Origin of the sequence: Flavobacterium franklandianum (genome assembly GCF_007097365.1) — a bacterium.
Lineage (GTDB): Bacteria > Bacteroidota > Bacteroidia > Flavobacteriales > Flavobacteriaceae > Flavobacterium > Flavobacterium franklandianum.
Genome location: NZ_VJZR01000006.1, coordinates 115,344 through 173,014 on the forward strand (window position 1 = coordinate 115,344; position 57,671 = coordinate 173,014).

Genomic DNA, 57,671 nt, shown 5'->3' on the forward strand with positions numbered 1-57,671 from the left:
TGGATCAGTGTTGGTTTTGAGTTTTTGGAAAACAAAGTAGAAAATAAAAAGAGAAATATTAATTTATAAAAATATACCAGACTCGTCTCCCTCCCCTTCGGGGAGGGTCGGGCTGGGGAAAAAGATATGGAAGTTTTAAAAATAGCAACAGCAGGAAGTGTAGATGACGGAAAGAGCACATTAATCGGAAGATTATTATACGATACAAAATCGTTGACAACTGATAAAATTGAAGCAATAGAAAGAAGTAGCAAGCAAAAAGGATACGACTACCTAGATTTTTCCTTGGCTACTGATGGTTTGGTTGCCGAGCGTGAACAAGGAATTACGATAGACGTAGCACACATTTATTTTTCGACAGCGAAGAAAAGTTACATCATTGCCGATACGCCAGGTCATGTTGAATATACCAGAAATATGGTTACTGGAGCTTCGACTTCACAAGTTTCTATTATTTTGATTGATGCTCGAAAAGGCGTTATTGAGCAAACCTATCGTCACTTTTTTATCAATAATTTATTGAGAGTAAAAGAAGTGATTGTTGCGGTAAACAAAATGGATTTGGTTGATTATTCGGAAGAAGTGTACAACAAAATCAAAGCCGATTTTCAAGCATTAAATGCAAAAAGTACGTTCAAAGAACAAGTTGTAAGTTACATTCCGTTAAGTGCTATCAACGGTGGAAATGTGGTGGACAAATCCGAAAATATGCCTTGGTACACCGGACAAACGGTTTTGGAACATTTAGAAGGTTTGGAGCCGAAAGATGTTTTCGAAAAAGGAAAAGTTCGTTTCCCGGTTCAAACGGTGATTCGCCCAAAAACCGAAGACTACCACGATTTTAGAGGATATGCCGGAAAATTATACGGCAATAATATCAAAGTGGGCGATGCTGTAACGGTACTTCCTTCATTGACCGAATCTAAAGTTTCTAAAATTCACTTTTTCGAACAACAATTTGACGAAGCCACAGCAGGTTCTTCTGTTGTTTTAGAGTTGGAGAATGACATCAATGTAACTCGTGGCGATATGATTGTAAAATCGGGAGAATTGCCAAGAGTCGAAAAAGATATTGAAACCACAATTTGCTGGATGGACAGTAAAAAATTGGTTGCAGGAACAAAATATATTGTTCAGCACAATACAAATCGTGTTTTGGCAAAAATTGATGCTGTAAAAAACACAATTTCTACTGATTATTCAGGAACAAAAGAAGCAACTCAATTAGCCATTAACGAAATTGGTGAAGTGACTATAAAATTGAGCAAGCCATTATATTTTGATGCTTACACCGAAAACAAATCAAATGGAGCGTTTATCTTGATTGATGTAGCGACCAATACAACCGCAGGAGTTGGATTTATTAAATAGTCCCCTCCCCAGCCCTCCCCGAAGGGGAGGGAGCCAAAACCAGATAAATGTTTGTTTTGAGTTTTGGAAATTAGAATAATAAACAAATATTAAAATTTAAAAACATACCAGACTCGTCGCCCCCTCCTTCGGAGGGGGTTGGGGGGAGGATAAAAAACAAAAAATATGGAAAGTTTTAGAACCGAAATAGAAAATCCGATTGTACAAAAAGATATTATCGATTTAGAAAGAAAAATTGCTTTATTCCGCGAAGGAAAAATTGATGACGAACGTTTTCGTAGTCTTCGTTTGGCTAGAGGAGTTTATGGTCAGCGTCAAGAAGGGGTTCAAATGATTCGTATCAAATTGCCTTTTGGGAAAGTGACGAGCGAGCAATTAGTGCGTATTTCAAAAGTTTCTGATGAATATTCAAGAGGTCGTTTACACATTACAACGCGTCAAGACATCCAAATTCATTTTGTGAGTTTAGATAGAACTCCTGAGCTTTGGGCTGAATTGGAGAAAGACGATGTTACCCTTCGTGAAGCTTGCGGAAACACCGTTCGAAATATAACTGCTAGCGAAAATGCAGGAATCGATCCTGAGGAGCCTTTTGATGTGTCGCCTTATGCTTATGCTTTGTTCCAATTTCTTTTGAGAAATCCAGTTTGTCAAGAAATGGGACGTAAATTCAAAATATCATTTTCGTCTTCTGATAAAGATACCGCTTTGAGCTATTTGCACGATTTAGGATTTATTCCAAAAATTGTCAATGGCGAGAGAGGATTCAAAATAATGTTGGGTGGAGGATTAGGATCTCAGCCGCATCACGCCGAATTGTTATCGGAATTTGTTCCGGTAAATCAAATTATACCAACTACAGAAGGAATTCTTAGAGTGTTTGACCGTTTTGGCGAAAGATCAAAACGTTTGAAAGCGCGTATGAAATTCTTAATCAAAGATTTAGGAGCAGAAGCCTTTTTAAAATTAGTCGAAGAAGAGAAAAAAGCTTTGTCTTGTAAATCTTTCGAAATTGACACTACTGCTTTTGATGGCCCAATTCCAGAACCTTTAAAAGTTACTCCAAAAGTAGAAATCGTTGATGTTGCTGCTTTCGAAGCTTGGAAAAAATCGAATGTATTTCAACAAAAACAAATAGGATATGTTGCCATTGGAATCAAAGTGCTTGTGGGAGATTTTTATACTGACAAAGCAAGATTGTTGGCCGATTTGATTAAAAATTATGGAGCGAATGAGTTGCGTTTTTCATTACGACAAGACATTCTTATTCGTAATATTAAAGAAGAAAACTTGGCATTTTTCTACCAAGAATTAGCCAAATTAGATTACGTAGCTTTAGGATACAATTCTACTGCTGATATTACCGCTTGTCCAGGAACGGATACTTGTAACCTTGGAATTGCGAGTAGTACAGGAATCGCTACTGAACTAGAAAGAGTTTTGGCAGCCGAATATCCACAATACAACAATAATAATGACATTACCATAAAAATTAGTGGCTGTATGAATGCTTGCGGGCAACACAATATGGCACACATTGGTTTTCAAGGAATGTCAATCAATTCTGGAAAGTTAGTTGCGCCTGCCCTTCAAGTGTTGTTAGGTGGAGGAAATTTAGGAAACGGTCAAGGAAGATTTTCCGATAAAGTAATCAAAATTCCGAGTCGTCGTGGTCCAGAAGCCTTGCGTTTTATTTTGAATGATTTCGAAGCAAATGCCAACGGATTATCCTTTTTGGATTATTACGATGCCAAAGGAGAAAAATATTTTTTCGAATTTTTGAAACCACTTTCGGAAATTGATAATCTTACAGATGAAGATTTTGTCGATTGGGGAAACGCCGATAATTATGTAAAAGCCATTGGTGTGGGCGAGTGTGCTGGTGTTGTAATCGATTTGGTGGCTACTTTAATTTTAGAAGCCAAAGACAAATTGACTTTTGCACACGAAGCTTTAGAGGAAGGAAAATGGTCTGATGCTATTTATTTAACCTATGCAGGATTTGTAAATGGTGCTAAAGCTATATTGCTTGCCGAAAACCAAAAAACAAATGCACACGCAGGAATCATCGATTTATTCGATACCGTTTTTACAGAAACCAATAAAATTCCGTTGAATTCTTCTTTCAAAGATTTAGTGTATCAAATCAACCAAAACCAACCTTCTGAGGAATTTGCCAAAAAATACATTCAAGAAGGAATTGCCTTTTTTGAAAATATTGAAAGCTATAGAACAAAAGATTTAGCCAATGAATAATAACATCGTAAAACCCAAAGTAACATTAGTAGGCGCAGGTCCTGGTGATCCAGATTTGCTGACTCTCAAAGGCGTAAAAGCACTTGCTGAAGCTAATGTGGTTTTATATGATGCTTTGGCTAATGAGGAAATATTGGCATATGCCCCAAAAAAATCCATCAAGATATTTGTTGGAAAAAGAAAAGGTTGTCACGAATATTCACAAGATCAAATCAACCAATTAATCGTTGATAACGCCTTGACTTATGGAAATGTAGTACGACTAAAAGGTGGCGATCCTTTCATTTTTGGTCGTGGAAGCGAAGAAATCGAATATGTTGAAGGTTTTGGAATTCCTACATTTGTCGTTCCAGGAATTTCATCATCGATTGCCGTTCCAGCAAATCAAGGAATTTCTTTGACAAAAAGAGGTATTTCCGAAAGTTTTTGGGTAATCACAGGCACCACTTCGGATAGGAATTTATCAAAAGATGTGGCTTTGGCAGCCAAATCTACGGCCACTGTCGTAATTTTGATGGGAATGAGTAAATTGGAACAAATTATTACTTTGTTTCAAAACGAATCCAAAGGAGAAACTCCTGTTGCAATTGTTCAAAATGGAACTATGCCTAACGAAAAAGTAGGTTTTGGAACCATAGATACCATTTCACAAGTGGTAAAAGACAACAATTTGAGTTCGCCAGCCATAATTGTCATTGGCGAAGTTGTGAGAGAACGCAATAAATTAAAAGGATTTCACAAGGAATTTATTTCCAATAAAGTTTGCGCACGAGAATAATCCCCACCCCAGCCCTCCCCGAAGGGAAGGGAGCTAGGAAAGGAGAAAAATAAAATGAAAAAAAACGATTTGCATTCTAATAGTCAGGACTCAGCTCCCTCTCCTTCGGAGAGGGCTGGGGAGAGGAACGAACTATACCCTATTTTTTTAAAACTACACCAACTCAATCTGCTTATTGTTGGCGGAGGAAATGTGGGTCTAGAAAAATTGTCTTTTATGCTCAAATCCAGTCCCAATGCCAATGTTGAGGTAGTGGCACCAAAGTTTTTACCAGAATTAGAAGCATTGGCTCAAAACCATCCTTCGGTAAAATTGACTTATAAAAAATTCAATCGTTGGATGCTTCGAAAACGCAATATGGTTATTGCTTGTACCGATGATTTGGAAGTCAATAAAAGAATTTACGATTTATGTAGAAAAAGATATTTAATTTGCAATATCGCCGATACGCCGCCTTTGTGTGATTATTATTTAGGAGGAATCGTAACCAAAGGCAATGTAAAAATTGCCATTTCCACCAACGGAAAATCACCAACTACTGCCAAAAGATTACGCGAATTTTTCGAAGAAATTATCCCAGACGACATCAATTCAATGGTCGAAAACCTAAATGAATATCGCAAAACCCTAAAAGGTAATTTTCAGGAAAAAGTGGACAAAATGAACGAAATTACAGAAGCCTTAAAAAACAAACAATAAATTCCCCAAGAGAAAATGTTTGATTGAAACTGATTTTAATCCGTTTAAAATCAATTAACATTATTTTGTCTCAACTCGCCTCCTACCGAGAGGGTTGGGAGAGGAAAAAAAATTAAAAAAAATGATTAAGACAGACATACTTATAATAGGAGCAGGACCTACAGGATTATTTGCCGTTTTTGAGGCAGGATTATTAAAATTGAAATGCCACATTTTAGATAGCTTGCCACAACCTGGCGGGCAATTATCTGAATTGTATCCCAAAAAACCTATTTACGATATCCCTGGCTTTCCGGAAGTTTTGGCGGGAGATTTAGTAAATAATTTAATGGAACAAATCAAGCAATTCGAACCAGGATTCACTCTTGGCGAACGTGCCGAAACCATCGAAAAACAAGAAGACGGAAGTTTTATTGTTACCTCAAATAAAGGAAAAAAATTCCAAGCTTCGGTTGTTGCCATTGCTGGCGGATTAGGTAGTTTTGAACCTCGTAAACCTTTGATTGAAGATATTGAATTTTACGAAAACAAAGGGGTAAAATACTTTATCAAAAACCCAGAAAAATTTAGAAATAAAAGAGTAGTTATTGCTGGTGGTGGTGATTCAGCTTTAGATTGGAGTGTTTTCTTGTCGAACGTAGCTTCCGAGGTGACTTTAATTCACCGCAGAAACGAATTCCGTGGCGCTTTAGATTCAGTAGAGAAAGTTCAAGAACTGAAAAACGCGGGAAAAATCAAAATGATTACTCCCGGAGAAGTAGTTGGTTTGAATGGAGCCGAACATTTAGAATCTATAGATGTGGATATCAACGGAGCTCACAGAAACATTCCTACCGATTATTTTATTCCACTTTTTGGATTAACGCCAAAATTAGGTCCAATTGCAAACTGGGGATTAGAAATTGAGAGAAACGCCATCAAAGTAAACAACGCCTTGGATTATCAAACCAATATTCCCGGAATTTTTGCTATTGGCGATGTCAACACCTATCCTGGAAAATTGAAATTGATTCTTTGCGGATTCCACGAAGCCACTTTAATGTGTCAGGCGGCATATCAAATTATCAATCCAGGAAAGAAATACTTAATGAAATACACCACCGTTTCAGGAATCGATGGATTCGACGGAACTCGTAAAGAAGCACCTAAAGCAGTTGTAAAAGCAATCGATTAACAAAATAGCGATTCAATTTAAGCTGTTGATTTCACATTAAAACATATAATATGACACAAGACGTAACTATAAAAATTACCGATAGAGAAGGAATAACCCACGAGGTACAAGCACCAACCGATATGAATATGAATGTTATGGAACTTGTTTGTGCTTATGAATTAGCTCCAGAAGGAACCATCGGTCTCTGTGGTGGGATGGCAATGTGCGCTTCCTGCCAATGCTATGTGTTGAACCAAGTCGATTTGCCAGAAAGAAACGAGGACGAAGAAGCGATGCTCTCGGAAGCCTTCAATGTAAAAGACAACAGCCGATTGGGTTGCCAAATTTATATCACGAATGCTTTAGAAGGGTTAGAGATTGCACTCGCACCAGAATCATAAGCCTCAAAAGCGAGATTCATCTCTCAATTTAGACTAAATTTTTCATTCTTTTGAAAACCTTATCATTCTATTTCCGCAGTACAATACACCTTGAAGCTACTCAAAGCAAAGACTCAAAGCAAATTAGATATTATTTTATATTTTAATTTTTAGTATTACCTTTGTTGCGCCTATAAAATTATTAATAGTTATCACGAAAGCCAGAGGGAATAGACCCAACGAAAGCTTAGCAACCTATTCATTTTCAGTGAAAAAGGTGCTACATTCTATCCCAATTATCGGGAAAAGATAACCAAGAGAAAATCTCTCCCTTTCCACGATAACATTTATAATTTTTTGAAACACTAGTTTTTTTTGGAGCTATTTCCTGCTGTACGTTGCAATCTTTTGTTTTTTTAAGAAAAAAAACAAAAGGATTTCCTCTTCCATCAGGGCTAATCAGAAAATGCGACGACTATTTAATTTTTAAAATAAATGCTTTGCGCCTTAGCGTCTTAGCGGCAAAAAATAAGTTATGCCAAACATTCAAGAAGAAATCAAAAAACGAATTCTCGTACTCGATGGAGCAATGGGAACGATGTTGCAACGCTATAATTTCTCTGAAGAAGATTTCCGAGGAGAACAATTCAAAGACTTTCCACATTCGCTAAAAGGGAACAACGATTTACTTTCGTTAACACAACCCAAAGCCATCAAAGAAGTGCACGCCTTGTATTATGAAGCCGGAGCTGATATTGTAGAAACTAATACGTTCTCAGGAACAACAATCGGAATGGCAGATTACCATTTAGAAGAATATGTTTATGAACTCAACTACGAATCGGCAAAAATCGCCCGTGAAGTAGCCGATGAATTCACAGCCAAAAACCCGGAAAAACCTCGTTTTGTTGCCGGTTCCATAGGGCCAACAAACAGAACAGCGAGTATGTCGCCAGATGTAAACGATCCAGGTTACAGAGCTGTAACTTTTGATGATTTGCGTATTGCTTACAAACAACAAGTCGAAGCCTTAATGGACGGCGGTTGCGATTTACTTTTGGTAGAAACTATTTTTGACACCTTGAATGCCAAAGCAGCACTTTTCGCCATCGAACAAGTGAAAGACGAACGCAATATTGATATTCCAATTATGGTTTCAGGAACGATTACCGATGCTTCAGGAAGAACACTTTCAGGACAAACGGTAGAAGCTTTCTTGGTTTCGGTATCGCATATTCCGTTGTTGAGCGTAGGTTTTAATTGCGCTTTGGGAGCCGATTTGTTGAAACCTTATTTGCAAACTTTGTCACAAAACACCTCATTCAACGTTTCAGCGCATCCTAATGCAGGATTACCAAACGCTTTTGGAGAATATGACGAAACTCCAGAGCAAATGCAAGCCCAAATACGAAGCTATCTCGAAGATAATTTAGTAAACATTATAGGAGGTTGCTGCGGAACAACGCCACAACATATCAAATTGATTGCTGATATTGCTAAAGATTATAAACCAAGGGTTTCAGAGGCGGTGATGTAAATTGAAAGAATTGTGATGGATATATGAATTATGTCTTCTGTTTATTTATCGCGGCTGTTTAAAAATCACATAATTTAAATATTTAAAAGAAAAATCTACAAATTAAATGCTTATGTTAGAAAAAGAAATTGAGAATATAATTTTAGAAAAAATAAAAGTTCAATTGAAAATTGAAAAATCTTTTTCGGACTTAGTTAATAATTTTGACAGTATGTTTGCTAACATTGATTTTGAAAAAAATTCGTTTTCAATCAGTGATTACTTCGGCTCCGGAATGGGAAAAGCTGGAGCGACTTCAAAACTTCTAGCGGACAATAGAATAAAAGAGGAATGGTTAAGAGAATATAGTTTCAAGGAAGGGAATGTCAAAAATGACTTCAAAGGTCTGTATTTTTTCGTAAATGATAAGAGACCTTTTTATGTAGGTATTTCAAAAGGTGTTATAGGAAGAATACTTCAGCATATAAAAGGACACAGCCACAATTCTGCAACACTTGCTTTCAAGATCGGATTGCTAAAATATGAGCTTATAACTGGTAGTAAACATTCTCTTACCAGAAAGCAACTAAATTTTAAGAATGAAGTTGAACCTATAAAAGGTTTTCTTTCAAATCAGGAAGTGATTTTTTTGCACATAGAGAATGATTATGAACTATATCTTTTTGAAGTATATTGTTCAATGAAACTTGGGACAATGTTAAATAATTTTGAGACTCATTAAAATAGATTTAAATAAACGGTATTATAAATTGAAAGATAAGATAATGAAAAAAATATTAATAACAGTTGCACTAAGTTTTATCTCATTAAATGGTTTTGCACAAATTAGAGTGATGCAAAAAGATGTTGATGTTGCCAAATTGAAAATGGATAGTATACACAAAATCTATAAATCCGATAAAAAACAATCAACTTTTGATAAATTTATGATTGAAGAACAAAGATATAACGCATTACGTGATGCGTTATACGTTCAAGCAGGAAGAGATAAACAGGATTCCATAGACGCGCCATCAAAGAAGTTGGTCGAAGCTTATATTAAAAATCCAGAACATAAAAAAGAAGTGATTGAATTTCAGTCAACTGTAGCTTCTATGGCGTCTCATTTGAAATCACTTGTACAACTTGAAAAAGCATTTACTATTGGTTATGATTTTCAGGGTAAAGCATATAAAAAATACACTAAGGTTCAAATGATTTCAATGGGAAACCATAAGAATGCAATTCAAAAGTGCAATGATCTTCTAAATGAATATTCAAAGTTTACTGTCGCTGGTACTGAGACAAGTTTGCATAAAGCACAGTATAGAAATATGACCAAGACTCAAAGAGATAGTTATGACTGGATCGAAAAAAATTGGAATAGCGGTGTGATTGGTGATGGTTATATGGCCAGCTATAGAACAAATGTGCAATAAGTAAAAAACAATAATTTTTTTGGTTTTTTTACCAGCTCTTCAAAATGTTCTTTAAAAAAATGAAAGTTCTCTATAATATGGATGCTCTGCATAGCAACAAAAGTGAGCAACGAATGAGATTGCTTCGTTCCTCGCAATGCAAAATAAATGCACAAGTTCCATAGGAACGACATATTTTGTAGCAACGGAATTCATTCCGTTGGATGAGGATTCTCCAGATAGCGCGAGCTTCTAGCTCGTGCAAACAAATAAAGGCAGACAAAAATAGTTGAAAAATAAAATAGGCACGAGCGTGACGCTCGCGCTAGCAACATAAGAGTTCCAGAGGAACGACATATTTTGTAACATCGGAATTTATTCCGTTGTTGTAAATAAAAAAATAAAAAAATGGCAGAAGCAGAAAAAAGAAGAAACCTAGTTTTATCGGGATTAGAGCCCTTAATCATTACACCGGAAAGTGTATTTGTTAATATTGGGGAACGTACCAATGTAACCGGTTCTAGAAAATTTCTTCGATTAATCAAGGAAGAAAAGTACGATGAAGCATTAAGCATTGCCAAAGAGCAGGTAGAAGGAGGCGCGCAAATCATCGATATTAATATGGATGAAGGAATGCTCGATGGCGAATATGCAATGACAAAATTCCTGAATTTAATCGCTGCCGAACCGGATATTTCGCGTGTGCCGATTATGATTGACAGCTCAAAATGGGACATCATTGAAGCCGGTCTAAAGGTCGTTCAAGGAAAATGTGTCGTAAACTCGATTTCGTTAAAAGAAGGCGAAGAACAATTTATCCATCACGCCAAATTGATTAAACGCTACGGAGCTGCGGCAATTATTATGGCTTTTGATGAAACTGGTCAAGCGGATAATTACGATCGTCGAGTAGAAATTTGCCAACGTTCGTATGATATTTTGGTCAATAAAGTAAATTTTCCTCCTCAGGATATTATTTTCGATTTGAATATATTTCCAGTGGCAACAGGAATGGAAGAACACCGCTTGAATGCGTTGGATTTCTTTAGAGGAACCAAATGGGTTCGGGAAAATTTGCCACACGCCCACATTAGCGGAGGTGTGAGTAACGTTTCGTTTTCGTTTAGAGGAAATGACACCGTTCGGGAAGCGATGCACTCGGTTTTCTTGTACCACGCCATCAAAAATGGAATGACAATGGGAATTGTAAATCCAGAAATGTTGACGATTTATGATGATATTCCGAAAGATTTATTAGAACACGTAGAAGATGTAATCTTGAACCGTCGTGATGATGCTACAGAACGTTTGTTAGATTTGGCCGAAAATGTAAAAGGCGGGCCAAAAACCAATGAAAAAGAAGTACAAGAATGGCGCTTTGGAACGGTTCAGGAAAGAATAACACACTCTTTGGTAAAAGGAGTTGATGCTTTTATAGAACTTGATGTTGAGGAAGCCCGATTGGCAGCAAAAAAACCCATCGAAGTAATCGAAATCAATCTGATGACAGGAATGAATGTCGTTGGAGATTTATTCGGTTCGGGAAAAATGTTCTTGCCGCAAGTGGTAAAATCAGCAAGGGTTATGAAAAAAGCCGTGGCGTATTTATTGCCGTACATTGAAGCGAGTAAACAAGCGGGCGACAAATCAGGAAATGGTAAAATATTGATGGCAACTGTAAAAGGCGATGTGCACGACATTGGAAAAAATATAGTTTCAGTAGTTTTGGCGTGTAATAATTATGAAATCATTGACCTTGGCGTAATGGTTCCGCCTGAAAAAATTATTGCAGCAGCTATCGAGCACAATGTTGATATTATTGGTCTAAGCGGATTAATCACGCCGTCATTGGATGAAATGGTTTATTTGGCTAAAGAATTAGACAAAAGAGGAATGAAAATTCCTGTAATGATTGGTGGAGCAACGACTTCTCGTGCGCATACTGCCGTGAAAATTGCCCCGCAATACAGAGAAACTGTGATTCACGTAAACGATGCTTCGAGAGCGGTTACTGTGGCTGGAAATTTATTGGACGATAACAGAGAAAAATACACCAGCGATATTCGAACAGATTATGATGCTTTTAGAGAAACCTTTTTGAGTCGTTCTCGTGACAAGAATTTCTTGAGTATTGAAGATGCTCGTAAAAATAAAATACAATTGGATTGGGCAAATTTCGCTCCGGTAAAACCAAATATAATTGGCGAACAAATTGTCGAAGTAGATTTAGATGTTTTAGTTCCTTATATTGATTGGACGCCATTTTTTCAAACTTGGGAATTGCACGGAAAATATCCTGCAATCTTAACGGATGAGGTTGTGGGAGAACAAGCTACTTCGGTTTTTGCCGATGCACAGGAAATGTTGGAAGTGATTTTGAAAGAAAAAAAATTACAAGCTAAAGGAATCTACGGAATTTTTCCTGCGAATCAGGTGAATGACGATGATATTCAATTGTATGATGAAAATGGAAAAGAGTTGGAAAAATTCTTGACTTTGCGTCAGCAATCGCAAAAAACAAAAGGTGCTCCAAATATTGCCTTGGCCGATTTTATTGCGCCAAAAGACAATGGAGTAACGGATTATATGGGAGCATTTTGTGTAACCACAGGTTTTGGTGTGGACGAATGGGCGGATGAATACCGTGATAATTTAGACGATTACAACTCGATTATGGTCAAAGCTTTGGCAGATAGATTTGCAGAAGCTTTTGCCGAATATTTACACGAAAAAGTGCGGAAGGAATTTTGGGGATATGATTTTGAAGAATCTTTGTCAAATCAAGAATTAATTAAAGAAAATTACAAAGGGATTCGTCCCGCACCAGGTTATCCAGCTTGTCCCGACCATTTAGAAAAACCAACTATTTGGAAGTTACTGAATGTCGAAAAAGAAATCGGAGTGACTTTGACCGAAAGTATGGCAATGTGGCCCGCTTCTTCGGTTTCGGGTTATTATTTTGGAAATCCAGATAGTAAGTATTTTGGACTTGGAAAAATAAAAGAAGATCAAGTCATTGATTACGCCAAACGTAGAAGTATTTCAACCGATAAGGCAACAAAATGGTTGAACCCAAATATAGCAGATTAAAAAATTCGTTTCAAGTTTAAGGTTTCAAGTTGCTCGAGAGAACTTTAAACCTTAAACTTGAAACTTGAAACAAATAAAATGAAAGTAACACAGCATATAGAAAACGCCAACGGGAAACCTCTATTCTCATTCGAAATTGTTCCGCCTCAAAAAGGAAGTAACATCAAGGATTTGTATGAAAATATAGATCCGTTGATGGAATTTAAACCGCCTTTTATAGATGTAACCACTTCCAGAGAAGAGTATGTGTACATAGAAAAAGACGGACTTTTTGATCGTCGAATTACGCGTATGCGTCCCGGAACTGTTGGAATTTGTGCTTCCATCCAGCATAAATATGGTGTAGATGCGATTCCTCACGTGTTGTGTGGCGGATTTACCAAAGAGGAAACCGAGTATTTATTGGTGGATTGCCATTATTTAGGAATCGATAATTTAGTGGCATTGCGTGGTGATCCAATGAAAGGCGAGAAGTATTTTGAACCTACCAAAGGTGGAAATAATTATGCCGTAGATTTAGTAAAACAAATTAAGGCGATGAATTCAGGACGGTTTTTGCACGACACTTTGCCTATGCAAAATGCTCCCGATTTTTGTATAGGCGTTGCTGGTTATCCCGAAAAACATATCGAAGCACCAAGTTTAGAAGCCGATTTAAAAAGATTAAAAGAAAAAGTAGATGCTGGTGCCGATTATATCGTGACACAAATGTTTTTCGACAATCAACGGTATTTCAAGTTTGTCGAGGCAGCCCGCGCTATTGGTATCAACGTGCCAATTATTCCAGGAATCAAGCCAGTTGCGGTGAAACGTCATTTGCAATTGTTACCGCAAGTTTTTTGGTTGGATATGCCACAGGATTTGATTCATTCTATCGAACAAGCCAAAGACAACACAGCCGTTCGTCAAATTGGGGTTGAATTTGCTGTGCAACAATCCAAAGAATTAATCGAATTTGGTGTGCCTTTCGTGCATTATTATTCAATGGGAAAATCTGATAATATTCATCAAATAGCAAGTCAGGTTTTTTAGGAGCTGTTTACTTCGTCAGTTCGCTTCGCTCGTGTCCTGCTGTTCGCTATATCTTTGTGGCTGAACCCCAGCCACAAAGGTAATTGTGAGAACAATTCGACGATCAGGGCTAGGACATTAGGAATAAAAAAGCATCGTTTAAAATATAAACGATGCTTTTTTTATTCAACAACTGACACTGAATAACTGACCACCGCCAACTACTTCGTCATTTCCCTAAAAACCGTTTCCAGATTTTTATTTTTTTGATTCAATTGTAGTGTTTTCAAACCATTAGCATTCGCAAAATCAAAAACAGCGGGACGCATATCTTTGTCAGCGTTGAACGTCAATTCCCAAATCATATCGTGCGTATTTTTATAGGAAGTCAAATTCTCGATTTTGGCAATCAATTGTTCTTCGACTTTATAGTCAAATTCCACTTCGATAACTTGTTCCTTGTCTTCCGAAATTAAAGCATCTAATTTTTTATCGGCTATAATTTTCCCTTTGTCAATAATAATGACACGGTCGCAAATAGCTTCTACTTCCTGCATAATATGGGTAGATAGAAAAACGGTTTTGTCTTTACCAACGTTTTTAATCACGTTTCTAATTTCGACCAATTGGTTCGGGTCTAAACCTGTAGTTGGTTCGTCGAGAATCAAAACATCGGGATTGTGTAATAAAGCATTGGCAAGTCCCACACGTTGTCGATACCCTTTGGATAATTGCCCTATTTTTTTGTGACTTTCATTCGATAAACCTGTCAATTGAATCACTTCTTCGATTCGGGTTTTGGCTACTTTATACACATCAGCATTAAAAACCAAATATTCCCTCACATACAAATCCAAATACAACGGATTGTGTTCTGGCAAATAGCCAATAGATTGCTGAACGGATTTAGTATGCGAATTCACGTCAAATCCATTCACGGCAGCAGCACCTTCATCGGCAGCAATATACGTGGTCAATATTTTCATTAAAGTCGATTTTCCAGCACCATTTGGACCTAAGAAACCAACGATTTCTCCTTTTTGAACAGAAAATGAAATGGAGTCCAAAGCTTTTTGAGCACCATAACTTTTCGATATATTATTTACTTCTATTGACATTGTTTTTTATTTGTAGCAAAAGTAAACAGAAAATTAATTGTTTTATTTTATAATGAGTTTTTTAAAGTTTTAAATTGTGATAAATTTTATATTTTGATTTATATATTTACCAATATTCTATAACTCAAAATTAAATTATAAATGAAAAAAGGAAGTGCATTGTTTTTTTTCTTTCTTGGGTTTTTGGTTCAAGCTCAAGAAAATTCGATAATTCAACAACAAGAAATTGTTAGAATCGAAACCGAATTGGCTTCGGATAAAATGGAAGGAAGAGCGATTTTTACGCCAGGAATTGACTCAGCATCAGTTTTTATTGAAAATGAATTTAAAAAAATTAATCTCACCTATTTTAAGGGTTTAAATAACTACCGACAAGAATTTGTTGTCAAAAGAAAACCAGCAAATAATGTAATTGGAATCTTGCCCGGAAAATCTAAACCGGAAGAATTTGTCATTTTTTCAGCTCATTATGATCATTTAGGAGTTGTTAAAGACGGAGAGGACAAAGTCTATAATGGAGCAAATGATGATGCTTCCGGAACTACTGCAGTAATAGCTTTAGCAAAGTATTTCAAAGAATTAAATCAAAACGAACGGACAATTATTTTTGTAGCTTTTACAGGTGAAGAAGTAGGCGGTTTTGGCTCAAAGTATTTCTCTGAAAACATTGATTCAAATAAAGTTATTGCCATGTTTAATATTGAAATGATTGGCACTGAGAGTAAATGGGGCAAAAATTCGGCTTACATAACGGGTTTCGAAAAATCAGATTTTGGGGCAATCTTGCAAAAAAACTTGAAGGGTTCTAGCTTTAATTTCAATCCTGATCCTTATCCAAGTCAACAACTTTTTTATCGCTCAGACAATGCAAGATTGGCGGCTTTAGGAGTTCCCGCTCACACAATTTCTACTTCAAAAATGGATTCAGAACCTAATTATCATAAATTGAGTGATGAGGTTTCAACGTTGGATTTAGAGAATATGACCGAAATTGTAAAATCCATCGCAATTAGTTCGCAGAGTATTGTAAACGGACAAGATACTCCATCAAGGGTGAAATAGCTAAATGTCATTTGCAATTAAATAAAAGAATTTTTGTTTTGGAAAAATGTTCAAAGTCAATTATTAAAAAGATAGTTTTAGGTACTATTTTTAAACATTAGATAACGAAAAGCCATTTTTGTCGATAATTCTTTTTTTTGTTCAATAAAAGCTATTATTATTTTGGGTTACCAAAAAATAATTTATACATTCGCAGAGAATTTTTAATAAAAATCCAAAACAAAATGTCAAGTAACCGTTTTTATTTTAGCAACACTTACTATTTCTTCTTTAGGAAGTAAGGATTGTCTATGGTTATTTGAAAGATTAAGAAACAAATAAAACTAATATACAATCCTGATGAAAATCAGGATTTTTTTTTGAGTATAAATGAAAACAAAAATTGCAATTCAAGGTATTAAAGGGTCATTCCATCATCAGGTGGCGCAGGAATACTATTCTCAGAATATTGAGGTGGATGAATGTATGTCGTTTGAAGAATTGGTCGATAGCTTGTTGTCTGGAAAAACAGATCAAGCGGTTATGGCGATTGAAAATTCTATTGCAGGACCAATTATTCCCAATTATGCCTTAATTGACAAAAATAATTTACATATTATCGGAGAGCATTACTTAGATATTCATCAAAATTTAATGGCTTTGAAAGGTCAAAAAATTAAAGATATTTTAGAAGTTCATTCTCATCCGATGGCATTGTTACAATGTATGGAATTCTTAAAAAAATATCCAAAAATTAAATTAGTTGAAGACAAAGATACTGCCGAAACTGCGCGTAGAATTCAAAAAAAACAACTTTCAGGGATTGCTGCAATTGCCAGTAAAACAGCTGCTGAAATGTACGATTTAGAAATTTTAGCGCCAGAAATTCAAACTATTAATAACAATATGACACGTTTTGTTATTATAAAAAAAGAAAATTCCTTTGTGTCAAAAGACGAAATTAATCGCGCTTCCATCAAATTCGAATTGGATCATAAACGAGGAAGTTTAGCCGCAGTTTTGAACGTAATGAGTGATTGCAAACTGAATTTAACCAAAATTCAATCCTTGCCAAAAATAGAAACCCCTTGGAAATATTCGTTTTTTGTGGACGTCACTTTCGATAAATACGAAGATTACGCCAAAGCAAAATCGTTGATGGAAATTATGGCCGAATATTTCAAGGTATTAGGAGAATATAAAAATACAAAACCGTGATACATACAGCAAAACGTCTGGATATAGTAGAAGAATATTATTTCTCGTCAAAACTTCGCGAAGTAAGACAATTGGCCTCTGAGGGGAAACCAATTATCAATATGGGAATTGGTAGCCCAGATTTAAAGCCTTCACAAGCGGTTATTGATGCAGTAACTTTGGCGATGCAAGATGAAAATGCACATCAATATCAGAGTTATCAAGGTTTGCCCGAATTGAGAAATGGAATGGCGGATTTTTATCAAAACAATTACGAAGTTGTTTTAAATCCTAACACGGAAATTTTGCCTTTGATGGGTTCCAAAGAAGGAATTATGCACATTTCATTGGCATTTTTGAATGAAGGCGATCAGGTTTTAATTCCAAATCCTGGTTATCCAACCTATACTTCTGTAACGAATTTAGTGGGTGCTGTGCCAGTTTATTATGATTTAGTAGAAAAAAATAATTGGGAACCTGATTTTGAAGCTTTAGAGAAATTAGATTTATCGAAAGTAAAAATAATGTGGTTGGGTTATCCGCATATGCCAACAGGAGCAAGAGGAAGTTTGGAATTGTTCGAAAAGTTAGTGGCTTTCGCCAAAAAACACAATATATTATTGATCAATGACAATCCGTATAGCTTTGTCTTGAATGATAAGCCAATGAGTTTGTTGCAAGTCGAAGGTGCAAAAGAGGTTGCTTTAGAATTAAACTCTTTGTCAAAAACCTTCAATATGGCAGGTTGGCGCGTGGGAATGGTTTTAGGAAATGCAGTGTGTATCGATGCGATTTTGAAAGTAAAAAGCAATATGGATAGCGGAATGTTCTACGGAATTCAAAAAGGAGCGATTGAAGCTTTGAAAAGCGATCAGTCTTGGTTTGATTCGATGAATGCCATTTATAAAAAGAGAAGAGTTTTAACAGAACAATTGGCCGAAAAGTTAGGTTGTCAAGTTTACAAGGAAGGTGTTGGATTGTTTGTTTGGGCAAAATTGCCAGCAGGAATCACATCATCGGAAGATTTTATAGATAAAATATTATACGAGAAATCGATTTTTATAACTCCGGGAACCATTTTTGGAAGCAATGGAGAAGGTTATATCCGATTTGCACTTTGTGTAAAAGAGGAAATAGTGCAAGAAGCGATTGATAGGTTTTAGATTATAATTATCATTGATTTTTGCAATTGACATTGATATTGCCATTGGAATTTGGAATTTAAAATATTGAAATTTAATGAACATACACGTAATAGGAATAGGATTAATAGGTGGTTCGATGGTTTTGGACATCAAATCACTGCATCCAGACGCGACTATTTATGGAATTGACAACAACGAAAGTCATTTGGCGGAAGCCATTGCTCTGGGAGTTGTAGATAAAGCGGCTACATTTGATGATTTAGCAGAAGCCGATTTTGTGATAGTTTCGGTTCCTGTGGATGTTGCCTTGACTCTTTTGCCTAAAGTTTTGGATGCTATCGGAGAGGATACAATTGTTTTTGAAGTAGGTTCGACCAAAATACCTATTTGCGAAGCGGTGGCGAATCACCCTAGAAGAAGAAATTTTATAGCAACACATCCTATAGCGGGAACGGAATTTTCTGGACCATCAGCGGCGATAAAAGACTTGTTTCAAGGAAAAACGAATATTATTTGTGAAGTCGAGAAAACGACTTTCAAATTACAGGAAAAAGCCTTGGATTTGTTCAAAAGTATGGGAATGAGAATCCGATATATGGATCCAAAATCGCACGATAAGCACATTGCTTATGTGTCGCATTTGTCGCACATTAGTTCGTTTATGCTAGGAAAAACGGTGATCGATAAAGAGAAAGACGAGCAGGATATTTTTGACATGGCGGGTTCTGGATTCGAAAGCACGGTGCGTTTAGCCAAAAGTTCACCAGCAATGTGGACACCAATTTTCAAACAGAATAAAAAGCAAGTCATAAAAACATTGGAAGAATACATTGCTAATTTGTCTCATTTCAAAGATTTATTAGAAAAAGACGATTACGAAGCGATTTTTACTGAAATGCAAAGCGTGAATAAAATAAAGGAAATATTAAACGGAATGAAGAAGTAGTCAGTTTGCAGTTTGCAGATTGCAGTTAAAAAGAACAATAAACAACAAATAATAAACGACAAACAATAAATAAGATGGAAAACAAGAAAGAAATGAGAAATTGGTTGAACGAATTCAATTTGACTCATCCATTTGTAATAGCAGGACCTTGTAGTGCTGAAACAGAAGAACAAGTTTTGAAAATTGCTCATGCTCTGAAAGACTCAGATGTAAGCGTTTTTAGAGCAGGAATTTGGAAACCAAGAACCCGTCCAGGAGGATTTGAAGGTGTTGGAGAAATTGGTTTGAAATGGTTGAAAAAAGCAAAAGCCGAAACTGGAATGCTAATGGGAACTGAGGTTGCCACTGCTGCACACTGTAAATTGGCTTTAGAAAATGATATTGATGTTTTATGGGTTGGTGCTCGTACTACTGCAAATCCGTTTGCGGTTCAAGAAATTGCTGATACATTGGCAGGAACTAATAAAATCGTATTGATTAAAAATCCAGTAAACCCTGATATGGCTTTATGGTTGGGTGGTGTAGAGCGTTTGTATGCTGCTGGAATCAAAAATTTAGGAGTAATTCACAGAGGTTTTTCTACTTACGAAAAAACAAAATACAGAAACATTCCAGAATGGCAAATTGCTATCGAATTGCAAAATAAATTCCCTGATTTACCATTAATTATCGATCCATCACATATTACAGGAAACCGTGATATGATTCTTGAAGTGACTCAAGAAGCATTGGATTTGAATTATGACGGTATGATTATCGAAACACACAATGACCCTGATAATGCTTGGAGCGATGCAGCTCAACAAGTAACTCCAGACGCTTTGAAACAAATTTTCAAAGATTTGAAAATCAGAAATGTGAGCGGTAACACACCCGATTTTACAACTAAAATGACAAAACTAAGAGCAAACATCGATGTTTTAGATGCTAATTTATTGGATTTGTTGGGAAAACGTATGAAAGTAGCTGACGAAATTGGACAAGTGAAAAAAGAAGCGAATGTTGCCGTTCTTCAAAACAATCGTTGGAACGAAATTCAAGCTAAAATGATTGCTGAAGGTGCTAAAAAAGGTTTAACAGAGGAATTTATTATTAGATTGTTCAAAGATATTCACCAAGAAAGTATTGGACACCAAGAGAAAATATTGAACTCGTAAGTGCTAAAAATTTTTTTAATTTATTTTATAAAACCTACAATTTCATTGTAGGTTTTTTTTGTATCATTGCTGAATAATATATAACTGTAAAAATCAAATCAAATGAAAAAAATTATTTTAGTATTAGCAATGCTAATATCAGGTTCAATGGTTAATGCCCAAGTTGATATTATCAACAAACATAATGGAGAAGTTGTAAAAGGGAAGGTTGTAAAACTTGAGGAGTTTACTGTTGTATTTATATACGACGGTGAGGATGCCGAAAATACCATTAGTAAATATGCCATAGAAAAAATTGTTTATGGTAAATCAGGAAGAGTTGAAGAAGTGACTGAAAAAATTGTTGTTTCTACTGAAGATGACTGGGAAAAAGTTGTTATCCTAGAGGAAAAAGCATACATTTCGGGTCTTAAAAAAGTAGTTGAAGTAAGAGGTAAGACTGGTTTGATAAATTATCACACAGGAAATACGGGTGATATAAAAGCACAAATAAAATTAAAAAAAGCTGCTGCGGTTTTAGGATGTCCATTCATATTAATGACTTCAGACAAAACAACAACTGGGAATAATTCAAATCAATTAGGCGGTACTCAAGCTATTAAAACAGGTATTGGATATAAATACTAAATTTTACACAGCTATTATTTTTATGAGCAGTCATTTTATGAATAGCATTTTTTTTAGAATCATTCTTTTTGTAACTATTTTTGTAGTACGCCATAAAAATTTATTATCAAATTATTCAAAGGTATTCTACAAGGAAGTATTGAACACCAAGAGAAAATATTGAATTCATAACAAAAGTAGAATGATGATTGACGATTTCAAATTTTCGTTAGTCGTAAATTCAGATTTCAACAAATATCCCAAGGCGTATCGTTTTGGGATTTTGTTTTTTATAAGATTTCTAAAAACTTTAAACTTTAAACGTAAAACAATCATTTATCTTTGCAAAAAGTTTTAGGTTGTAAATCAGAAATGTTTCGCCAGTTTGAGCAAAGCTCTCGGGTCTAAAATTGTTAATCAGAAATCTAAAATCCTCAATGACAGGACTCGTTTATAAATCTACAGGAAGTTGGTACACCGTAAAATCCGATCAAGGCGATTTTATCGAATGCCGTATGAAAGGAAAATTCCGAATCAAAGGCATCAAAAGCACCAATCCTATTGCTGTGGGTGATATTGTAGATTATGAACTCGAAGAATCATCGGATACGGTTACAGGAACCATTCACAATATTCACGAAAGGAAAAATTATATTGTTCGAAAATCGGTAAATCTGTCCCATCAAATGCACATTATTGCCTCGAATATTGACCGTGTTTTTCTTTTGGTAACCATCAATAATCCGCCAACTACTTTCAATTTCATCGATCGATTTCTAGTCACCGCCGAAGCTTATGGCATTGAAACCATATTGGTTTTTAATAAAATTGACACTTTCGACGAAGCTACATTAGATGAACAATTGTATATGCAACACGTTTATCAAGAAATTGGATACCAATGTTTGCGTGTTTCTGCTACAACTGGCAAAGGAGTAGAAGAATTAAAACAATTGATGATTGGTAAAGTTACTATGTTTTCTGGTCATTCTGGTGTTGGAAAATCCACTTTGGTCAATGCTTTGGAACCTTCTTTACATCTAAAAACCAAAACCATTTCCGAAGCCAGCAAACAAGGACAGCACACCACGACTTTTGCCGAAATGTATGATTTGAGTTTTGACGCTCGAATAATTGATACGCCAGGAATAAAAGGTTTTGGGATTGTCGATATGGAAAAGGAAGAAATCGGTGGTTATTTTCCGGAGTTTTTCAAGTTGAAGGAGCAATGTAAATTCAATAATTGCCTGCATAAAGAAGAACCGCATTGCGCCATAAAAGCCGCATTGGATAAAGATGAAATCGCTTGGTCGCGCTACAACAGTTACTTGAAAATCCTTGAAGGAGACGACGAAAATTATCGTGTGGATTCATTTGATGAAGATCGAAAAGCAAGTGATGAAACAAGGAAGTAGTGCTCAGGTGGCAGTTTAGCAACTTTGTCATTGCGCGGGACGAAGCAATTGCAATGTCAAAATTTAATTTCAAAAAAATAATTTGAAAACCGTAATCCAAAGAGTTTCTTCCGCTTCGGTAACTATCGATGCTAAAATTGTAGCCGAAATTCAAACTGGATTGTTGGTTCTAATTGGAATTGAAGACGCCGATTCGCAAGAAGATATTGATTGGCTTTGCCAAAAAATTGCCAATCTTCGCATTTTTGGAGATGTAAATGACGTGATGAATCTTTCGGTAAAAGAAATTAACGGAGAAATTATTGTCGTTTCACAATTCACACTTCAAGCTTCGACCAAAAAAGGCAATCGTCCTTCGTATATTAAAGCAGCCAAACCCGAAGTTGCCATTCCACTTTATGAGCAATTTGTAGCGCAATTGGAAGCCGAATTAGATAAGAAAATACAAACAGGAGTTTTTGGAGCCGATATGAAAGTCGCACTTTTAAACGATGGTCCAGTGACAATTTTAATTGATTCTAAATATAGGAATTAACTTTTTTTTATTCAGAATTACTCTTATATTTATGGGCTAAAATAATTCCGATGAATTTTAAATTAGTTAGCTTCGTTTTTTTCTTTTCAATCTCTCTTCTTTCAGCTCAAAAATCCGAATACACTAGTTTATTAATTCCTGACAGTTTAAAGCAAAATGCTAATGCCGTCGTGCGTTTAGACCAAATAGACATTCTTATTTCATCACAACGAAATATGAATGTCAAGAACAAAAGAGTGGTTACTGTTCTGAACGAAAAAGGGCAAGAAGCTATCAATGCCTATGAACATTACAACAAAAAAACAACTGTAGAGAATATTCAAGCAACTGTTTTTGACGCTTTTGGAAATGAAATTAAGAAAATTAAAAGAAAAGATTTTAGAGATCAATGTGCCACTGATGGGGGAACGGTCTTCTCGGACAGCAGGTATATTTTTTTAGATTACACCCCAACACAATATCCATTTACTATAATTTATGAAAGCGAGATTGAAACATCTACAACTGCTTTTATTCCGCAATGGTTCCCGTTAAACGACTATCAGTTAAGTGTTGAAAAAAGTATTTTGAATGTGAGTTATCCTGATAATTTAGGTTTCAAGAAAATGGAATTTAATTTTGCCAATTTCAAAATCAATAAGACGGTTGACTCTTCTACAAAACTTTCATATATAGCCACCAATATTCCTGCTCTAAAACAAGAGGATTATAGCCCAGCCTATTCTGTTCTTCCAAAAGTTATGATGTGCTTGGAACTTTTTCATCTTGAAGGCGTTGATGGTACTGCCAAAAGTTGGAAGGAATACGGGCAGTGGTATTCTGATAAATTTTTAACTGGAACCACTGAATTGCCTGAGGAAACCAAAACCAAAATTAAAAATCTTGTTGGCCAGGAAAAAGATCCTATCAAAAAAGCAGCAATTGTATATAAATATTTACAGGAAAAATCAAGATATGTGAGCATTCAAGTAGGAATTGGTGGTTGGAAACCTATGCTTGCCAATGACGTAGATCGATTGGGTTATGGAGATTGCAAAGCTTTGTCAAACTATACAAGAGCCCTTTTAAATGCTGTTGATGTTCCTTCCTATGTTACCTTATTGTATGGTGATAGAGACAAACACGATATTCAATCGGATTTTGTCTCAATGCAAGGAAATCATATGATATTGTCGATTCCAAACGGCGATAATTATGTGTTTTTAGAATGTACCAGTCAGGACAATCCTTTTGGATATCAAGCAAATTTTACGGATGACAGAACTGTTTTGGTTGTAAAACCTGATGGAGGAGAGATTGTAAGAACTAAAAATTATGAAAACAAAGGCAATGCTCAATCTAGCAAAGGCAACTATTCATTAGTAGAAAACGGGGATTTTTCAGGAAATATTGAGATAGTTTCTCAAGGGTCACAATACAGTCAGAAATATCGTTTAGAAACTACTCAGCCTACCGAAAGGGAAAAGCATTATAAAGAATATTGGGACAATATCAATAATTTGAAAATCAATAAAACCACTTTTTCAAACGATAAGGATAAAATAAGTTTTACTGAAAATACGGCTATTAGTGCCGTAAATTATGGCATAGTTTCAAACAATAAAATGATTTTTGTGGTAAATGCCTTCAACCAAACTTCTGGAGTGATCAAAAGAATTCGAAACCGTAAAAACCCATTCGAAATCCAAAGAGGTTCTTATGATACTGATGAAATTGCGGTTGCTTTGCCTACAGGATTTACGATTGAATCGTTACCTACTACTTTTGAATTGAATACCAAATTCGGCGAATACAAAACCGAAATCATTCAAAAAGACAATAACAATTTGATTTATAAACGTTCGATTTTCATCAAAAAAGGAATATACAAAAACACAGAATACGATGAATTCCGTCTTTTTATGGAGCAAATTTCTAGAAACGATAATGCTAAAATAATTTTAAACAAAAACCAATAAACCCCATGAAAACCAACTTACTGGCAATTATTTTATTTTTTAGCTTTATTTACTCAAATACAAATGCCCAAGAATTCAAATTAGGAAAAGTTTCAATTGCAGAATTAGAAGAAAAAGAACATCCAAAAGATCCTGCTGCTTCAGCTGCAATATTATTCAAAAAAGGAGAAGTCAAATTCAGATATTCTGATACCGACGGATTTGAGGTAGTTACTGTGGTTCAAACAAGGATTAAGATTTACAAAAAGGAAGGATATGATTGGGCAAATCAAGAAGTACGTTACTATCTAGACAATAGTTACAATGAAAATGTTTCCTTTTCAGATGCCTATACTTACAACTTAGTGAACGGGGAAGTAGAAAAAACAAAATTGAAAAGTGATGGCGAATTTATTGAAAAGATAAACAAATATTGGGGACGAAAAAAAATCACAATGCCCAACGTAAAAGAAGGTTCAATAATAGAATTTGAATATTCACTAAAATCGGGTTTAATAGGTTCTTTGAGAGATTGGTATTTTCAATCTAGTATTCCGGTAAATTATTCCGAATACATAACTTATATTCCAGAATATTATGAGTACAACAGCAATCAAAAGGGATTTGTATTGCTCGAAACAGTAGTTGAAAAAACTAACAGAAAAATTAATTATGTTTATGTTCGGGATAATAAGGATGGCACCCCTCCAACTCGTTCAAATGAAGAGTTGAACTTTATTGAGAAGAAAACCACCTATTCTGTCAAGGATTTGCCAGCCATGATAGAGGAAGCATTTGTAAATAATATTGATAATTATACTTCAAGTATTTCTCATGAGCTTTCTATGACAAATTACCCTAATTCTACTTTGAAATATTATTCAACTGATTGGGAGTCTGTGGTTAAAACAATCAACGGGTATGATGATTTTGGACCAGAGCTCAATAAAACCGGCTATTTTGAAGACGATATTAATAAATTATTGACTGGAATTGAAGTTCAAAACGAACGAATGGCAGCGGTATTTAATTATGTGAAATCAAGTGTAAAATGGAATGATTTTAAAGGATATTCTTGTAATGATGGAGTAAAAAAGGCCTATAAAGACAAAGTAGGAAATACAGCCGAAATCAATTTAATGCTTACAGCAATGTTGCGTTTTGCTGGATTCAATGCAAATCCAGTTTTAGTAAGTACTCGCGATAATGGAATTGCTTTTTTTCCAAGTAGAACTGCATTTAATTCGGTTATTGCAGCAGTAGAAACCCCCGAAGGATTGATTTTGTTAGATGCCACCGAAAAATATTCAGTACCCAATATTTTGCCATTTCAAGATTTGAACTGGGTAGGAAGATTAATTCGCAAAGACGGGACATCGACCGAAGTAAATTTGATGCCCAAAATACTTTCTAAAGAGGCTACAAACATGAGTATCGTTTTAAAAACTGATGGATCAGCTCAAGGAAAAATTAGAACACAGCTAACCGATTATGAAGCTTTGGAGTTCAGAAAAGAAAATGGAATTACAAACAATGATAATTATTTAGAAAAATTAGAAAACAACAACAATAACATCGAAATTACTGATTATGTAAGGGAAAACGACGTGGATTTATCTAAACCAATTATAGAAAGTTATTCTTTTAAAGACACAAAAAGTATTGAAATTATAAACGACAAAATGTATATTTCTCCATTGTTATTTCTAACAGACAAGGAAAATCCATTCAAACAAGAAGTAAGGGAATATCCTGTAGATTTTGGTTATCCAATCCTACATAAGTTCACTATTAGCATCGAAATTCCTGAAGGATATGTTATAGAGTCCATTCCTGCATCTTTAAATATTGCCACTGAAGACAACATTGGAACCTTTAAATTTATGATGGTCAATACTGCTAACAAAATTCAAGCAACCATCACAGCCACTATTAATACAGCTATTGTTCCCTCTGATTTTTACCCAAATTTAAAAGGATTCTACCAGCAAATGATTGACAAACAAAACGAGAAAATAGTTCTTAAAAAAATATAAGTATATGAAAATCAAATTATTTGTAAATTTTTTGTTTGTTGTTTTTTTTCTGAATGCTAATGCACAAGAATTCAAATTAGGAAAAGTTTCTATAAAAGAGTTAGAAGAAAAAGCGTGTCCAAACGATACCACAGCATCCGCAGCAGTCTTATTCAATAAAGCAAAAACCTTTTTCAAATATGATATTAAATTCGGATTTAGTATCGTCACTGAGAATTCTTATAGAATTAAAATTTATAAAAAAGACGGGCTTAGTTGGGCAAATTATAAACTTCCTTACCGAACCGGATACGATAAATTAAACGATGATAGGGTAGAATTTTCGGATGGTGTAACTTATAATATTGAAAATGGCAAGATTGTTAAAACAAAATTAAACCGAGAAGGTGTTTTTAAAACAGCCATAAATAAAAATTGGAAAGAAGCTACGATAACTATGCCCAATGTGAAAGCAGGTTCAATAATAGAATTCAAATATATTTTAATATCAGAAAACATTGTCGAATTTCCAGACTTTATTTTTCAATACAATATCCCAGTTAATTCTTCGGAATATGATGTTGATATACCTGGATTTTTTGTTTATAAAGGAGTAGTTAAAAGGCCATCAGAAATAATATCAGAATCCAAAGTCACTCGAGGTTCACTTCAATTTGCTAATGAATACACAGTCAACAAAACAGAATCAGTTAGTTTCGAGCAGCAAAGTAATAGACATAGGGCTTATTATATTCCAGCTTTAAAAGAAGAGCCATTTGTAGACAACATAGAAAATTATCGTATATCCATTCAACACGAATTAGAGAAAACACAATTTTATCAAGAGCCCGTAAAAGATTATTCAACGACTTGGGAAGGGGTTGCTAAAACCATTTATTTAGATAAGGATTTTGGAAAAGAACTCAAGGAAAGAGATTACATCACCCAAGATTTGGCGCGTATTCTGAAAAATGTAAATTCTCAAACTGAAAGATTGGATGTCATTTTTAAATTTGTTCAAAATAAAATGAATTGGAACCACAAAAAAGGATATTATACAGACAAAGGAGTAAAACAAGCCTATATTGATGGAACTGGGAATGTTGCCGAAATCAATTTTATTCTTATTGTAATGCTCAATTATGCCGGAATTCCAACAAATCCAGTGTTATTAAGTACGTTGGATAATGGGGTGCCAATATTTCCCAACAGAACTATTTTTAATTATGTAATTGCTGCAACTGAAATTGATGGAAAACAGATTCTACTAGATGCAACAAATAAATATGCAACTAATAATATTTTGCCTACCTACACCTTGAACTGGACTGGAAGATTGTTGCGAGAGGATGGAACTTCAGAAATAATTAAACTAGAACCAAAATTTCTATCAAAAAAAGGGGTAAATATGATAGTTTCTATTGGCGAAAACGGTGCGCTATCTGGCAAATTTAGGGTACTTAGGACAGATTTTGAAGCATTCACATTCAGAGAAAAATACGAAGGAATGAATCAGCAAAATTATCTAGAAAAAGTAGAAAATGATTTTCCAGGAATCCAAATTACAGACTATAATATTGAAAATAGCAAAGAGGCATCAAAACCTGTAATTGAGAATTTTAATTTTACAATCGACAATCAATGTGAAATTATTGGAGATAAAATATACATCAATCCACAACTTTTTTTGGCAGAAACTAAGAATCCATTTGTTCAGGAAAAAAGAGAGTTTCCTATTTATTTTGGCTACCCCGCTCAGGAGAAATTCAATGTAAATATTGAAATTCCTAAAGGTTATGCTGTTGAATCCATCCCTAAAGCGATAAAATTACAAATCAGAGAAAATGTTGTTTCTTTTATATTTAATGCCGTCATTTTAAATAACACGATTCAAATAGCCATTGTAAAAGAAAGTAATAAACAACTTGTCTCTTCTGGATTTTATAACGATCTAAAATCATTTTTTCAGCAAATGATCGACAAACAAAACGAGAAAATCATTTTAAAGAAAATATAAGGAATCAAATTTTAGAATAAATATCTTTGGGTTTTCAAATACAAATCCCATGAACCTAAAAAACTCCCAACTCGAAGTTGATACTTGGATCAAAGAACACGGCGTTCGGTACTTCAACGAACTCACCAATATGGCGCAACTTACTGAAGAAGTAGGCGAAGTAGCCCGAATTATCGCCCGTCGTTATGGCGAACAATCCGAAAAAGAAAGCGATAAAAACAAAGACCTTGGCGAAGAACTCGCCGACGTGGTTTTCGTGGTTTTATGTCTAGCAAATCAAACCGGAATCGATTTGCAAGCGGCTTTCGATAAGAAAATGGATTTAAAATCCGTACGAGATAAAGACCGCCACAAGAACAACGAAAAACTAAAATGATAAAACTTAAAGAAACTTAATTTCTTAATGGTTTATTTTTTTGTTTTTCTCTACCTATATTTGCGCTTCGTTGTCAAAAAAAATAAATATGAATTTATATCTGCAATCTGTAATCTGTAATCTGCAATCTGCAATCTCAATAACAGGTTCAAAATCCGAAACCAATAGACTGTTATTATTACAAGCTTTGTTTCCGAATATTACATTGGCCAATACTTCCAATTCTGATGATAGTGAAGTAATGCAAAAAGCTTTGAATTTGGACTCCCAACTTCCAACTTCCAACTCCCAGCTTGTAGACATTCATCACGCCGGTACAGCAATGCGTTTTCTTACGGCTTATTTTGCGGTAAACGAAGATTGCGAAGTGGTTTTGACAGGTTCGCCAAGAATGAAGGAACGACCAATAAAAGTGCTGGTTGAAGCTTTGCAACAATTGGGAGCGCAAATCTCTTATGAAAACCAAGAGGGTTATCCGCCAATTCGAATTAAAGGACAAAAAATAACGGCCAACAAAGTCAGTATTCCTGCCAATGTGAGCAGTCAATACATTTCGGCATTGTTGTTAGTCGCTCCGAAACTAGAAAACGGAATCGAATTGACTTTGGTGGGTGAAATAACTTCCATTCCTTATATCAAAATGACTTTGGCATTGCTGAATGAAATTGGTGTTGATACTAATTTTGAAGGGAATACCATTACGGTCAAACCATTAACAACCAACCCAAAACCACAAACCCTAACAGTGGAATCCGATTGGAGTTCGGCATCTTACTTTTTTAGTTTAGCCGCTTTGTCTAATGAAGCTTCTATTTCGTTGACTAGTTACAAAGAAACGAGTTTGCAAGGAGATTCGGCTTTGGTAGAAATCTACGCCAAAATGGGAGTAGAAACTCGCTTTGAAGAAAACAAAATCACTTTGGTCAAACAGCCCAACTTTAAACTTGAAACTTTAAACTTGGATCTCAACAACACCCCAGATATTGCCCAAACTATTGTGGTAACTTGTCTTGGTTTAGGAATCGGATGTCATTTGACAGGACTCCATACTTTGAAAATTAAAGAAACCGACAGATTAGAAGCACTTCGAATTGAATTGACAAAATTAGGAGCCAATATTTCGGTAACGAATGATAGTTTGACACTCGTTGCAACAAAAGAGATTCATTCGAATGTGAAAATTGCTACTTATAACGATCATAGAATGGCAATGGCATTTGCACCTCTGGTATTAAAAGTGCCAATAATTATCGAAAATGCCGAAGTAGTTTCGAAATCCTATCCTGATTTTTGGAACGATTTAAAAAATATTGGTTTCCAGATTTCAGAATTATAAAACTTTGTGACTTGGCGTGTTTAGGGTGAAAATAAAAATAAACACCGAAACACTTGACAACGCCTATCTCACAATCGTATATTTGCAAACTGTTTAAAGTTGAAGCTCAAAAACTTCTAACTTTTAACATCTAACTTCTAACTTTATCAGATGAAATTATCCCATTTTCAATTCAATTTACCAAAAGAGCTTCTTGCAGAATATCCAGCCGAAAACAGAGACGAATCTCGTTTGATGGTAATTGATCGTAAAAAACAAACTATAGAGCATAAAACGTTCAAAGATGTTATCGATTATTTTGATGAAGGAGATGTTCTGATTCTAAATAACACTAAAGTTTTTCCGGCACGTTTATACGGAAATAAAGAAAAAACTGGTGCTAGAATCGAAGTGTTTTTACTTAGAGAACTCAATGCTGAACAGCGTCTTTGGGATGTTTTAGTAGATCCAGCTCGTAAAATTAGAATTGGAAACAAATTGTATTTTGGAGATGATGACTCTTTAGTAGCCGAAGTTATCGACAATACAACCTCTCGTGGTAGAACATTGCGTTTTCTTTATGATGGTTCCTACGAAGAATTTAGAAATAAATTGACAGAATTAGGAGAAACACCTATTCCAAAATATATCAACAGAGAGGTAACTCCAGAAGACGCAGATCGTTACCAAACGATTTATGCTAAAGAAGAAGGAGCTGTAGCGGCGCCTACTGCTGGTTTGCATTTCTCAAAACACTTATTGAAAAAATTGGAAATTAAAGGAATTAAATTTGCCGAAGTTACGCTTCACGTAGGTTTGGGAACTTTTAATCCAGTTGAGGTTGAAGATTTATCAAAACACAAAATGGATTCCGAAGAGTTGAAAATCACTCAAGAAGCCTGCGATATTGTGAATGATGCAAAAGTAAAAAGGAAACGTATATGCGCTGTTGGAACTACATCAATGCGAGCCATCGAAAGTTCAGTTTCATCGCAAAGAACCTTAAACCCTTTTGATGGTTGGACTAATAAATTTATTTTTCCTCCACACGATTTCAGTTTGGCAACCTGTATGATTACTAATTTTCATACGCCAAAATCAACTTTATTAATGATGATTTCCGCTTTTTGTGGACACGATTTAATGAAAATAGCTTACGACGAAGCCATCAAAGAAGGATATAAATTCTATTCTTACGGCGATGCGATGTTAATCATCTAATAAATATATTTCTCCTCCCCTCCTTTGTAGAGGGTTGGGGTGAGGATTTAAGATCTCGTCAGCAATGGCGAGATTTTTTATTTTAAAAAAGACTTTGAAGGAGTGTCTTTTCTAGCATATTGAAAACGATCCACCAACTTTGGTAAACAATACCCATCGAGTCCATTTAGCGCAATAACATTGCCTTTGTCTATTTGCAACCAACCGTCTGGGTGTCGTAAATTTTCATCAAAAAATAAATTTTCAATAGATGCGATTATATGAATCGTGTCATTTTCCTTAATGCAATACTCATTCACATATTTGCAATACAATTGAACAGGACTTCCCTTTACAAAAGGAATTTCAATGTCATTCTTGTACTCTTCTTCCAAGTTTGTTTTGTCAAATTCTGAAACACCCAATTCATAATTTGCCGATGTATGATGTGCATCAGCAATCATATCAGCCGTAATGTGATTTACAGTAAAAAAACCAGTTTCTCGGATGTTTCTATAAGTATCTCTCGGAACAGTTGTTGGTCTCATAATGAATCCAATTAATGCAGGATCGCTCCCTAAATGGGTTACACTACTAAAAATAGCAACGTTCGATTTTCCTTCTGCAGATTTTGTAGCAATCAGATTTGCCGATTTATATCCTGTGCAAGAATTGATTAAATTCAGTCTTTCCACCTTTTCCATTTTGGAAATCTCTTCTTTAGATATTTTTTTCATTGTTTATTTATTTAGCACAAAGATACTTTTTGTTTAATAAAATAAAAAATAAATTAAACAAAATAATATTTATTCTAATTATTATTTTCAAACCAGCCCCAAACAAATAGTTTAATATCAACACGTTGGATGTAATTCAATTTATAATTTTTTATAAACATAGAAACATAGTTTTTTGTTGATTTTATTGTGGCGTTTCACTTTTTGATAGTGAAACATAGCTTTGTGAAACCAAGAATTGGTCTATCAAACTCTTTTTTTTCTATATTTCTATGTGTTTAAATTTTTAAATTTTATTCATAATTGAGTTTTCTATTAATTACACCTAACGGGTTAATATCACTTTAAAATCCTATATATTTGTTTTTCTAATGAATTAAAAATGAAAATATTTAAAAAGATTCTCCTTGTCATTCTAACCTTGATTTTAATTTTGGTTCTTGCATTAGTTGTATATTATTTGTACTCAAAACCAACATACGAAGGAGCGCAAAAGCTCAAAAACATTCAAAAAGAAACTACAGTTTATTTTGATGATTTTGGCGTTCCACACATTTATGCCAGTTCCCAGAAAGATGCAATGACCGCTTTGGGTTATGTTCATGCTCAAGATCGTTTGTGGCAAATGGAATTGTTGCGACGCATTGCCCCTGGAAGATTATCGGAAATGTTTGGCTCGAAATTATTAAAAACGGATCAATTCTTTGCAGGTTTGGGTATTGATGAAAATTCCGAAAAAGCAATCACCAAATTAGACAAAAACTCCGAAGGGTACGAATTGGCAATGGCCTATATTGATGGAATAAATCAATATATGGAAGAAGGAAAAACGCCTATCGAATTTCAAATATTGGGATTAAAGAAAGATAAATTTACCTTGAAAGATGTCTATAATATCTTTGGTTATATGTCTTTTAGTTTTGCAATGGCTCAAAAAACTGATCCATTATTGACCGATATTCGAAATAAATTAGGCTTAGGATATTTAAAAGATTTTGGTTTGGATGGTTCTTTTGGAAAGACTCAAATCAAAAATTTCGATGGAAAAGCCATTGATTATTCCGAAATTTCAAAATCGGTAGCGAGTTTGCTCGACAATTCGCCAGTTCCTGCTTTTATTGGCAGCAACAGTTGGGTTATTGCGCCGCAAAAAACCAAAAACGGTAAAGTTATTTTTGCCAATGATCCCCATATTGCTTTTTCGCAGCCTTGCACTTGGTACGAAGCTCATATTGTTGTGCCTGATTATGAGATTTATGGCTATTATTTGGCTGGAACACCTTTTCCGCTTTTGGCACACAATCGCGATTACGCTTATGGGCTAACGATGTTCGAAAATGACGATCTCGATATGTTTCAGGAAGAGGATAATCCTAAAGATAAAAGCCAATACAAAACTGCCAACGGATTTCAAAATTATACAATCCGCAAAGAAACAATTAAGGTAAAAGACAGTTCTGATGTGGTTTTAGAAGTTCGAGAAACCCAACACGGCCCAATAATGAATGATTTGTTAGAAGGAATAAAAGGCACGAAACCAGTTGCAATGTCGTGGATTTATACCCAACAAAACAACCAAATTCTCGAAGCGGTTTATTCGCTTTCACATTCCAAAAATTTGGAAAGCTTTAGAAAAGGAGTTTCCTTAATAGCTGCGCCAGGATTAAATATAATGTACGGCGATGCCAAAGGAAATATTGCTTGGAACACTTCGGGCAAACTCTATAAATTGGACAAATCAGTCAATTCAAATTTCATTTTAAATGGTACTAATGGAATAGACGACCGGAAAAAATTTCAAGATTTTTCTATAAATCCTCACGCGATAAATCCAAGTTGGAATTATATTTATTCGGCTAATAATCAACCCGAAGCAGTTGACGGATATTTGTATCCGGGATACTATTTGCCACAAGATAGGGCCAAAAGAATTTCGAGTTTGTTGCAACCCAAAAGCAATTGGACAAAAGAAGAAGTAGGAGAAATGTTGAATGATAATACGTCTTCGATTACGACAAGTATTGCGGCCAATTTAATTTCTGCATTAGATTCTAAAGCTTTTTCGAGTAGCGAAAAACAAGCAATTTCGATTTTAAAAAAATGGAATGGTTCCAATAATTTAAAGGATATTGCACCAACAATTTATCAGAAATGGATATACAATTATTTGAAAAACACCTTTCAAGATGAATTGGGCGAAACGGATTTTAATATGCTTTTGAGTACACATATTGTCAAACAAATTATTGAACCGCAAAGCCGAAACGAAAGTTCCATTTGGTGGGATGATGTTGCTACAAAAAATAAAAAAGAAACCAGAGCAGAAATTCTAAATAAATCCTTTCACGAAGCAATATCTGCACTTGAAAATCAATTGGGAAAAGAAGTGGATTCCTGGACTTGGAACAGAGTTCACACACTGGAACATCAGCATCCTTTGGGTCAAGTTGCCGCTTTGAGAAGTGTCTTTAATGTGGGGCCTTTTGAAGTTCCAGGTTCAACGGAAGTCATTAATAATCTGTTTTTTAATTTCACAAATGCCGGCGAATATCAAGTAAAAGGCGGGCCATCCACCCGAAGAGTTATTGATTTTTCGGATATAGAAAACAGTATGAGTATTTTGCCTACTGGCCAATCTGGGAATCCATTCAGTAAACATTACAACGACCAAGCAGAAATGTATAATACTGGCAAGTTCAGAAAAATGAAATTGAACAAGGAAGAGATTATTAAGACTTCGACGAAATTGGTTTTCATTCCAAAATAATTTAACCCTGACAGGGTTCAAAACCCTGACAGGGTTAAATTTATTCTTCCTCCCGATGCACTTTCATAAAATCGAAAGCGGGAGTGCAAATGGCGATATATTCGCAAGATTCTTCAAACGGGTTCGAGTATTGAACTCTTGTATTTTTCTCAATTTTTATAGATTGACCCGCTTCAAGAACCACAGTTTCTCCTTCGATTATAAATTGTTTTTTACCAGAAATAACATAGGTGTATTCTTCAAATTCTGGGGTTTGAAACGGTTCTTTCCAATGTGGTGGTGCAATCATATGCGCAATAGAAATTGCCGGATTGTTTGTAGTTGGAATCCCGTGATGCTCTTCGATGAGTTTTCCATCATTAGTTGGAACTACAAAAGGCGATTTTTGAATAAAGTATTTTTTCATTTTTTGTTATTGCGAGGCACGCGGCAATCTCATTTAGGTTAATCTGTTTATTTATTACAATTGCCATTACAATTGCCATTCAAATTATTTTCTCAACAGTTTTCTCAAAACTCCGAAAGCTCCACGAATAAAAGTGGCGCTTGTAAGCACTTTTAAAACTGATTTTCCGACTGCACTAGCTGTGCTAGGTTCACTATTTCCCCTTTTTTCAACAGCTTGATCTTCTTCGCGTTTGGCAACTTCTTCTTCAATAATAGCGATTTTTTTGTTGAGCATTTCATAAGCACTTTCACGATCAATAATTTCAGAATATTTTCTTACCAATTTTGATTTGGCATTGATATCGTGAATTTCACTTTCTGTCAAAACATCCATTCTGCTCGCTGGCGCACGCATCATTGTTGCGGCAAGCGGTGTTGGAATCCCTTTTTCGTTCAAAGCAGTTACCAATGCTTCACCAATTCCAAGGCTGGTCAATAATTCGTCGGTTTTATAAAAATCAGAAGACGGATAATTATCAGCCGTTTGCTTGATAGCTTGACGATCATTTGCCGTAAAAGCTCTCAATGCGTGTTGAATTTTCAATCCTAATTGTGCCAAAACGCCACTCGGTACATCCATTGGATTTTGGGTTATAAAGTAAACGCCAACTCCTTTGGAACGAATTAATTTTACAATGGTTTCTATTTGTTCCAATAATGTTTTACTGGCTTCCTTGAAAATTAAATGGGCTTCGTCTATAAAAATCACCAATTCGGGTTGGTCTGAATCGCCTTTTTCGGGCATTTGATTGTATATTTCTGCCAATAAACTCAACATAAATGTCGAAAATAATTTGGGTTTGTCTTGAATATCCGTTAAGCGAATAATGTTAATGTAACCTTTCCCGTTTTCATCAAAGCGCATTAAATCATTGATGTCAAAAGACATTTCTCCAAAAAACAAATCGGCGCCTTGTTGTTCGAGTTCAATTATTTTTCTAAGAATGGTTCCAGTTGTCGAGGTCGAAATCTTTCCATAACTTTCTTCGATTTCGGCTTTTCCTTCTTCGGTAATATAATTGATAACTTTTTTGATGTCTTTTAAATCCAAAAGCGGCATTTTGTTGTCAACACAATATTTGAATATCACCGAAATTACTCCTGTTTGTGTATCATTCAAATCGAGAATTCTGGAAAACAACACAGGGCCAAATTCAGAAATTGTAGAACGAAGCCTTACGCCGCTTTGTTCAGACAGTGACATTAATTCTACTGGGAAACGGGCTATTTTGTACGGAATGTTGATTTTTGCGTGACGCTCCGTAATAAAGGGTTTTTCTTCTCCTTCTTTGGCAATGCCACTAAAATCGCCTTTGATGTCCATCATTAGTATAGGAATCCCGAAAGAGGATAATTGTTCGGACAACACTTGAATGGTTTTGGTTTTTCCAGTTCCGGTTGCTCCAGCAATCAATCCGTGACGGTTTAGTGTTTTTAAAGGGATTTTTATATGCGCATCTGCGAATGCTTCACCGTCGAGCATGGCACCGCCCAAAATTATACTTTCACCTTTTGAAAGATAACCTTCATTAATGTGTTGAATAAAATCTTCTTTTCTGCTCATAATGCGTATGAATTAAAATCAATTGCAAGATATTATTTTTTTGTGCAAATTATACTCACTAGTTCTAATAAAAAGAAACATCTTATTTTTTTAAGACAAAAAAAAAGAATAACACTTTTATTTTTTTTGCAAAGTGTTAAAATCACACTTAAATTTAATTTTAAAACCTTGATTTTGCTTTCAAAATTTGAATTTTAGATGAACTTATTGATTTTAATGCAAAAGATGATAAAAGTCACTTTTTTACGGTTAAGTTAAATTAGTTAAATAATAGTAAAAAAAGTTTTTTTATTTGAACTAAAAATATAAATTTGCTCCATAACAAAGTTTATTCTAACAATAAAATAAATTATTAAAACTATTAAAATTAAAAGAAAATGGCAAACGTTAAAAAAGAAAAAGGTTCAGGTTTAGGTGGTATGATTTCAGGTATCATTATTGTATTATGTATTTTTGCAGGATGGTTAATCTGGACTTTCATCATGGGTGATGGAGCAAATTTTGAAGGAGGAGTAAACACAGGTCATCCACTTCCAGGAAATTATTTAGCAATGGTTTACAAAGGAGGACCTATTGTACCAGTTTTGATGGGATTACTTTTGATGGTAATTGTTTTCTCATTTGAGCGTTATGCTGTAATTTCTAAAGCTGCAGGAAAAAACAATCTTGACAAATTTATGTCAGAAGTTCAAACGAGTATCAAAACAGGAGATATAGAAAGTGCAATTGTAGCTTGTGACAAACAACAAGGTTCTGTTGCAAACGCAATTAGATCAGCATTAGTTAAATATCAAGATGTGAAAAAAGAAGGTTTAGAAAGCGAAGCTGCTGCAGAAACAATTCACAAAGAAATTGAAGAAGCTACTTCACTTGAAATGCCAATGTTAGAAAAACACATGACTATCCTTTCTACATTAGTTTCTTTAGGAACTCTTGCAGGATTATTAGGAACAGTTACTGGTATGATTAAAGCGTTTGGTGCATTAGCAAGTTCAGGAACTCCTGACCAAGCTTTGTTAGCAAATGGTATTTCTGAAGCACTTATCAATACTGCAACAGGTATATCTACTTCTGCATTAGCAATTGTTGTTTACAACTTATTCACTTCAAAAATCGATACTTTAACTTATTCTATCGATGAGGCAGGTAACACTATCGTGAATACTTACAGACATTTCAGAGGTACACAAAAATAATTAGTAATAATTTTTAAGGATTTAGCGTTGTATTATATACACACGCTAATTCCTTACTAATTTAAATATAAAAATTAATGGCTGGTAAATCGTCCAAAAAAGCAGCGTCTATTGATATGACGGCTATGTGTGATGTGGCTTTCCTCTTGCTTACTTTTTTTATTTTGACCGCCACGGCCAAAATACCAGAAGCTTTGCCTGTGGATACACCGCAATCTACTGTACAAACCAAATTGCCCGAAACGGATTTGGCTACTTTGACCATTGGTAAAGGAAAAGTATTTTTTGATTTGAAAGGAAGAGAAATTCGTGTAAAAACGCTCGAATTGATGGGTCAAAAATATGGTGTTGAGTTTACTGATGATGAAAAATCAAAATTCGCATTGATGGAAGGAATTGGAGTTCCAATTCTGAATTTGAAGCAACTTATAGGAATGAAAACTGCTGAACGTAGTAAAGCAGGTCAACCAGGAGTGCCTACGGATTCACTAGATAATCAATTAAAAGAATGGGTTTATAATGCTCGTATTGCAAATATTGAGATTAATGATAAGGAATTGCAAATAGCTATCAAAGGAGATGCAAAAGAAGAATATCCAGCTATTCGTAAAGTAATGGATATTTTACAAGACCAAAAAATCAATAGCTTTAGTTTAGTTACTGGTTTAAGAGGAAAGAATTTTTAATTAAAAAAAATACACTAAAATGGCTGAATTAAATACAGGCGACAGTGGAGGCGGTAAGGACAAAAAAGTAAGAAGTAAAAAACAAAATTCAAAAGTAGATTTAACTGCTATGGTGGATTTGGCCTTCCTATTAATCACGTTCTTTATGCTTACTACTACCTTGTCTAAACCACAATCTATGAATTTGGGGTTGCCAGATAAACAAGATGATCCATCAGAAAAGCCAATCAAAGTAGATGAAAATCGCACTATGACCATATTACTAGGCGATAATGACAAATTGGTTCGTTACGTAGGTTTGTTAGCTACTCCAGTTGCTGGAGGTACTCCCAAAGATTTCACGTATGGTAAAGAAGGAATTCGCGCAGAATTAATGTCAAGAAAGGAATCAGTTTTGGCATATTCTACGGCAAAAGGTAAACCTAAAAACGGGATGATTGTCATTATTAAACCAAGTAAGAAATCAAACTATCGTAATTTAGTTGACATTCTTGACGAAATGGCGATTGTTGACGTACCAACTTATGCAATTGTAAATGAGTTTACACCTGAAGAAACAAAATTGTTAGAAGGAAAATAAGATTTGATCTTAAAAACCTAATAACCTAATAATTAAGAAATATGAAATTAGATTTATTAAATAATCAATGGCTTGAAATTGTTTTCGAAGGACGTAATAAGCGCTATGGCGCTTACGATTTGAGAAAATCAATAACTAAGAACACAACAAGAGCCTTTATCATTGGAACCGTTGTTTTTGCAATTCTTGTAAGTATACCTACTTTAATGCGTATGATTCCGGATGCCCAAGACGATACAACATTGGACCAAAAAATAACAGCAGTAAAGATGCCTCCTAAAAAGGAGAAACCAAAAGAAAATCTTCCACCACCTCCACCACCTCCACCGAAAGTGGATCAAGTGAAATTTGTGAAACCTGTGGTTGCTAAAGCAGATGAAGTTGTTGAAGAGATTGTAGTTATCAAAGATCTTAAAGACAAAAATATCGGTAAAGAAACTATAAAAGGAGATCCAGATGCTGAATTAACAGTTGAACCAGTTGGTACAGGTGTTGCTGCAGTTGTTGAAGAAGACAATACGGTTTACAACACAGCAGGAATTGAGGTTAAACCTGATTTTCCTGGCGGAATGGAGAAATTCAACCAATTTGTTGCTAAAAATTATCAGGCTCCAGATGAGGAAGGCCTTAAAGGTAAGGTATATGTAACATTTGTAGTGGAAAAAGATGGGTCATTAACGGATATCAAAGTTCTTAGAGATATTGGTTACGGTACAGGAAAAGAAGCTATTCGTGTATTAAATAAATGCCCGAGATGGACTCCTGGTGAGCAAAACGGAAAAAAAGTAAGATGTACTTTCAGCTTGCCAATTAGCATTCAAACAGCTGAATAATGTTAAACACAAGTATCCAAAACTTCAAAAAGAAATCGCTCAAAGAGCGGTTTCTTTTCGTTATAGGTATGTTGGTCTTTATTGCCTATTTCATTTTAGGTCTAATTTTTATATTTTGGAAATCTATGCCTATTGCAATGGAACCCATTTATAGAATATCGTTTGGTGTGCTTTTAATCGTGTATTCGTTTGTGCGCTTTTTTAGGATTTTTAACTTAAATAATGAATAGATATGTTTAAAAAGAGCAAGCTTTTTTTATTAGGATTAGTATGTGTTTGTTTAGTTATGTGTAACAAATCAGATCAATCTAATGGCAACAAGGAATCAATAATAAAAGGTTCTGCAACTATTCTTGTTGACGAAACCTTGACCCCTATAATGGAAGATCAGGTTGCTGTTTTTGAAAGTAAATATGATGCTAAAATCAAAATTGTTTCTAAATCGGAAGCTGAATTAGTTGTTTCATTGTTCAAAGAGAAGTCAGGTATTGCAATTTTGACCAGAAATTTAACAATAAATGAAAATAAAATCTTTCAGCAAAAAAAAATCACACCAAAAATAACTAAATTTGCAACAGATGCAATTGCTTTTATTTCTAACAAAAGCAATAAAGACACTTTGATTGAGTTAAAGTTAGTAATAGATTACATGCAAGGGAAACAAAATCCGAAAATTAAAGGATTGGTTTTTGACAATCCCAATTCAAGTACAGTTCGTTTTATGAATGAACTTGCAGGAATAAATGCTTTTCCGAAAGAGGGAGTTTACTCCTTCAAGACGAACCAAGAGGTTATTAAGTTTGTTGCCGAAAATGATGGAATGATTGGCGTAGTAGGAGTAAATTGGTTGTCTCAACCAATGCCAATTATGCAAGAATATGTTGAAAAAGTTAGCATATTGAGCGTGAAGAGTGCCTCTAGCAGCAAATTTTATTCACCAAGTCAAAACAATATTGCAGAAGGTAAATACCCTTTGGCACGCGATTTGTATATCATAAATGCACAAGGATATTCAGGATTAGGAATGGGTTTTGCCTCATTTATAGCAGGTGATATCGGACAAAGAATAATTTTGAAGTCAGGATTATTACCCGTAAGAGTACCAGGCAGAAGAATTAACATTAGGAATGAGATAAATAATGAGAAGAAATAAATAAATATAATACGAGATGAACACACTTAAATTTTTTAGTATAGCTTTTTTATCATCAGTTACTCTGGGGTTTGCCCAAGATGTTAACCAAGCAAGAAAAGCAGTTGATGCAGAACAGTATGAAAAAGCAAAATCGATTTTAAAATCGATAATTAAAGTTAATCCTATTGATGGAAAAGCTAATTTTATACTTGGTAATGTGTATTTAATTCAGACTGAAACGGATTCTGCTAAAATTTCTTTTCAAAGAGGATTGGCAGGGACTGAAGGCTCTAGATTAAATTACATTGGTTTAGGAATAATAGATTTGGACAGCGGTAATACTATTGCTGCCGAAGCAAATTTTGCCTTAGCGTTGAAGGATACAAAAAAGAAAGATATTGAAGAATTAGTTGCTATAGGTAGAGCATATACTTATTCTATTAAGCCTAACTACAAAAAAGCAATTGAATATTTGAATAAAGCCAAGGCTATTAATTTAAATGACGCATTAACTCAATTAGCCATTGGTGACGCTTATTATGGAGACAAAAACCAAAATGAGGCTTATGCGGCATACAGAAATGCCTTTCAATTTGATCCTACATTATTGAGAGCAAAAATGCAATTAGGTGTTTTATTAAAAGGAGCAAAATCCTATGATGAAGCCATTAAATCTTTCAATGAAGTTATTGCAATAAACCCTAGCTATGGCCCAGTTTACAGAGAGTTAGCCGAAACTTATTATAAATGGGGAAGAAATAAGCCTTCGAAATCTACTGAATATATGCAAACGGCTATCACTTATTATGAAAAATATCTTGGTTTAACAGATCAATCGTTGCACTCTAGAATGCGACATGCTGACTTCCTAGTTCTAGTAAAAGACTACAAAGCTTTAGAAGTAGAAGCTAATAAAATGATTGAAATGGATAAAGTAAATCCTAGAATCTTTCGTTACCTAGGATATTCTGCTTATGAAAATGGCAATGTTGATCTTGCGATAAAATCGTTAGATAGTTTTATAGCTAATCCAGTTAATAAAGTAATAGCAAATGATTATTTGTATTTAGCAATGGCTAAATTCAAAAAAGGCTTGGCTGCTGATGAACTCTCGATTGATTCAACTTTTTTTGATTCTGGTTTAGCCGATATTAGAAAAGCAATAGAAATTGAACCATTGATTATTGAAGATTTGAATGAAGTTGGTAAAAAATTATTTTCAATGAAATTGTATAAAGAAGCTATTCCCGTTTTCGAGTTTGGAACAACAAATACAGAATATAAAAATTATATAGAGGATAATATTTATTATGGTTTGTCGATTTATTATGCCAATAACAAAAAAGATACTACACCAAATCCTATTGATTTGCAAAAAGCCGATCTAGCTTTTGATAAGGTGATAACAGCCTCTCCTTCATACCAAGATGCTTATCTATATAGAGCTAGAACGAATAGTTTGATAGGTAATGATGAAATGACGATAAAACATTATGAAACCTACATTGCAAAAATTACTGAGAAAGGTCCAGAAGAGCTAGCAAAACCAACTACTACTAAAAAAGTTGTTGAATCTTATAATAATATTGCAGCTAGTTATGCAAATACCGATAAAGTAAAAGCAATTGAGTTTTTAACTAAAACACTTACTATTGACCCAACAAATCCTTATGCAACGGAGTCATTAGCTAAATTAAAAAAATAATATTTTAATTTAGATTACAATAAAGACCGATAGCTTTTTAAGCTATCGGTTTTTTTATGAGAACAAGTCAACGTTTTAAATTCACTATCTTTGCACTTTAAATAAAAAAAATGTTATCAAAAGAAATACAATTAGAAGTTAATAAAGGTGCAATGCTTCCCTTAATGGAAGAATTTTACACCATTCAAGGCGAAGGTTTTCATACAGGAACTGCGGCTTATTTCATAAGAATTGGAGGTTGCGATGTGGGTTGCCATTGGTGTGATGTGAAGGAAAGCTGGAATGCCGAATTGCATCCCCCAACAAGCATCGATTTGATTGTTGCCAATGCCAATAAATATGCCGATACCGTTGTGGTAACTGGAGGAGAACCCTTGACTTGGGATATGACTTTATTGACACAAAAGTTAAAAGAACAAAACTTAAAAATCCACATCGAAACTTCTGGAGCGTATGAACTTTCTGGAACTTGGGACTGGATTTGCCTTTCGCCAAAGAAAAATAAATTGCCAACACAAACCGTTTATGACAAAGCTCACGAGTTGAAGGTAATCATATTTAACAAACATGACTTCATTTTCGCCGAAGAACAAGCCGAAAAAGTAAATAAAAATGCCATTTTGTTTCTTCAACCAGAATGGAGCAAAAAAGAAGAAATGACACCGCTTATTGTTGAATATGTGATGAACAATCCAAAATGGCGCGTTTCTTTACAAACACACAAATACTTGAATATTCCTTGATATGAAGAACTTTTTAATTTTGGCAATTGCAATCTTCTCTTTGCAAATGGTTTCTGCCCAAGAGGTCAATAACATTTCTGATAATCTAATATATGATATAAAAGGACTTGATGAAAAACCTGATTTTCCTGGCGGAAGGGATGAGTTTTATAAATTTATTGCCAAATAATTTAGGACTCCAAAAGTTAAAGGATTAGTAGGGAAAGTTTATATGTCTTTTATTATAGAAAAAGACGCAAGTATTAGTGAAATAAAGGTATTGCGTGACAGTGGATATGGAACAGGAGAAGAAGCAATTCGAGTTTTGAAGCTTTCACCAAATTGGAAACCAGATGAGCAAGATGGAAAAAAAAGTTAGATGTAGCTATGGTTTGCCAATATCAATAGACACAAGATAAAAATTTTTCCAAACATTGTTTGGGATTTTTTTATATTTACAAAAAATATAAAATGAAATCGCAATTCCTTTTAGACGAAACTATCACCTTCTTAAATCACGGTTCGTTTGGCGCTTGTCCAAAACCCATTTTTGAGGAATACCAACGGTTGCAATTGGAATTAGAAACCGAACCGGTTTATTTTATCCAAAAAAAAGCTGCGGGATATTTGAAAACCGCCAGAGAAAGATTGGCAAAATATGTGGGTTGTGATTCGGTGGATTTGTTTTTTACGCCAAACCCAACCTTTGCCATCAACACTATAATGCGAAGTTTGCATTTGGAGTCTGGCGATGAAATTCTAAGTACAAATCACGAATATGGTGCAATGGACAGAACTTGGAATTTTTATTGCAAAAAATCGGGAGCCAAATACATTCGCCAAAACATTTCACTTCCAGTGGTTTCTAAAGAACAAATCTTGGAAGAATTTTGGAGTGGTTATACTTCAAAAACCAAAATTGTTTTCCTAAACCAAATCTCAAGTTGCACCGCCTTGATATTTCCAATAAAAGAAATTTGCGACAAAGCTCGTGAGTTAGGATTGATTACTATTATTGACGGCGCACACGTTCCGGGCCAAATGGATTTGGATCTTACGGCATTAAATCCGGATTTTTATACCGGAACGCTACACAAATGGATGTTGGCGCCCAAAGGAAGTTCCTTTCTTTATGTGAAAAAATCGTTTCAGGAAATGCTCGATCCGCTTATTGTGGGTTGGGGTTACGAAAGTCTTTCTCCAGGTGAAAGCCAATTTTTAGATTATCAGGAATACCAAGGCACAAGAGATATTTCTGCTTTTTTGTGTACGCCAAAAGTCATTGATTTTCTGGAAGAAAATAATTGGGAATCCAAGACAAAAGAATGTAGAAGTATAGTCTTGAATAATTACCAACGCTTCTGTGATTTGTTCAATACACAGCCAATTTGCCCTATTACAGAAGAATTTCTTGTGCAAATGGCGAGCATTCCCATTAAAACTTCCAAACCCGTTGAGTTGAAAGAGTTGCTTTTCAATACATATAAAATCGAAATTCCAATAATGCCTTTGAATGGAGATTATTTTATACGCTATTCCATAAATGCCTATAATTCGCAGGAAGATTTGGATATTTTGTACAAAGCTTTGCAAGATATTATCGCGACTACCGATTTGTTGGGAGTGTAAAACGCAATAAAAGCCTCAAGATTTAAATCGAAAGCTTCGCTAAATAATCGTAATGCTCACCTTCCATTATCAATTCGCATTGTAATCCATTGGCGAAAGCCGCATTTTGCAAGGTATTGTAATCAATAAACATCCAATCGAAGGGTTTTTCTTTTTCGCCTTTATAGGAAATAGTAAAAACAATTTCACCGTAATAACTCTCCCCTGGAATCCATTTCCCACCATCTCCATCGTCATCAAACATATAAATAATATCAGAACTGTCTAAAAGGATTTGGCCTCCGGGATTCAATAATGATTTTAGTTTTAAAAGAAAATTGGGGATATTTTTCAGTCTTCCGCACATTCCGGCACCATTCATCAAAAGTAAAATAGTGTCAAATTTCTCGTTTTCCAAAGTCATTACATCTTGAACTTTGGCCTTTTTCAAACCACGAAGCAAACAAGCCTGAATGGCATTTGGAGAAATATCAATTGAGGTTACGTCAAGATTTCGATCGTTTTGCAAAGACAAACTATGACTTCCTGCGCCACAACCTACATCGAGGATTTTTCCTTTTGCTAATTGAAGAGCGTGTTGTTCCATTTTCGGCATTTCAGTATAAGAACGAAATAGATAAGCAACACTCATTTCATCTTCTTCAGAAATGGTGGTTTCGGTGATTAAATCCTCTGGAGAATTATTAGTTTGATAATCGAGTATGGCTTTTCCGAAAAGATCTTTCATTGAATAAAAGGTTTGTGTTTTTAATTTCCCTCTCGAAATCGAAGATTCAACGACTCCAAAACCAGTATTAACTGGAGCTATAGTGGGTAGTGGTGTGTTTTTAAGTTTTATTGGCTACTTTTGTATCAAAATATTTAAACTTGAAACAAATTCTAAATAATCTTCCTAAAGAGGCCAAAGATAAGCATATCGAAAACAAAAAGTATTTTGATAAGCTAAAAAAAAAGCAACCTAAGAATTTAGATTACGTAATGCAGGAATTGCACAACGCCGAATTCAAAAAAACGGATTGTTTAAAATGCGCCAATTGTTGCAAAACTACCGGTCCATTATTCACTTTGGCCGATATTGAACGAATTTCAAAACACCTTCGACAAAAACCACAACAATTTATTAATCAATATTTGCGCATTGATGAAGAAACAGATTATGTGTTGCAAAGTGTTCCTTGTACTTTTTTGGATAGCGATAATACTTGTTTCATTTATGATGTTCGCCCCAAAGCCTGTCGTGAATTCCCACATACCGACAGAAAGAAGTTTCAACAAATTACTGATTTGACATTGAAAAACGTAGCGATTTGTCCAGCTGCCTTCAATATTGTTGAGGAAATGAAGAAGAAAATGCCTTTGTGATTTGGATTAAAAAAACAGATCAATTTTGTTGTGGTAAATAGTTTTTTATTTGCCTAAGTTTTGTTTTGAAAATTCTTCTACTAAAACAATTTTTATTAAATATCCGTCAAACGGAATATTTATATGGCGAAATGCTTTGTTAAATTGATTGATAATATCTTAATATTTATTTCATATGCAGGTGATTACAGACAGATATATTTGTATCGAATTAATACAATCACTCTATGAAACACTTTTTACAATTAAAGTTGGAGAATTTTTCAGACTCTCCAAATTTTGTTTTGGCACAGCAGTCAAGATTATTAGACGAAGCTGGACCTGTTAATCAAAACGGTTTAGAATTAAATTCTAAATCATTAGTAAAAGAGAAAAAAACAAACTTAGGATTTGTTTTCTTTTTTACTCTAATGTTTTCTTTATTTGGATTCGTCCAAAATGCGATCTCTCAAACTACTCTTGTAGTAGGAGATTTATCAATTATTGGATTCCAATTGAATAGCCCAGACTCATTTGCTTTTACGTCATGGGTTGATATAGCTCCAAACACGTACATTAAATTTACTGATAATGCATTCTTGTCTGCTGGTTCTGCAACTGCAACGGGTAATATCAGAGGTGGAGAAAATTTTGTAATCTGGAAAAGTAGTGTTTTAACTCCTGCTGGAACAGTGATCACAATTACTGATAATACTACTGCTTCAACTAACAATGGGACAATTATTTCAGGAAATTTAAGCGGATTGTCTGCTTCAGGTGACAATATTTTTGCATATCAAGGAACTGCAACTTCAGGCGCAAATCCTGACTTTTCTGCAAATACTAATCCAACAACCTTTAATGGAACGTTACTTTTTGGATTATTTGGTCAAGGTACTTCAGCAGTTACATCTTGGTTGACGACAGGAACAGCATCATCAAACACCTCTTATCTACCTTCACAATTGAATGTTGCTAATGGAAATATTGTTTTGGCAAGTTCTTCTACAAGAGGGCAATATACAGGTTCTAGAAATAATCAAACCACTTTAGCAGACTATAAAGCTATGGTAAATAATGTTGCCAACTGGACAACAGCAACTAGTGCTGGTGTTATTACTTTGAATACAACTGCGTTTACTGCTTCGGCACCTAGCAACCCTTCAGTTACGCTTTCTACAAGTGTCAATACTGGTACAGAAGCTGGAACAACAACAATTACAGTTACTGCTACTGCAAATGCTGCCGTTAGTGGTGATCAAACAGTAAATTTGGATGTGTCAGGAACAAATATTACTGCTGGAGATTATGCTTTAAGCAATTCAGTGATTACGATATTAAACGGACAAACAATGGGTTTTGTAACTTTTACAGTTATTGATGATGCTTTAGTTGAAAGTGCAGAAACTGCTACTTTAAAAATAAGTAACCCGTCATCTGGAATTCTACTTGGAACTACTAGCACTCAAAATATTACTATTACCGATAATGATGTAGCTACTAATCCTACTGTTTCACTTTCAGTAAATGCCAATGATGGTTCAGAAGCTGGAATAACAACGATTACCGTTACTGCTACGGCAGATATCGCCGTTGCTGGAGATCAAACTATTGATTTAGGAGTAACGGGAACAAATATTACTGCTGGAGATTATGCTTTAAGCAATTCAGTGATAACGATATTAAACGGACAAACAACAGGTTCTGTAACTTTTACAGTTATTGATGATGCTTTAGTTGAAAGTGCAGAAACCGCTATTTTAACAATAAGCAACCCGTCATCAGGAATTGTTATTGGAGCTACAAGCACTCAAAATATTGTTATTGCTGATAATGACGTAGCAGTTCTCCCTACCGTTTTACTTTCTACAAGTGCCAATGCTGGTACAGAAGCTGGAACTACAGTTATTACCGTTATTGCTACGTCAGATAGTGCAGTTGCTGGAGATCAAACTATAAATTTAGGAGTATCGGGAACAAATATTACTGCTGGAGATTATGTTTTAAGCAATTCAGTGATAACGATATTAAATGGTCAAACTACAGGTTCAGTTACATTTACGGTTGTTGATGATGTTTTGTTCGAAGGGGAAGAAACGGCAACTTTAACTATTAGCAACCCATCTTCAGGTATTGCTTTGGGTGTAACTACTATTCAAAATATTTCCATTACGGATAATGATGTAGCTCCGCCTCCAACTGTTCAACTTTCAGCGAGTGCCAATACAGGAACCGAAGCAGGTGCAACAATTATAACTGTTACAGCTACAGCTTCTGCTGCTGTGTCAGGAGATCAAACATTAAATCTTGCTGTAACAGGTACAGGTATTACAGGAGCTGATTATTCTTTAAGCAATACGCAGATCACGATACTAAGTGGTTCAACAACTGGTATGGTAACCTTTACCATTGTAGATGATGCGGCTGACGAAGGAACGGAAACAGCGACATTAACTATCAGCAATCCTTCTGAGGGTTTTACTTTAGGTGCCACTATTGCTCAAAATATTACTATTACTGATAATGATGCGCCACCTGTTACAACTTTAGCAGCTGGTGATATTTCAGTGATTGGTTATAATCTTTCTGGTACACCAAACGATAATTTTGCTATCTTAGTTCATAAAGATTTGAGTGCGAGAACTATTTTTTATATTAACGATAATGAAATTGCAACCGCAGGTACCAGCACATTTACTGATTTAAATGAAGCTGAAATTTCATTTACGGTTAAAGCAGGACAAATCATCCCTAAAGGAACGGTAATTCTTATCCCTTGGGGTGTAGCTGCTGTTTCAACTTCAACTTATGATTTAACATCTAGCAGTGGAGCAGGGCTTGGAGCTAGTGGTGACGAATTGTACATATATAATGCTTCATCAATAACAGCAACAACAGCAACAAGTTTTATCTGCTTCGCAAAAATTGGTAATTCACCAAGTGCTGTACCTGCCGGTTTAATTTCTGGTACTACATCAATTAACCCATCACTAGTTCCTGGGAGTAGGTACAAAATAAGTGGAGCTTTATATAATGCTTGTCAAGCTGATCTATTAGCAGCTATTGGAAATACTGCTAGCAATTGGCAAACTGTTGCACCTGGTGCCGCTAGCGATTGGACTTTTACAGTTTTACCAGCATGTGCTCCTGTTTTACCAACAGTTACTCTTTCGGTAAATGCTAATACTGCAACTGAAGTAGGAACAACAACAATTACAGTTACTGCTACTGCAAATGCTGCCGTTAGTGAAGATCAAACTCTAAATTTAGGAATATCGGGCATTAATATTACTGCAGGTGATTATGCTTTAAGCAATTCAGTGATAACGATAGTAAACGGACAAACAACAGGTTCTGTAACTTTTACAGTTATTGATGATGCTTTGGTTGAAGGTTCAGAGATTGCTGCTTTGGCAATAAGTAACCCGTCATCTGGAATTACACTTGGAACTACTACCACTCAAGATATAACTATTACTGATAATGATGTAGCTGTTGTCCCTACGGTTTTGCTTTCTGTTAGTGCCAATACAGGTACAGAAGTTGGAACAACAGTTATTACCGTTACTGCTACGGCAGAAAGTGCCGTTGCTGGAGATCAAACTATTGATTTAGGAGTAACAGGAATAAATATTACTGCTGGAGATTATGCTTTAAGTAATTCAGTGATAACGATATCAAACGGACAAACAACAGGTTCTGTAACTTTTACAGTTATTGATGATGCTTTGGTTGAAAGTGCAGAAACCGCTATTTTAACAATTAGTAATCCGTCATCAGGAATTGTTATTGGTGCTACAAGCACTCAGTCTGTGGCAATAACCGATAATGACGCTGCATTAAACATAGATCTTTCTACTTATGTTAGAGTTGGTCGATATAATTTGCCTGAACCAACTCGTACTGCCGCTCCTTCTAATAATTTATTGTGTCAAGAAGCCTCAGCAGTAACTTATAACTGGGATACTGATACCTTGTTTATCACTGCCGATGGTAGTACTTCTGTTACTCAAGTATCAAAAACAGGGCAATTAATTGATACCATGACAATGGCTCAAGGAAGTAGCCCTCAAGGAACTGATTTTTATGACACTGAAGGAATTACGTATGTTGGAAATGGTCAGTTTGTAATGAGTGAAGAGCGTGACAGACAATTGGTAAAGTTTACTTATGCTGCCGGAACTACTCTTACAAGAAGTAATACTCAAACGGTAAAAATTGGAACTTTCGTTCCTAATACTGGAACAGAAGGATTGTCATATGATCCATTGACTGGTGGTTATATTGTTTTAAAAGAGATAACTCCTATTGGAATTTTTCAAACAGGTGTTGATTTTACTGCAGGAACTGCTACTAACGGTTCGGCTACAACAGAGAACTCTACCAATCTTTTTGATCCAGCTTTGTTAGGATTTTCAGATGTTGCTGATGTTTTTGCACTATCTAATTTGCCTTCACTTAACGGACAATCATTATACAATAATTTGTTAGTATTGGGCCAAGAAAACGCTAAAGTGGTAAATATAGACCGAAACGGTGTTATTGCCAACTCACTAACTATTGTTTCGGATGCAGGAAATCCTTTAGACGTTGCTTCTCAACAGCACGAAGGTCTTACTGTGGATCGTAATGGTATATTATATATTGTAAGCGAAAACGGTGGTGGCGATATTGATCATCCACAACTTTGGGTTTATGCCCCTTCTACAGTACCTAATCAAGCACCAACTGTTGTTGCTTTGACAAATACTACTAATGCCATTTTAGAAAATTCTAACACTACCGTAGCCGTTAAGGTATCGGATATAATGGTGACAGACGATGGATTAGGGACAAATAATTTATCTCTAACTGGAACAGATGCTAATTTTTTCCAAATTACAGGATCAAGTTTGTTTATCAAAGCAGGAACGGTATTAGATTTTGAAACTAAAACAAGTTATAATGTTTCAGTAAATGTAGATGATACAACTCTAGGTGCTACTCCTGATGCTTCAATAAATTATGTGCTAAATGTAACTGATGTTTCTGTAGAAACGCCACAAGTTGTTTCGGTAAGTATTTCGGAAGTCGCTTCTTGGTCTAGTAGTAACGCTCTTGTTGTTGCCGATTGGTTTGAAGTAACTAATAATGGAACGACTGCACTTGATATTACAGGTTGGAAAGTAGATGATAGTTCTAATTTATTTACATCAGCTTTAGCCTTAAACGGAATTACAAGTATCGCTCCGGGCGAATCTGTAATTTTCTTGGAAACTAGCAGTACTAATTCAGCAACTATAATTGCTAATTTCAAATCGGCTTGGTTTGGGACTAATGTGCCTTCTGGTTTACAAGTAGGATATTATACTGGTACTGGAATCGGTTTAAGCTCGTCAAGTGATGCTGTAAATTTATACGATGCTTCTGGAGCTCTTATGTCAAAAGTTACTTTTGGAACAGCTACAACAAATTACACTTTTAATAATGCTATAGGTCTTAATAATACTGCCATAACAATATTGAGTCAAATAGGAGTGAATGATGCTTTTGCAGCAGTAAATGATGCTGTTCAAATTGGTTCTCCTGGTTCTGTTGGTAAATTATTTATATCAGAAGTTGCTCCTTGGTCAAGTAGTAATAGCCCAATTGGTGTCGATTGGTTCGAAGTAACTAATACCAAAGCTGTTGCTATTGATATTACAGGATGGAAAATGGACGATAATTCACAATCTCCTGCGGGTGCTGTTGCATTAAACGGAATCACAAGTATTAATCCTGGTGAATCTGTACTATTTATGGAAACTAGTGATTTAGCTGGTAAAACTACCGCTTTCTTAAACAACTGGTTTGGAACAAATCCATCATCAGGAATAAGAATTGGAAATTATACCGGAAGTGGTGTAGGTTTGAGTTCAGGTGGTGACCAAGTAAATTTATACAACGCTACAAGCAGTACACCACAGGCTTCGGTATTGTTTGGTGCTTCGCCAACTACTACTTTTGCTACTTTCGATAACTCGGCTGGACTAAACAATATAACTACTGCGATTACTCAAATGAGTGCAGTAGGAATTAAAGGTGCTTTCATCGCTGCAAATAGTGCTGTAGAAATTGGTTCGCCAGGTACAATCCTAACAGCTCCTTGTCCTACCATTACTGCTACTGCAACACCAGTATCGGCATCGGTTTGTACAGGTGCAACGACTACGGTTTCGGTAACTGCTACCGGTGGTACGTTACCTTATACTGTTTCTGGAAGTTCTTTAACAGTGGGTGTGGGTACATTTAATTACACCATTACTGATGCCAAAGGCTGTACTGCAACAACATCGGTAACTATTACAAATCAACCATTAACAGATAATATCACTCCAATTACGGCTTGTGATAGTTATACTTGGAATGATATTACTTATACAGAATCAGGATTGTATGAAGGTGCAACTACAAATTGTGTAACTGATAAATTGAATTTAACAATAGTGCCAAGTACGTTAACTTTGCAACCAACGAATCCTACTATTTGTAAATCAATAGGTGCTGTAGCAACTGTTTTGGTATCTGCTGCATCAGGGTCAACTTTTAAATGGTATTCTCAAGCGGCTACGGGAACTACTTGGTCAGCTTTAGCAAATAACACTAACTATTCAGGTGTTGATGGCACTACACTAACAATTACAAGAACAACTACTGCGATTCCAGCAACTGGAACAAAATACAGAGCTGTAATTTCAAATTCTTGTGGTGATATGCCATCAGAAATAGTTGTTTTACAAGAGCTTACAGTATTGTCTAAAGTGGCAGCAATATCAGCTAAATCAAATTCTAACACCATTTTATCACCAGCATTGACTACTTGTTCAGGAAATACAGTGAATTTAACATTGGCAGCGGGAAGTATTGGAAACATACAATGGCAAATGTCAACTACATCAGCAACAACCGGATTTGCTGACTTTGGAATTTCAATTGCTCAATCTGCAGTCTCAGCAGTTAATCCTATGATTACAGTTTCTTCTGGAGGGTTAACTCAAGACACTTGGTTTAGAGTTGTAGCTTCTAATAGTTCATGTTCATCTGTGATTGGGCTAGCTACAAAAATTTCAGTTAGTGCTCCAGCAGTTGCAGGGACAATCTCTGGAGGAAATGTAACAGTTTGTGGTTTTGCTGCAAGTGCACTAAACTTAACGGGGACTCTTGTTCCATTTAATAACTCAACCGAGCTTAATTTAATCGGAAATACAGGAACGATAGTTTGGCAAAAATCAACAAATTACAATGCTTCTTCACCAACATGGTCAGCAGAAGGAAGTACAGCAAGCACTTTAATCATCGCGAATTTAACGGCAGATACTTGGTATAGAGCTCAAGTAACCAGCGGAGTATGTAAAGTGTTTACAGATGTTGTAAAAATCACAATTAGTAAAGTGGCAAAAACAGGTACGACTACAGCTACGGCTAATGGTGTTGTAACAACAAGCGTTTGTACAGGGGGTGATATTACTTTTACTTCTGCAACATTTACTGGAACATCTATACAATGGGAAGTTTCTATTACATCTTCAACAACTGGTTTTGCAACTATAGAAGGAGCAAATGCAAGTTCATTTACAATGACAAACGTGACTTATGCACCGCTCTCAAAATTCTATGTGAGAAGTGTTGTTACCAGCGGAGATTGTACAATAGCAAGAAGTGCTATTAAGACGATTACAGTAAATCCAATTTCGGTTGCAGGTAGCATTACGGGCGGTGGAATTCTTTGTTCTGGTGGTGGATCAACAGTAAAAGTTTTAGGAAATACTGGAACTATCCAATGGTTGTATTCTACAAATGGAATAGTTTATGCAAACGTTCCTTCTATGTTATTGCCAAATGCTTTAGCAGGATTTGAAACGTCCTCAACAGGAATAGCCTCAACTTATGTATTTACTAATTTTACAGCTGGTACGGTTTATTTTAAAGCTAAAATCAAAAGTGGTGCTTGTTCAGAAACATTTACAAATGTTGTGGAATATAATATTGGGACAACTGCAGTGTCGGGTGTAGTTTCCGCATTAAGTTCAACAATTTGCCCAGCAACTGGAACAACTTTAACCTTGAGCAATTCAGTAGGATTTGTTCAATGGCAAAAAGCTTTAATTTCAGTAACCACAGGTTTGCCAGGTACTTTTTCCAATATTAAAAATCAAATAGAAACTACTCTAGCAACTGGAAACTTGACTGCTTCAACAGCTTATCAAGCAGTAATAACAATTGGTACTTGTTCTACAATTATAACAAATTATACTGTGGTAAATGTATTGGCTAAACCAATTGCTAAATCAATTACAAGCAATGTAACAAGTCCGTTAGGAGGTTTAACAACTCCATTATGTACAAATGATCCTAAAAAAACATTGACTATTGGTGCAGGTTATGCAGGTGCAATTCAATGGCAATCTTCTAATGTGTCAACTAATAAAGGGTTTGCTGATATTGATGGTGCAACTAGTGCAAGTTACACTATAGCAAACCCTTCAGTTGGGGCTAATTACTATCGCGCAACATTTACTAATACTTGTGGCGTTATTGCAATTAGTGCTCCAGTTACAATTTATTTTACAAATTGTAGCAATTCTGCGAGAGTTGCAGAAACGAAGGATGAAGTTGAAATGACATTTAATGTTTTTGCTTATCCAAATCCATTCAGAGATAACTTTAAATTAAGTTTGGAATCACCAAGCAATGAGAAAGTGAACGTTGCGGTATTTGATTTAAGTGGAAAACTGATTGAACTACGAGAAATAAATTCTAATGAAATCAACACATTAGATTTAGGAAATAACTATCCATCGGGAGTGTTTAATGTGATTGTTACTCAAGGAACATATACTAAAACAGTTCGTGTTATAAAACAATAGTGAGATTCATTTTTTAGAAAAAGATCTTTTAATTTTACAAATCCCCGCTCCCAATTCTTTTGGGATGTCGGGGATTTTTATTTCTATTGCATAAAGTCAGTAAGGGTAGTGTCATATTTAATATTCAAAAATGTAGTCAATTACCCTGTAGCTATAAAAATTGTCAAAGGAATCAAGAGGAAAATAACATTATATTTTTTTAATTAATGTTTATTTTTGTTTATTATATCAGCCCTTTACTGTAATGTTATGGCAAAAAACTTTATGTATATTTGTAGCAAACTATAAATTTTGAATTTAGAATATTTCATAGCCAAAAGGCTTATAACTGCTAAAGATTATAAAAGCAGCATATCGTCGCCAATTATCAAAATTGCTATATCTGCTATTGCCATCGGAATGATTATGATGATTGTGTCGGTAGCAACAGGAATTGGATTGCAACAGAAAATCCGAGATAAAGTTTCCGCTTTCAACGGTCATATCATTATTTCAAATTACGACAACAATCAATCCGAAGTTACACTGGTTCCCATTTCAAAACATCAAGATTTTTACCCAAAATTCACTTCAGTTTCAGGCGTTAGTCACATTCAAGCCATTGCGAGCAAAGCGGGTATAATTAGAACCGAAACAGCTTTCGAGGGGATTATTCTAAAAGGAGTGGGCACAGATTATCGGTGGGACAACATCAAGGAATATATTGTGTCCGGCAAACTACCCAATTTTTCAACGAACATCAATCAAGAAGTAGTAATATCACAATTGCTCGCCAACAGGCTGAATCTAAAAGTAGGCGATTCCTTCAATACTTTTTTCATCAAAGAAGACCAAAATAAATTGCCCAACATTCGAAGATTTAAAGTTGCAGGAATTTTTAATTCTGGATTTCAAGATTTCGACGCTACTTATATAATAGGAGATATTCGGCACATTCAACGCATCAATAAATGGAAACCCGATCAAGTCGGCGCTTTCGAGGTTTTTACCAATGATTTTGACAATATAAAATCCATCGGCGAACAAGTTTACGAGCAAACATCCTCAACACTCGATACAAAAACCATAATCGAGAAATACAGTTACATCTTCGAATGGCTCAAACTCTTCGATTTAAACATCATAATTATTCTTGCAGTGATGATACTTGTCGCCACTATTAATATGGTAGTCGCATTATTAGTCCTCATCCTTGAACGCACCCAAATGATAGGAATACTCAAAGCATTAGGTTCAAACAACTGGTCTGTACGCAAAATATTTCTTTACAATGCATTTTACCTTATAGTTAGAGGACTCTTTTGGGGAAACCTAATAGGTATTTCGCTGTTAGTAATCCAGCAATATTTTGGAATAATCAAACTCAATCCCGAAAATTATTACGTCAACCAAGCGCCAGTTTACATCAATTTGGGCTATATTTTGCTGTTAAATCTACTCACAGTAACAGTTTGCTTTTTGGTTTTACTAATTCCTTCCTATATAATAACCAAAATATCCCCAGTAAAAGCCATCCGTTTCGATTAGTTTTTCTAGGAGCTATTTCCTGCTATCCGTTACAATCTTATGTTGCGTCCCGAAGTTTCGGGACCGTCCCATAAGGATTTCCGCTACTATCAGGGCTAGGGTATTTGTTTTCAAATAGCGATTTGTACTTGTGTTTATACTTACTTCCTACTATATATAGTATAGAAAATCGGCCATCTAAGAATATTGATCCTTCGATTCCTAGCCAAAGCCCAGTCAAAG

The 57,671-nt window shown here is 35.1% G+C and carries 44 protein-coding genes and 1 riboswitch; of the genes, 39 read left to right on the forward strand and 5 right to left on the reverse strand.

The window, feature by feature from the left end; all coding sequences use genetic code 11:
* Positions 1 to 126: 126 nt before the first annotated feature.
* From FNW17_RS09075 to metF, 11 genes are all read left to right on the forward strand, one after another.
* Positions 127 to 1,371: a sulfate adenylyltransferase subunit 1 gene (locus tag FNW17_RS09075; protein WP_143389726.1), complete on the forward strand. Its 1,245-nt coding sequence runs from the start codon at positions 127 to 129 to the stop codon at positions 1,369 to 1,371.
* 165 nt (positions 1,372 to 1,536) lie between these two features.
* The gene (locus FNW17_RS09080) at positions 1,537 to 3,627 is read left to right on the forward strand and encodes a HEPN domain-containing protein (RefSeq protein ID WP_143389727.1); all 2,091 of its coding nucleotides are present in this window, start codon (positions 1,537 to 1,539) and stop codon (positions 3,625 to 3,627) included.
* Positions 3,620 to 4,405 carry a uroporphyrinogen-III C-methyltransferase gene (cobA, locus tag FNW17_RS09085; RefSeq protein WP_143389728.1) on the forward strand — a complete coding sequence of 262 codons (786 nt, stop codon included), beginning with the start codon at positions 3,620 to 3,622 and terminating at the stop codon, positions 4,403 to 4,405. The genes FNW17_RS09080 and cobA overlap by 8 nt, the downstream gene beginning before the upstream one ends.
* A 54-nt stretch (positions 4,406 to 4,459) precedes the next feature.
* Positions 4,460 to 5,104 carry a precorrin-2 dehydrogenase/sirohydrochlorin ferrochelatase family protein gene (locus tag FNW17_RS09090; protein WP_235892933.1) on the forward strand — a complete coding sequence of 215 codons (645 nt, stop codon included), beginning with the start codon at positions 4,460 to 4,462 and terminating at the stop codon, positions 5,102 to 5,104.
* 121 nt (positions 5,105 to 5,225) lie between these two features.
* Complete coding sequence (locus FNW17_RS09095) at positions 5,226 to 6,278, forward strand: NAD(P)/FAD-dependent oxidoreductase (protein WP_143389729.1); 1,053 nt, start codon at positions 5,226 to 5,228, stop codon at positions 6,276 to 6,278.
* 50 nt (positions 6,279 to 6,328) lie between these two features.
* Complete coding sequence (locus FNW17_RS09100; protein ID WP_126563263.1) at positions 6,329 to 6,661, forward strand: 2Fe-2S iron-sulfur cluster-binding family protein; 333 nt, start codon at positions 6,329 to 6,331, stop codon at positions 6,659 to 6,661.
* 185 nt (positions 6,662 to 6,846) lie between these two features.
* Positions 6,847 to 6,956, forward strand: a riboswitch (SAM riboswitch).
* 219 nt (positions 6,957 to 7,175) lie between these two features.
* Positions 7,176 to 8,177, forward strand: coding sequence for a homocysteine S-methyltransferase family protein (locus FNW17_RS09105; protein WP_144071464.1), 1,002 nt, complete (start codon positions 7,176 to 7,178; stop codon positions 8,175 to 8,177).
* Between the two features lie 112 nt (positions 8,178 to 8,289).
* A complete protein-coding gene (locus tag FNW17_RS09110; protein ID WP_144071465.1) occupies positions 8,290 to 8,898 on the forward strand; it encodes a GIY-YIG nuclease family protein in 609 nt (202 codons plus the stop codon).
* A 43-nt stretch (positions 8,899 to 8,941) separates the two neighbouring features.
* Positions 8,942 to 9,595: a hypothetical protein gene (locus FNW17_RS09115; protein ID WP_144071466.1), complete on the forward strand. Its 654-nt coding sequence runs from the start codon at positions 8,942 to 8,944 to the stop codon at positions 9,593 to 9,595.
* Between the two features lie 387 nt (positions 9,596 to 9,982).
* Entirely contained in the window at positions 9,983 to 12,664 is a 2,682-nt protein-coding gene (metH, locus tag FNW17_RS09120) for a methionine synthase (RefSeq protein ID WP_144071467.1), read from the forward strand.
* A gap of 78 nt (positions 12,665 to 12,742) precedes the next feature.
* Entirely contained in the window at positions 12,743 to 13,696 is a 954-nt protein-coding gene (gene metF / locus FNW17_RS09125) for a methylenetetrahydrofolate reductase [NAD(P)H] (protein ID WP_144071468.1), read from the forward strand.
* A 200-nt stretch (positions 13,697 to 13,896) separates the two neighbouring features.
* Here metF and gldA read toward each other — a convergent pair whose 3' ends face one another.
* On the reverse strand, positions 13,897 to 14,793 hold the full coding sequence (gene gldA, locus FNW17_RS09130; RefSeq protein ID WP_144071469.1) for a gliding motility-associated ABC transporter ATP-binding subunit GldA: 897 nt from the start codon (positions 14,791 to 14,793) through the stop codon (positions 13,897 to 13,899).
* 141 nt (positions 14,794 to 14,934) lie between these two features.
* On the opposite strand from gldA, the gene FNW17_RS09135 reads away from it, so the two are divergent.
* The 14 genes from FNW17_RS09135 (at position 14,935) to queA (ending at position 31,716) form a co-directional block, all read left to right on the forward strand.
* On the forward strand, positions 14,935 to 15,855 hold the full coding sequence (locus tag FNW17_RS09135; protein WP_144071470.1) for a M20/M25/M40 family metallo-hydrolase: 921 nt from the start codon (positions 14,935 to 14,937) through the stop codon (positions 15,853 to 15,855).
* Positions 15,856 to 16,224: 369 nt separating this feature from the next.
* On the forward strand, positions 16,225 to 17,052 hold the full coding sequence (locus tag FNW17_RS09140; RefSeq protein WP_144071471.1) for a prephenate dehydratase: 828 nt from the start codon (positions 16,225 to 16,227) through the stop codon (positions 17,050 to 17,052).
* A complete protein-coding gene (locus FNW17_RS09145; protein WP_144071472.1) occupies positions 17,049 to 18,194 on the forward strand; it encodes a pyridoxal phosphate-dependent aminotransferase in 1,146 nt (381 codons plus the stop codon). The genes FNW17_RS09140 and FNW17_RS09145 overlap by 4 nt, the downstream gene beginning before the upstream one ends.
* 76 nt (positions 18,195 to 18,270) lie before the next feature.
* The gene (locus FNW17_RS09150) at positions 18,271 to 19,122 is read left to right on the forward strand and encodes a prephenate dehydrogenase (RefSeq protein WP_143389741.1); all 852 of its coding nucleotides are present in this window, start codon (positions 18,271 to 18,273) and stop codon (positions 19,120 to 19,122) included.
* 74 nt (positions 19,123 to 19,196) lie between these two features.
* Positions 19,197 to 20,279, forward strand: a complete 1,083-nt coding sequence (locus tag FNW17_RS09155; RefSeq protein WP_143389742.1) for a bifunctional 3-deoxy-7-phosphoheptulonate synthase/chorismate mutase type II — start codon at positions 19,197 to 19,199, stop codon at positions 20,277 to 20,279.
* 102 nt (positions 20,280 to 20,381) lie between these two features.
* On the forward strand, positions 20,382 to 20,906 hold the full coding sequence (locus FNW17_RS09160; RefSeq protein WP_143389743.1) for a hypothetical protein: 525 nt from the start codon (positions 20,382 to 20,384) through the stop codon (positions 20,904 to 20,906).
* 416 nt (positions 20,907 to 21,322) lie between these two features.
* Complete coding sequence (gene rsgA / locus FNW17_RS09165) at positions 21,323 to 22,300, forward strand: ribosome small subunit-dependent GTPase A (RefSeq protein WP_144071473.1); 978 nt, start codon at positions 21,323 to 21,325, stop codon at positions 22,298 to 22,300.
* An 82-nt stretch (positions 22,301 to 22,382) separates the two neighbouring features.
* A complete protein-coding gene (dtd, locus tag FNW17_RS09170; protein WP_144071474.1) occupies positions 22,383 to 22,835 on the forward strand; it encodes a D-aminoacyl-tRNA deacylase in 453 nt (150 codons plus the stop codon).
* Between the two features lie 50 nt (positions 22,836 to 22,885).
* Positions 22,886 to 24,793: a DUF3857 domain-containing protein gene (locus FNW17_RS09175; RefSeq protein WP_144071475.1), complete on the forward strand. Its 1,908-nt coding sequence runs from the start codon at positions 22,886 to 22,888 to the stop codon at positions 24,791 to 24,793.
* A 5-nt stretch (positions 24,794 to 24,798) separates the two neighbouring features.
* Positions 24,799 to 26,808 (forward strand): DUF3857 domain-containing protein, encoded by a 2,010-nt coding sequence (locus FNW17_RS09180; protein ID WP_144071476.1) that lies wholly within the window; start codon positions 24,799 to 24,801, stop codon positions 26,806 to 26,808.
* 4 nt (positions 26,809 to 26,812) lie between these two features.
* Entirely contained in the window at positions 26,813 to 28,804 is a 1,992-nt protein-coding gene (locus FNW17_RS09185; protein WP_144071477.1) for a DUF3857 domain-containing protein, read from the forward strand.
* A gap of 49 nt (positions 28,805 to 28,853) precedes the next feature.
* A complete protein-coding gene (locus tag FNW17_RS09190; protein WP_121337600.1) occupies positions 28,854 to 29,180 on the forward strand; it encodes a nucleotide pyrophosphohydrolase in 327 nt (108 codons plus the stop codon).
* Between the two features lie 88 nt (positions 29,181 to 29,268).
* Positions 29,269 to 30,516 carry a 3-phosphoshikimate 1-carboxyvinyltransferase gene (gene aroA, locus FNW17_RS09195; protein ID WP_144071478.1) on the forward strand — a complete coding sequence of 416 codons (1,248 nt, stop codon included), beginning with the start codon at positions 29,269 to 29,271 and terminating at the stop codon, positions 30,514 to 30,516.
* A gap of 150 nt (positions 30,517 to 30,666) precedes the next feature.
* Positions 30,667 to 31,716: a tRNA preQ1(34) S-adenosylmethionine ribosyltransferase-isomerase QueA gene (gene queA, locus FNW17_RS09200; protein WP_143389749.1), complete on the forward strand. Its 1,050-nt coding sequence runs from the start codon at positions 30,667 to 30,669 to the stop codon at positions 31,714 to 31,716.
* A 77-nt stretch (positions 31,717 to 31,793) separates the two neighbouring features.
* Here the strand turns inward: queA and FNW17_RS09205 are convergent, their stop codons facing one another.
* Positions 31,794 to 32,432 carry a flavin reductase family protein gene (locus FNW17_RS09205; protein ID WP_144071479.1) on the reverse strand — a complete coding sequence of 213 codons (639 nt, stop codon included), beginning with the start codon at positions 32,430 to 32,432 and terminating at the stop codon, positions 31,794 to 31,796.
* Positions 32,433 to 32,814: 382 nt separating this feature from the next.
* Here FNW17_RS09205 and FNW17_RS09210 point away from each other — a divergent pair, with 382 nt between their 5' ends.
* Complete coding sequence (locus tag FNW17_RS09210; protein WP_144071480.1) at positions 32,815 to 35,199, forward strand: penicillin acylase family protein; 2,385 nt, start codon at positions 32,815 to 32,817, stop codon at positions 35,197 to 35,199.
* A 40-nt stretch (positions 35,200 to 35,239) separates the two neighbouring features.
* On the opposite strand, the gene FNW17_RS09215 is transcribed toward FNW17_RS09210, so the two are convergent.
* Both FNW17_RS09215 and FNW17_RS09220 read right to left on the reverse strand, forming a co-directional pair.
* On the reverse strand, positions 35,240 to 35,605 hold the full coding sequence (locus FNW17_RS09215) for a cupin domain-containing protein (protein ID WP_143389752.1): 366 nt from the start codon (positions 35,603 to 35,605) through the stop codon (positions 35,240 to 35,242).
* Positions 35,606 to 35,689: 84 nt separating this feature from the next.
* The gene (locus tag FNW17_RS09220) at positions 35,690 to 37,210 is read right to left on the reverse strand and encodes a helicase HerA-like domain-containing protein (protein WP_144071481.1); all 1,521 of its coding nucleotides are present in this window, start codon (positions 37,208 to 37,210) and stop codon (positions 35,690 to 35,692) included.
* A gap of 377 nt (positions 37,211 to 37,587) precedes the next feature.
* Between FNW17_RS09220 and FNW17_RS09225 the strand changes: the two genes are divergently transcribed.
* From FNW17_RS09225 to FNW17_RS09270, 10 genes are all read left to right on the forward strand, one after another.
* Complete coding sequence (locus FNW17_RS09225; protein ID WP_144071482.1) at positions 37,588 to 38,406, forward strand: MotA/TolQ/ExbB proton channel family protein; 819 nt, start codon at positions 37,588 to 37,590, stop codon at positions 38,404 to 38,406.
* Positions 38,407 to 38,483: 77 nt separating this feature from the next.
* Entirely contained in the window at positions 38,484 to 39,092 is a 609-nt protein-coding gene (locus FNW17_RS09230; RefSeq protein ID WP_143389755.1) for an ExbD/TolR family protein, read from the forward strand.
* A 19-nt stretch (positions 39,093 to 39,111) separates the two neighbouring features.
* Positions 39,112 to 39,672 (forward strand): ExbD/TolR family protein, encoded by a 561-nt coding sequence (locus tag FNW17_RS09235; protein WP_143389756.1) that lies wholly within the window; start codon positions 39,112 to 39,114, stop codon positions 39,670 to 39,672.
* A gap of 41 nt (positions 39,673 to 39,713) precedes the next feature.
* Positions 39,714 to 40,505: an energy transducer TonB gene (locus FNW17_RS09240; protein WP_143389757.1), complete on the forward strand. Its 792-nt coding sequence runs from the start codon at positions 39,714 to 39,716 to the stop codon at positions 40,503 to 40,505.
* A 286-nt stretch (positions 40,506 to 40,791) separates the two neighbouring features.
* Positions 40,792 to 41,658: a PstS family phosphate ABC transporter substrate-binding protein gene (locus tag FNW17_RS09250; RefSeq protein WP_235893262.1), complete on the forward strand. Its 867-nt coding sequence runs from the start codon at positions 40,792 to 40,794 to the stop codon at positions 41,656 to 41,658.
* Positions 41,659 to 41,674: 16 nt separating this feature from the next.
* Complete coding sequence (locus tag FNW17_RS09255; RefSeq protein WP_144071483.1) at positions 41,675 to 43,345, forward strand: tetratricopeptide repeat protein; 1,671 nt, start codon at positions 41,675 to 41,677, stop codon at positions 43,343 to 43,345.
* A gap of 110 nt (positions 43,346 to 43,455) precedes the next feature.
* Positions 43,456 to 44,088 (forward strand): 7-carboxy-7-deazaguanine synthase QueE, encoded by a 633-nt coding sequence (locus FNW17_RS09260; RefSeq protein ID WP_144071484.1) that lies wholly within the window; start codon positions 43,456 to 43,458, stop codon positions 44,086 to 44,088.
* Between the two features lies 1 nt (position 44,089).
* Positions 44,090 to 44,257: a hypothetical protein gene (locus FNW17_RS16320; RefSeq protein ID WP_185965286.1), complete on the forward strand. Its 168-nt coding sequence runs from the start codon at positions 44,090 to 44,092 to the stop codon at positions 44,255 to 44,257.
* A 42-nt stretch (positions 44,258 to 44,299) separates the two neighbouring features.
* Complete coding sequence (locus tag FNW17_RS09265) at positions 44,300 to 44,446, forward strand: energy transducer TonB (protein WP_144071485.1); 147 nt, start codon at positions 44,300 to 44,302, stop codon at positions 44,444 to 44,446.
* A 92-nt stretch (positions 44,447 to 44,538) separates the two neighbouring features.
* Positions 44,539 to 45,696, forward strand: a complete 1,158-nt coding sequence (locus tag FNW17_RS09270) for an aminotransferase class V-fold PLP-dependent enzyme (protein WP_144071486.1) — start codon at positions 44,539 to 44,541, stop codon at positions 45,694 to 45,696.
* A 22-nt stretch (positions 45,697 to 45,718) separates the two neighbouring features.
* On the opposite strand, the gene FNW17_RS09275 is transcribed toward FNW17_RS09270, so the two are convergent.
* Entirely contained in the window at positions 45,719 to 46,423 is a 705-nt protein-coding gene (locus FNW17_RS09275) for a class I SAM-dependent methyltransferase (RefSeq protein ID WP_143389763.1), read from the reverse strand.
* Between the two features lie 140 nt (positions 46,424 to 46,563).
* On the opposite strand from FNW17_RS09275, the gene FNW17_RS09280 reads away from it, so the two are divergent.
* The 3 genes from FNW17_RS09280 (at position 46,564) to FNW17_RS09290 (ending at position 57,449) form a co-directional block, all read left to right on the forward strand.
* Positions 46,564 to 47,058 carry a YkgJ family cysteine cluster protein gene (locus tag FNW17_RS09280; protein WP_143389764.1) on the forward strand — a complete coding sequence of 165 codons (495 nt, stop codon included), beginning with the start codon at positions 46,564 to 46,566 and terminating at the stop codon, positions 47,056 to 47,058.
* A 227-nt stretch (positions 47,059 to 47,285) separates the two neighbouring features.
* A complete protein-coding gene (locus tag FNW17_RS09285; RefSeq protein WP_144071487.1) occupies positions 47,286 to 55,922 on the forward strand; it encodes an SdiA-regulated domain-containing protein in 8,637 nt (2,878 codons plus the stop codon).
* 291 nt (positions 55,923 to 56,213) lie between these two features.
* Positions 56,214 to 57,449, forward strand: a complete 1,236-nt coding sequence (locus tag FNW17_RS09290; protein WP_144071488.1) for an ABC transporter permease — start codon at positions 56,214 to 56,216, stop codon at positions 57,447 to 57,449.
* Positions 57,450 to 57,671 lie beyond the last annotated feature (222 nt).

Bases quoted from the DNA above. Each gene is read 5' to 3' on its own strand.
- FNW17_RS09175 (WP_144071475.1), top strand. From the start codon at position 22,886: ATGAATTTTAAATTAGTTAGCTTCGTTTTTTTCTTTTCAATCTCTCTT.
- FNW17_RS09095 (WP_143389729.1), top strand. From the start codon at position 5,226: ATGATTAAGACAGACATACTTATAATAGGAGCAGGACCTACAGGATTA.
- FNW17_RS09235 (WP_143389756.1), top strand. From the start codon at position 39,112: ATGGCTGAATTAAATACAGGCGACAGTGGAGGCGGTAAGGACAAAAAA.
- FNW17_RS09255 (WP_144071483.1), top strand. From the start codon at position 41,675: ATGAACACACTTAAATTTTTTAGTATAGCTTTTTTATCATCAGTTACT.
- FNW17_RS09275 (WP_143389763.1), bottom strand. From the start codon at position 46,423: ATGAAAGATCTTTTCGGAAAAGCCATACTCGATTATCAAACTAATAAT.
- FNW17_RS09185 (WP_144071477.1), top strand. From the start codon at position 26,813: ATGAAAATCAAATTATTTGTAAATTTTTTGTTTGTTGTTTTTTTTCTG.
- FNW17_RS09115 (WP_144071466.1), top strand. From the start codon at position 8,942: ATGAAAAAAATATTAATAACAGTTGCACTAAGTTTTATCTCATTAAAT.
- FNW17_RS09080 (WP_143389727.1), top strand. From the start codon at position 1,537: ATGGAAAGTTTTAGAACCGAAATAGAAAATCCGATTGTACAAAAAGAT.
- FNW17_RS09270 (WP_144071486.1), top strand. From the start codon at position 44,539: ATGAAATCGCAATTCCTTTTAGACGAAACTATCACCTTCTTAAATCAC.
- FNW17_RS09180 (WP_144071476.1), top strand. From the start codon at position 24,799: ATGAAAACCAACTTACTGGCAATTATTTTATTTTTTAGCTTTATTTAC.
- FNW17_RS16320 (WP_185965286.1), top strand. From the start codon at position 44,090: ATGAAGAACTTTTTAATTTTGGCAATTGCAATCTTCTCTTTGCAAATG.
- FNW17_RS09265 (WP_144071485.1), top strand. From the start codon at position 44,300: ATGTCTTTTATTATAGAAAAAGACGCAAGTATTAGTGAAATAAAGGTA.
- FNW17_RS09250 (WP_235893262.1), top strand. From the start codon at position 40,792: ATGTGTAACAAATCAGATCAATCTAATGGCAACAAGGAATCAATAATA.
- FNW17_RS09110 (WP_144071465.1), top strand. From the start codon at position 8,290: ATGTTAGAAAAAGAAATTGAGAATATAATTTTAGAAAAAATAAAAGTT.
- FNW17_RS09090 (WP_235892933.1), top strand. From the start codon at position 4,460: ATGAAAAAAAACGATTTGCATTCTAATAGTCAGGACTCAGCTCCCTCT.
- FNW17_RS09190 (WP_121337600.1), top strand. From the start codon at position 28,854: ATGAACCTAAAAAACTCCCAACTCGAAGTTGATACTTGGATCAAAGAA.
- aroA (WP_144071478.1), top strand. From the start codon at position 29,269: ATGAATTTATATCTGCAATCTGTAATCTGTAATCTGCAATCTGCAATC.
- metH (WP_144071467.1), top strand. From the start codon at position 9,983: ATGGCAGAAGCAGAAAAAAGAAGAAACCTAGTTTTATCGGGATTAGAG.
- FNW17_RS09105 (WP_144071464.1), top strand. From the start codon at position 7,176: ATGCCAAACATTCAAGAAGAAATCAAAAAACGAATTCTCGTACTCGAT.
- FNW17_RS09260 (WP_144071484.1), top strand. From the start codon at position 43,456: ATGTTATCAAAAGAAATACAATTAGAAGTTAATAAAGGTGCAATGCTT.
- FNW17_RS09215 (WP_143389752.1), bottom strand. From the start codon at position 35,605: ATGAAAAAATACTTTATTCAAAAATCGCCTTTTGTAGTTCCAACTAAT.
- FNW17_RS09230 (WP_143389755.1), top strand. From the start codon at position 38,484: ATGGCTGGTAAATCGTCCAAAAAAGCAGCGTCTATTGATATGACGGCT.
- FNW17_RS09205 (WP_144071479.1), bottom strand. From the start codon at position 32,432: ATGAAAAAAATATCTAAAGAAGAGATTTCCAAAATGGAAAAGGTGGAA.
- FNW17_RS09210 (WP_144071480.1), top strand. From the start codon at position 32,815: ATGAAAATATTTAAAAAGATTCTCCTTGTCATTCTAACCTTGATTTTA.
- FNW17_RS09285 (WP_144071487.1), top strand. From the start codon at position 47,286: ATGAAACACTTTTTACAATTAAAGTTGGAGAATTTTTCAGACTCTCCA.
- FNW17_RS09100 (WP_126563263.1), top strand. From the start codon at position 6,329: ATGACACAAGACGTAACTATAAAAATTACCGATAGAGAAGGAATAACC.
- FNW17_RS09155 (WP_143389742.1), top strand. From the start codon at position 19,197: ATGGAAAACAAGAAAGAAATGAGAAATTGGTTGAACGAATTCAATTTG.
- FNW17_RS09135 (WP_144071470.1), top strand. From the start codon at position 14,935: ATGAAAAAAGGAAGTGCATTGTTTTTTTTCTTTCTTGGGTTTTTGGTT.
- FNW17_RS09240 (WP_143389757.1), top strand. From the start codon at position 39,714: ATGAAATTAGATTTATTAAATAATCAATGGCTTGAAATTGTTTTCGAA.
- FNW17_RS09160 (WP_143389743.1), top strand. From the start codon at position 20,382: ATGAAAAAAATTATTTTAGTATTAGCAATGCTAATATCAGGTTCAATG.
- FNW17_RS09225 (WP_144071482.1), top strand. From the start codon at position 37,588: ATGGCAAACGTTAAAAAAGAAAAAGGTTCAGGTTTAGGTGGTATGATT.
- cobA (WP_143389728.1), top strand. From the start codon at position 3,620: ATGAATAATAACATCGTAAAACCCAAAGTAACATTAGTAGGCGCAGGT.
- rsgA (WP_144071473.1), top strand. From the start codon at position 21,323: ATGACAGGACTCGTTTATAAATCTACAGGAAGTTGGTACACCGTAAAA.
- FNW17_RS09220 (WP_144071481.1), bottom strand. From the start codon at position 37,210: ATGAGCAGAAAAGAAGATTTTATTCAACACATTAATGAAGGTTATCTT.
- queA (WP_143389749.1), top strand. From the start codon at position 30,667: ATGAAATTATCCCATTTTCAATTCAATTTACCAAAAGAGCTTCTTGCA.
- gldA (WP_144071469.1), bottom strand. From the start codon at position 14,793: ATGTCAATAGAAGTAAATAATATATCGAAAAGTTATGGTGCTCAAAAA.
- metF (WP_144071468.1), top strand. From the start codon at position 12,743: ATGAAAGTAACACAGCATATAGAAAACGCCAACGGGAAACCTCTATTC.
- FNW17_RS09140 (WP_144071471.1), top strand. From the start codon at position 16,225: ATGAAAACAAAAATTGCAATTCAAGGTATTAAAGGGTCATTCCATCAT.
- FNW17_RS09150 (WP_143389741.1), top strand. From the start codon at position 18,271: ATGAACATACACGTAATAGGAATAGGATTAATAGGTGGTTCGATGGTT.
- FNW17_RS09075 (WP_143389726.1), top strand. From the start codon at position 127: ATGGAAGTTTTAAAAATAGCAACAGCAGGAAGTGTAGATGACGGAAAG.